The sequence below is a fragment of the Thermoactinomyces intermedius genome, from assembly GCF_013912365.1.
Lineage (GTDB): Bacteria > Bacillota > Bacilli > Thermoactinomycetales > Thermoactinomycetaceae > Thermoactinomyces > Thermoactinomyces intermedius.
In genome coordinates this window covers 1-53,411 of record NZ_JACETT010000010.1, presented here as the reverse complement: position 1 = coordinate 53,411, position 53,411 = coordinate 1, and the positions used below count along the sequence as shown (strand labels likewise).

Sequence of the window (53,411 nt, the reverse complement as noted above, 5' to 3'; positions counted from 1 at the left end):
ATATTAGTTGCGGGTTCTAAATTGTATTGTTGAAAGAGTTGTTCTAGTGTTAGGCTTTCCCCAGTGCTCGGCAAGTTTGTTACTAGTTCATCTCCATCAACTACCTCATATGTACTGTCCAGCTCTGCATCACTCATTTTAATTCCTGCTGCATGGCTGTAAGAAGGAATGAAAGAGCTAATTGTTAGTGTTAGTAATGTGAATAACATAAAAATTTTTTTCATATATTAATCTCCTTTACACTTAATTAATTCTATTATCACTAGATTTATAAAAATATTCAAGAGTTTTATATAGATGATATTTAATTTGATTTTTATTGTTATTCTTATTTTTATACCAATTACAGATTGATAATTGGGTCGCGTCTTATTCAAATCTTCTCCAAGTTTATTAATAATATACAGAAATGATTGAATTTTATATATAATAAAGGAGGAGGTGTGTTGGCGTGAGCCGTTTTCAAGAGATAAGCCCCGGTTTGAAAACATGTCCCCGTTGTGGAGAAGGGAAGCTGCATAAAACCATAGACGGATATGTGGTTTGTGACGAATGTGATTATGAAGAATATGAGGGATGAGTTGTTCCCGCACAGCGGGAGTTTTCTTTTTATACCAAGGTAATAAGAATGATCCTGTGGAATAAGTATTAGCAACATCCATTGAAGGAGTCAAAGTCCATTGAAAACGGCAGATGCTTTTTTAAAGGGATACAAGCCTGCATTTTTGGAAATACTCGGCTTGAAACAGACGACAAAGCACTTGAATTTTTTATTGGCGAACTATCCGCATGTGAGTCATCGTGATTACGACTTATTGTCCGGTAACCGGTTTTATTTGTTTTTTCAAACCGACTTCATGCGTCACCGGTTTGAAGAAGAGTTGAAACAAAGCACTTTTTCGTTAGCGGACACAGACCGCATTTTGGGGATGACTTTGGGATTCCCGCCGCGAGCTGTCGGTTTTTATGTCCAAATGATGAGGGAAAAAAGAAAAGGAAACACTCAAGCGTATCAACAAATGAAAAGCAGAAAAATCGGTATGATTTACAGCGGATGCTCGTTTGCTTCGGATATCGCGGATTTCAAGGAAAATGCGTTGTGGTTGCTTAAAAGGTATCCGTACGAAGAAGCAAAAGAAGACGGCATGTATATCCGCATCGGTTTGGAACCGCGCATACCAGTGCCGGTTGATGATTACCAAGGGCTTACGGAGTTTCACGAATACATAATGAAAAAAAGCGGCTTTGTGACTGTATAAAGCGATCGCTTGGGAGTTCCCCCGGCGTCGGTATGTTATCATGTGACGGATGACAGCAGCTTCACGAGAACAACATGGGGGAACGATGTGATGTTGAAAAAAGTATCGATGATCTTGGTATGTACGTTCCTGCTGACGGGAGTGGCAGGTTGTTCTGAAGAAAAAATGACCAATCGGGGGGATTTGTCGGCCCATGTTCCATGCATGGAGAAAAAGAATATCACGTTTGAGCAAAGAGCGGACGGTTTTTACTTAAGTGATGATGAATGGGATAAGTTTATTTGGTTTTGCAGTTAGAATGGTGTGTCTGTGAGTGAGAGAGCCATTCGCGGCAAAAAGGGCGGTTCCTTAAGTTAAGGCTCAAGGTGGTGACAAGGTGACAGTTCATATTCGGCCGGCAGTTCTTTCAGATATTGGTGCGATTCGTGAGATTGCCCGGGTTGCTTGGCATCATACGTATGAAAACTTGATTCTGGAGCCGGTTCGTTAGCAGTTCTCGGTGGCTTATTCCGACGAAAAGCTGAAGCGGCGAATGGGGGAATCCATCTTTTGGGTGGCTGAAGCGAAAGGAAAAGTTTCCGGCTTTATTCAGGTGACGCAATAAGAGAGGACGTCGGTGATCGATGCGATTTATGTGTTTCCTGAATCCCAGGGACAAGGCATCGGGACAATGCTTTTGGCCCAGGCTTTGAAGAATCTAAAAGAATGGACGGTCGATGTGGAAGCCGGAAATAAAACGGGGATCCGCTTTTATAAAGCCAGGGAATTTCAAGCGGTGGAAGAATATAAAGAGCCTTTTTTCGGATATGATTTGAAAACGATCAGGATGACAACAGACATTTTGATTTAAAGGATTTGTCACAGGACTCATGCCAAATAAACATGTGGAAATGCTTGCTCTGCGATAAAATGGATAGTGAGATTTTTAGTCTTGCTTAGGGAGTTATGATGATGCTGGATAAGATCAAAGGTGGTTTATTCGGAGTGGCGATCGGGGATGCGTTGGGGGCGACAACGGAATTTATGAGCCGGGGGGAAATTGAAGAGAAATATGGCTACTTGACGGAAATCATCGGCGGAGGCTGGCTGGGTTTGGAGCCGGGGGAAACAACGGATGATACGGCGATGACCATGGCGGTTGCCAACGGGTTGGTGAAAAACCCTGCCAATCCGGTGGCAAGGATTGGGGATGAGATCAAACAGTGGGTTGAATCGAGTCCCCGAGATATCGGAAATATTCTTCGCACGACTTATGATTGTTATGACGGAGACTGGTTTGATGCAGCGGAAAAGGCACATCAAGTGCTAAGCGGAAGAAGTGCAGGAAATGGGACTTTGATGCGTTGTTTGCCGGTTGCCCTCATGTACAGCGATCAAGCCAAAATCATGGAAATCAGCCGCTTGCAATCCAAAATGACGCATTATGATGATCTGGCCTCGGAAGCATGTGTGTTGTATAACTGCATTGCTTACCGGGTTCTTTCCGGGGAATCCCTGACATCGGCGATAGAAGAGGAGATCCGGGACACCCGCTATGATGAATCCATTCACGAGAAACCTCAGGTTCCGCCCAATGGTTATGTGGAAAACACCCTCAAATGGGTATTGCATCTGTTATGGAATGCTTCCTCTTTTGAAGAAGTCGTTCAGGAGGCGGCCAATCTGGGAGGGGATTCGGATACCATTGGAGCCATCGCCGGCGGATTGGCAGGTCTTTACTGGGGATTTGAGGCCATTTCTCGGGAGTATAAAGAAGCGATTTTAATCAAAGATGAGCTTGAATCCTTGGCTGAACAACTTTGGCAAGTTCGGCAAAACGAAATGGAAAACATTTCATCGGAAAGCTTTTCTGCAACTCCGGGATCTTAAATATGGATGCTTGCAGCAGATGAAACCCGAACAATATGAATCATGGTTCGGGTTTTTTGTTTTCCATTTAAGACAGATCATTTAACGCGATTTTAAAAGGAAAGGAAATATATTTTAAAGAAACACTGGTTGAACGCTGTATTTTATTAAATAGTGTAAAATTGATCTCATTGATGACAGCGGAAAGAAAGAATCTAATCTAAATTCTTCTAAATTAAAAAGAAAATACATCATCTCTCTAAACGAATTACAATGTTTTTGGCGTTATCCATTTTTTGAATATACAAAATAAAATCAGATTGATTATAAAATATAATATTTATATAATAGCGAAAAATTAAGTGGAAGCCATAATCGTTAACTTCTATGTGCCGAGTAAAAGTTCGTTCTTCAAAAGAGGTGAAACGGTGATAAAATGAAATTTTTACATCAGGGGAGTGTCATTCTCTTTCTTATTTTGATTGTAAGTTTTATTGGCATTCAACCTGTCGGGGCGACCAAGGGAGGAAGCTTTGAAATTCCCAGTGTAAATGATGACTTTAATCAAGTAAAACCAGGTCCGGCTCCTGCCAAAGAGATATCCGTTTCAGAGACAAAACAGGAAAAAGGTTTTTTTGATAAAGTGAGAGACTTTTTTTCTAGTACATGGGAAAAGGGAAAGTCAGGAATAAAGAAAGCATCAGATTGGATTGTATCAAAGGCAAAAGGTGTCTGGAACTGGGTGACCTCTAAAACAGGCAAGGTCGCAGGTGCAATAGCTCTGGGGGCTGCTGCCATTTCGGCGATATTTCGCAAATATGGGCAACAGATCAAAAGCGGGGTTCAGTCAGCATACAGTGGTGCAAAGCAATGGGTTAAGAATTTGCTGGGAATTCGTTATGATTATCCTCATGGTACCATTCATACAATTGATACGACCGACAAGGAACTGGCACATGCGGCAGACTTGACATACTTGGATGTGATATCTGAGAGAAATATTAAAACCACTTTAGGTGAAGAATGGGTGGAAGAGGAAGATTTATATCTCGATTTGCCCAATGGATTGCAAGCGCATGTGTTTGTTAATGATCATACAAATGAAATGATTATTGCTTTCAGAGGTACCGAACCAAAATGGGAAGATATTGTAATTGGTGATGGTCCCATTGCTTTTGGAAACGATCGTATAAATCTGCAGGCAATCGAAGCCCGAAAGTATGTTGAGAAAATATTAAACAATCCTGATTATAGGGATTATGAAAAAGTTCTTACCGGTCATTCCCTTGGAGGGTATCTGGCCGCAGATTGCGCCATCAAATACCGGGTTCCAGCAATTACCTTTAATGCTCCGGGAAAAAATCTGTTCCCAAATGTCAATGTAACAACGCTGGCAGGTGCTGTACGAGGTGCTGGCGGTGGTCCGGTTGGAGTCGTGGGTGGGGCCGTCGGAAGTACGGCTGCAGGTTATGTAGAAAATATGCTTGATCCCCAACTTCGGGCAGAAGAAGCCAATGAGAAAGCCGGTACATACGACAAATTGATTCGAAATTACCGTTATGATGATGATCTGGTAGGCTCATTGGGGTATCGTCCCGGAAAAACATATGACATTGAATCAGATGGCCGAGTAGAAAAAGATGAAGGTTTGGATAATCAGCTGGGCTTTGGCATAAAAAGTCACGGTATCTCCAATTTCACAAGCTATGATCGTGAGAAAGGGGAGTATGTGGATGTGGATTCACCAATTCCTGATTTGTATGGAGAGAATGGAAATATTGTAGAAAGATAAAGGAGTGACCCGATTGTGAGGTTTCGAAATACATGGATCTTAGTAGCGAGTATGCTTGTCTTGCTCTTGGCAGGATGTCAGGGTGAATCAACCGACACAACAAAGGAAGTGAACCAAGTGGGAGAAGAAGAGCTCAAAGAAAAAGCAATCCAGCATATAAAAGAGACTTATAACAAGGAATTTGAAGTAACAAAAGTAGAATGTGTGAGTAAGTTTGGAGCAAGTTGTTTTATCACGGGAAAAGTGAAAGACGGAAAGGACACAGAAATTACGGTGTACTGGCTGCCGCCGGATGGAATCAAAGATGATTATGTTCTCACATTATGGGATGAGGAATTGGAACCGGAGATCAAGTCGCTGTCGGAAAGGATGATGGATATCAGGGAAATCAAAACGATATCTTATTCAAACGGGGCAAAAAAAAGCAAATACACCGGAGATGTCCCGTCCGTCTTTGAAGTGCTGAAAAACGGCGGAGATAAGGACTATTTATTTCATTGGAGAGGAAGAATTTATGAGAATAATGGTCAATATGAAACGGGAATTAAAGATTTTTTAAAGGAAATCAAGGCAATGAATTTCAATAGAGTTTTAATCACTATTTTTGTTGCAGATGATGAACTGAAATCTGCATCAAATCATGTAGAAGAGAGCGATTATACGTTATACCGCTACAATATCAAAATTGATGACATCCAAAAAGTGGATATAAATCATCTCAACTTGGATCAGTATAAAACGGTCATTAAACATTAACAGAAAGGAGATGGACAGATAGGGAATTTCAGTCTGTCCATCTTTTTTATCTTCTGTATGATGCTGTTGTTCGTTTTCACCTGATTTGTATGACGAGGATTGATAATCTCATAATCCGGTGGGGATTTTCCATTTTTTGGTTTTAGTTCAGGGATAAGGGGCATTTTTCCGGGGTTGTATTGAAAACATTATGTTTTCTTCAATGCATCGATCAACTTGAATCGCTCACAGACCAGCAACAGACCTTCTGAAAATTCCCGTCCAATTTTCCTCAATTCCTCTTGAAAAAATTTTTCATGCGTTTCTTTCCAATATTGATAGGTTCGGTCTTCTTCCCCTTCTGCAATGGCAAAGTCCTCAGGAACTTCGTTCATCGGCATGATTTTCACATCAATGGTTTGGATGATCGCGACAGGTTCATCTTTGCTTAAAATAATGCTGTCATCCCCGGTGGATGGCAGGGGTTCCTTCGCCAACTCATAAAAAATGAGTGCGGAAATATTCTTCCAAGTCGTTTCGAGCTGCCTGATTCATAGGCTTATCAAGAGGGAAAGTTTAACGGTAAACGGGAGAGTGAGAAGGACATTCGGCTTCCAAGTTAGGAGATGATGAAGAAAAACCCCCGACGATCTTTATTTGTTCGGGGGTTTTTTGCCTCTTATTTGTTTACTTTTACGGATGTTGTGACGGTTTCCGGTTCCAGCCAGCGGGCATGGAAGGTTCCTTGTTGGTCGATGCGTTCGAATCCGTGTGCGCCGAAGTAGTCCCGTTGGGCTTGGATCAAGTTGGCACCGCTTCTTGCGGACCGGTAGCCGTCGTAAAAGGCGAGGGCGGAACTGAGACACGGCAACGGCAAACCGCTTTCAAATCCTTTCATGACCACATTCCGCAATGATGCCTGATAGCGGTTGGTTTTTTCCAAGAAATAAGGAGCCAAAAGCAGGTTGGACAAATCTTTGTTTTCTTGATAGGCATCGGAAATGTGATTTAAAAAGTCGGCCCGTATAATGCATCCGCCGCGGAAGATCAGGGCGATGTCCCCTAATTGGAGGGACCAGCCGTATTGCTCAGAAGCGGTTTTATATTGCTGGAAGCCCTGGGCATAAGCGCAGATTTTTCCCATAAAGAGAGCTTCTTTTACCTGCTTTATCCAGTAATCCTTGTCCATTTCTTCTCCCGAGGGGGAAGGTCCTTCCAAAAGGGATTCGGCTTGGACTCTATCTTCTTTTAAGGAAGACAAGAATCTTGCAAATACGGATTCGGTCATGATGGTGGAAGGAACTCCGAGGTTTAACGCTTCTTGGCTGGACCATTTTCCTGTCCCTTTTTGTCCGGCTTTGTCCAGAATGACTTCCACCATCGGTTTTCCCGTTTCCTGATCGGTTTTGGAAAGGATCTCTGCGGTGATTTCGATCAGGTTGCTTTTTAGTTCCGATTCATTCCAGGACTTAAATACGCCGGCGGTTTCCGGGATGGAAAGGCCGACGATTTGATGGAGGAATTGCCAAGCTTCGGCAATCAATTGCATGTCTGCATATTCGATTCCGTTATGCACCATTTTCACATAATGCCCCGAGCCTTCAGGGCCGATGTAGGTGCAGCAGGGTTTGCCGTCGACTTGTGCAGCGATTTTTTCCAGGATCGGGGCCACTTGACGGTAAGCTTCTTGGTCGCCGCTTGGCATCAGCGCCGGACCGTTCAATGCGCCTTCTTCCCCGCCGGAGACGCCAACACTGATAAAATGGATTCCCCGTTCTTTTAAAGCCCGGTATCTCCGGTTGGAATCATGGAAGTCGGAGTTTCCGCCGTCCATGATGATATCCCCTTGATCCAAAAGAGGAAGAAGGGATTCGATGACGGAATCGACTGCCGCCCCGGCGGATACCATCAGAAAGATTTTGCGCGGGCTTTTTAAGGAACGGACAAAGGGTTCCAGTTCATAATAAGCCTCGATCCGGCTGTGTGCATGTCGGCTGACAAATTGGTCGGTCAGATCCGGCGTGTAGTTGTAGACGGCGACATTTTCTCCGTGATTGGCCATGTTTCGGGCCAAATTGGACCCCATCACACCTAAACCATAAACACCTATGCTGTTCTTCATTGGATTCCACCCTTTAAACAAACAAATTGAGAATCAGGACTCCTGCCAGGCCGGTGACCGAGATGACGGTCTCCAGCAAAGTCCAGGTTGCAAATGTTTCTTTGATATTCAGATTGAAAAATTCTTTAAACATCCAAAAACCGGCATCGTTGACGTGGGAAGCGATCAGGCTGCCGGCGCCGGTTGCCAGAACCATCAGGGCCGGGTCCACATCGGTTCCTTGCATCAAGGGAATGACCAGACCTGCGGTGGTCAGAGCAGAAACCGTGGCGGAACCGAGTGCAATTCTCAAAATAGCGGCGATCAACCAGGCGAGCAAAAGCGGCGACATGTGGCTGCCGGCAAACAGTGCGGATACCGAATCTCCCACACCGCCATCGATCAACACTTGTTTCAGGACCCCGCCGCCGCCGATGATCAACAGCATCATCCCGATGGCACGGACGGCTTCTTCTGCCGATTGCATCACTTGTTTTATCGGGATGTTTCGCTTGATGCCCATAGTATAGACGGCGAGCAATACGGAGATCAATAAAGCCGTGGTCGGTTCCCCGATCAAATGGATGGCGTCAAAGAACAGGTTGTCGCCTGCCACCCCCAAATCCTGAAGAAGTTCAACCAAGGTTGCAATGGCCATTAAAATCACGGGCAACAAGGAAGTGAAGACGCTGATTCCGAATCCGGGAAGCTTCTCCGGATGGGTTTCTTTGGTGCTGACGAGGGAATCGGCCTGTTCCGCTTCCGATTTATGAAAAGAATCAGGGCTGATTTTTTTGACTAACCGGGCAAACAACGGACCGGCAAGGATCACGGCCGGAATGGCAATGACGGTTCCATAAAGCAGTACCATCCCGATGTTTGCATCATACTGCTGGGCAATCACGGTCGGGCCGGGATGCGGGGGCAAAAATCCGTGGGTGACCGAAAGGGCCGCCGCCATCGGAATCCCCAAATACAAAACGGGAACTTTGGATTCCTTGGCAATTTGGAACACGATTGGCACCAACAGCACCAACCCCACTTCAAAAAACAGGGCAATTCCAATTATAAAGGATGAAATGACCACCGCCCATTGAATGTATTTTTGGCCGAACCGGTCAATGAGCGTCACGGCGATTTGACGGGCCCCGCCGGCATCGGCGACCAGTTTTCCGAGAATGGCTCCCAGTCCGAAAATCAAAGCGATACTGCCCAGAGTCGCCCCCATTCCGCCTTCAATCGATTCGACGATTTTCTCCAGCGGAATGCCGAGCGCCAGCCCGACGGCAAAGGCAGTGATGATTAAAGAAATAAATGTGTTCAGTTTGAACTTGGTGATCAAAACAAGCAAAAAGATGATGCCGAGCGCCACAATCAAAAGCGGCAACATGTTTTCCATTGGTTTTCACTCCCATCCGTTATGGTTTGAGGGTGGCAAATTGGTTATACTCCGGTGCCAAAACCCGGGAAAGGCGGATGAAGACCGGAATCCATTTGCGGTACTCCCGGACATGGGAAGGAACGGGTTTGTGCTGATGGGTTTTGCCGATCCATTCATTCACCACGTCAAAGGAGTCAATTTTTCCAAAAGCGTAAAGTCCGAGCTGGCAGGCCCCCAGGCAAGAAGACTCGTGGCTTTCCGGAATGATCACTTCCTGGTCAAAGATGTCTGCCAGCATCTGCCGCCACAATTCAGATCGGGCAAAACCGCCGGTTGCCTTGATGGAAGTGACGGGATGATCCATGACTTCCACCAAAGCCAGAAAGACGGAGTACAGGTTGTAAAGCACACCTTCCAAGGCGGCGCGGATCAGGTGTTCCTTTTTGTGGCTGAGGGTGAGTCCCACAAAGGAGCCCCGGACATCCGCATTCCACAGCGGTGCCCTTTCCCCGGACAAGTAGGGGAGAAACAGCAGGCCGTCCGCTCCAGGTCGGACTTGGCCGGCAATTTTGGTCAAGGCGTCATAAGGATCGATGCCGAACGACTTTGCCGTTTCCGCTTCCGCTGCGGCCAGTTCTTCCCGGATCCAACGAAGCACAATGCCGCCGTTGTTGACGGGGCCGCCGATGACCCAGTGATCCCCGGTCAATGCATAACAAAAGATGCGCCCTTTCGGATCGGTTTGGGGTTTGTCAATCACAGTCCGGATAGCGCCGCTGGTTCCGATGGTGACGGCGACTTCTCCTTTTTTGACGGCACCGACCCCCAGATTGGACAGGACGCCGTCGCTTGCGCCAATGACAAACGGGGTTTCGGGCCGGATTCCCATTTGTCCGGCGAAAGACGGGTTGCATCCGGTAAACACTTCCACGGTCGGGACAATCCGGGACAACTTTTCTTCCGTGATGCCCGCGACTTGAAGCGCCTTCGGATCCCAGTTCATTGATTCGAGGTTCATTAACCCGGTGCACGAGGCGATGGATACATCAACGGCGAATTCGCCGAAAAGACGGAAAAACACATATTCCTTGATTCCGATGTACTTATGGGTTTTGGCGGCTATCTCCGGCACGTCATGTTCCAGCCAGGTGATTTTGCACAACGGGGACATGGGATGGACCGGGGTTCCGGTTCGTTGGTAAATGGCATGTCCGTCCCGTTCGGTTTTGATGGTTTCCGCCCATTTTGCACTGCGGTTGTCGGCCCAGGTGATGCAGCGTGACAGAGGGTTTCCTTGGGCATCAACAGCAATGACACTGTGCATTGCGCTGCTGAAGGCGATAAATGACAAATCCTCGGGGTTGATTCCCGATTTCTTCATGACATGACGGACCGACAGGAGAACGGCTTCAAAGATTTCTTCCGGATCCTGTTCGGCAGTGTGGCTGTCCGGCGTGTACAATGGATAGCCGTTGTTTGCCGATGCGACAATCTCTCCGTTTTCCTTGTACAATACCGCTTTCGTACTGGTGGTTCCGATATCCACACCCAACATCCATTTGTTCTCATTCATATGGCTCATTCGCTTTCTGTAAAAATTCCGGGGTTGTCCATAATCCGTCTGATTTTTTCTTTACGTCTCTGAAATTTTTGTAAAAGGCTTCTTCCACCAAATGCATGTCCTTTTCTTCGATGGACCGGATCAGCAGCTGGTGGTTTTGGATGATCCGGTCAAAATCGGCATCGTTGTTTTTCATCCGATGCCGCATGTCCAGCAAAATGAGGCATTCCATCACCGGCTTGATATTGGACCAGAGGATGAAAAGATACCGGTGTTGGATGGACCGGATGATCGTCTCATGAAATTCGATATCCCGAAACGAAAATTCATCGGCATCTTTGTATTTGATGGCAACTTTCATCATTTCCAGGATTTTGTTTAATTCGCGGAGCAGAGAATCATTGTTTTCCCGCTTTAATAAGTTTTTAAAAACAAATGATTCCATCATCAGCCGGACATCATAAATTTCATCAATGTCTTTTTCCGTGATGCCGGCCACTTTGGCGCCCATCCGGTTTAATTGCACCAAATCTTCCCGTTCCAGGATCCGCAATGCTTCCCGGATGGGAGAGCGGCTGACGTTGTATTCTTCAGACAGCCGGTTTTCTGATAAAACGGTTCCATTTTTAAGGTCCTTGGAAAGGATCCTCATTCGCAAATCGGCAGCCACTTGCTGGCCGATTGAGGATTTTGCCAGTCTTTTTTCCGGATAAAGCCCTTTCAAATCATCACCCCTTTTGGGTTTGAATACTTGTATACAAGTATCCTACCAAGAAACGGTTGGTTTGTAAACGGTTTCGTTTCCGTATGATCGAAAGCAAATTTTTCATAAAGAAAACCCTGATCTTTCAATAAGATCAGGGTTTGACCATCCTGCATCTTTTATGCATTTTGGTTGCGAAGCAGACGGAGCCCGTTTAAAGTGACCAGCAAGGTGACCCCCGTATCCGCGAAGATGGCCATCCAAAGCGTCAGCCAACCCGGAATGATCAGCAAAAGGGCGACCAATTTCAATGCGATGGCCAGTGTGATATTTTGCTTGATGATGCGCAGGGCTTTCCGGCTCAGACGGATGGTGAACGGGAGTTTTTCCAGATCGTCCCCCATCAGCGCGATATCTGCGGTTTCCAGTGCCGTGTCGGTCCCGGCCCCGCCCATGGCAATGCCGACGGTGGATGCAGCCAGCGCCGGTGCGTCGTTAATGCCGTCTCCCACCATGGCGACGGAGCCGGATTCTTGTTGCAACTGATGGATCCATTCCAATTTTTCCTGCGGCAGCAGTTCTGCCCGGACTTCGCTGACCCCGAGTTTTTGGCTGATGGCTTGTGCCGTGGAGGCATTGTCTCCCGTTAACATGACGGTTCTTTGGATTCCCAGGGAATGCAATGCTTGAATCACCTTTTGTCCGGACTTCCGGACTTCATCCGAAACGGCAATCAAAGCCAGAATTTCTTTTTCGTCCCCCATCAACATGACGGTTTTGCCTTGGGTTTGTTTTTCTTGGATCCGATCTTTGAGGTCTTCGGTCATCCGGTCCCGGAACAACCCGGGATTTCCGATTTCGTAAAGGATGCCGTCCACTTTGGCCCGCACCCCTTTTCCCGTCAGCGAGAAAAAATCCTCCACCGAGAGGGAATCGAAAGGAACATTCCATTCTTCCGCTTTTTTGAGAATGGCAGACGACAACGGATGTTGGGAGTTTTTTTCGATCGCTGCCGCAATGGCAAACAGTTCTTTATCGGACCTTGAGCAAAGCGGCACGAAATCCGTGACCACCGGCGTCCCTTTGGTCAGGGTGCCGGTTTTGTCAAAAGCTATGGCTTTGAGTTTGGCCGCAGATTCCAGATGGATTCCGCCTTTGATGAGTACCCCGTTCCGCGCGGCCGTGCCGATGGCCGTGACGATGGAAACCGGGGTGGAAATGACCAAAGCACAGGGACATCCGACGACAAGCAGCGACAGCCCCCGGTAAATCCATTCACTCCAGTCGGCTTGGAAGAGCAGGGGAGGGAGGACGGCCAAAAGAATGCCGGCAGCCAGTATTGCCGGGGTATATACCCGTGCAAACCGGTCAATGAAGGCTTGTGCCGGAGCCCGTCCGGCCTGGGCTTCTTCCACCAAATGAATGATTTTGGCCAGGGTGGTGTCTTCAGCCCGTTTGGTCACCCGCACTTCCAGGAATCCTTCTTCATTTAAGGTTCCGGCAAACACTTCATCCCCGGCGCTTTTGGCCACGGGAACGGATTCGCCGGTGATGGCGGCCTGGTTGACCGTGGAAGTTCCTTGGATGACCATTCCGTCCATGGCAATTTTTTGCCCGGGTTTGACCAGCATGATGTCGCCCGTTTCGATTTCTTGGACGGGAATGAGCTTTTCTTCCCCGTTGCGGCGAATCCAAGCTTGTTTCGGCGCGATGTCCATGAGAGAGCGAATCGATGTGCGCGCTTTATCCATGGAGTAGGATTCCAGCATTTCACTGATGGCGAACAAAATGACGACCATGGCGCCTTCCCCCCACTCTCCGATGGCGACGGCACCGATGATGGCAATGGTCATCAGGGTATTCATTTGAAATTCAAAACGGATGAGGTTTTTCAAACCATGAAGAAACAACCGGTATCCTCCCGTGAGGATGGAAGCCGCATACAAGAGGATGACGGGAAGATTTTCGCCGGATTGCCCGTTCAAGACCCAAGCGGCGATCAGAAAGAAAGCAGAGAGAAAGACGGGATAATTCGCTTTTTTCTTCCAAAAAGGAAGGCGGTTTTCGCCCGGGATCTCATGCTCCGGCGAGATTTTCAAATTTTCAAAGGCACCGGCCTTTTCAATTTCTTCCATGGTGGCATCGCCAAGCACCGTGATTTTGGAAGCCCCGAAATTCACCTTGGCTTCTTTCACACCCGGCAGATTGCAAACATTTTTCTCAAATTGTGCGGCGCAATGGGCGCAGGATAACCCGTGAATACGGTAAATTTTTTTCGCTTCATTGGTTTCCATTTTCTTGTAACTCCTTACTGTGATCAAAGGCCAACCGGATCAAGTCTTTGACATGATCATCATCCAGTGAATAAAAAACCATTTTTCCTTCCTTCCGGTATTTGGCCAAGCCCATATTCCGCAACAAGCGCAAATGATGGGAGGCGGTTGCCGGTGAAGACCGGATGATATTGGCCACATCACAAACGCAAAGTTCACTTTCCTTTAATAAAGCATAAGCGATTTTCAAGCGGGTCGGGTCGGCCAAAGCTTTAAACATTTGTGACGTATCGCTGAAGTTTGTGTTTTTCAGTGAGGAACGGGCTCTTTGCACTTTTTCTTCGTCAAAACAATAAATTTCACAATGGTCGTTGCTCAACAATGGCACCTCGCTTTTTGGGAAATATCGGGGACAGGCAGTTTTTTATCATTCAATATTCAAATGATTGTTTGATTATATAATAACACCAAGCGGCATAGATTCAAATACCCTTTTGAATATCTTTTGGATCTATGTTTGGAAAGTTCCTTTATTATTGACATCCGGATCACTTGATGATAAAAATTGATTGAACGATCAATCAAAAATTAGATTATACAATCAAATTTTGGGGGTGGGTATCGTGCAGATCCAAAAAGGAGAAGAAAAAGCTTATTTTTTTGTTAGTATAGGACTGAGTATCCTTGCGTTTTGGTATTTATGGCATCACTTTGCCGGAGTGGAAGAAAAAACGGTGAACACTGTTTATGATTATTGGTATGTTTGGATCCGGCCCGTGATCATCGGGATTGTCGGGCTCATTACTTTGCTTTCGGCCGTGCTGTTTTTGTTTCGTCATCCTGTTGCGGCCGTGCTGTTTCAAAGCGGGATTTCCCTGATCGTGTTCATTCTGGTGGCGAACTTGGTGGTTTTGGTCATCCGGGGGGGTCATCACTTGATTCAGGGAGGTGCCCGGCCGGTTTTGGAACGGGTGGTCCGGGAGCCGCACAAAGTATTTTTGGTTCCGGTGATTATCCTTGTGTTGTCCATTATGAGTGCCATCAGGAAAAAATAACCTGAGAGGTGAATGCGATGCAAAAAGATGAACGGGAAAAAGGAAAATTATCCTTTATTCAAGAGGCGAGACGGGAACAGATCATTCAAGCCGCCATTGAAACACTGGGAGAGATTGGATATGTGAAAGCCAGCTTGTCCAAGATCGCCAAAAAAGCTGGCATTTCCACCGCTCTGATTTCTTATCATTTTCGGGATAAGGAAGACTTGATGTATCATGTGTTGATGAAACTGATGGGGGATTTGTCTGCTTATGTTTTGGAGAGGGTTCACAAGAAAACAACCCCCTTGGACAAGTTGCATGCCTTCATTGAAGCCAGTTTGGCTTACCAGGGAACCCACCATCAGAAAAATGTGGCTTTGATTGAAATCATTTTTAATGGCAGAACACCAGATCATATTCCTTATTATCTGCTTGGTGACTCAGAAGAGGATCCTCTTCAGAAGGAGCTGCGGAATATTTTAAGGAAAGGGCAGAAAGAAGGAGTTTTTGGAGACTTTCATTTGGATGTGATGGTTCACGTCATTCAGGGATCAATCGGAGAATACATGCTGGATTCAGGTCTTATGCAAAAGGTGGATTTGGAAACATACAGCCGGGAACTGATCCGGATCCTCGATCAGACTGTCAAAGTCGGCGGGCAGGAGTGAAATTAAAAGTTTCGTTTCCGATGTCGTGAAGAGGAGAAAAGGGGGATGTCAAAGCTGCAACCGGCTTTCATCCGAGGGGGAAAGCCGGTTTGGTTGCTTTTCAGGTGAGGGAGAGGGATTCCATTTCAGTGATTTTTTGATTGGAAAAGAAGTCCGAAATGGCAAAGGAAGCGGCGCCGAGGGCCGTTGAATCGTCTTTCAGTTTGGAAAAACGAAGGCGGGTTGCAAAGGGATGATGGTTGGACAGCCGCTCTTCCAGGACGCGTTCAACGGGGTTTCTGATCCAGGGTTCAAAGCGGGCGATCCGGTTTCCGATAATCATGGCTTCGGGGTTGAATGTGTTCATGACATTGGTCAGGCCGATGCCGATGTATTCCCCCAACGTGTTCAGCAGTTGAATGACTTCAACATTTCCTTTTTGGGCTTCGGTGTAAAGAACATCCAAGTCGGCTTCCGGATGACCGTCCGGGAGGTTCCGTTTGGAAGCCGCATCTAAAAGGGCGCTTTCCGATGCATACAATTCCCAGCAACCGCGGTTGCCGCACGAGCATTTTCTGCCCTGAAAGTCGATGGACATATGTCCCATTTCCCCGGCAATTCCCGTAAAGCCCCGGTAAAGTTGATGGTTGATCACGATCCCGGTTCCAATACCGATTCCGATGCTGATATACACCGAATTGGCAATGTTTTTGCCGGCCCCGTACAACTGCTCCCCGTGGGCGCCGGCATTGGCTTCGTTTTCGATTTTGACGGGAATATGGAATTTTTCTTCCATCACTTGTTTTAAATCCACGTTTCTCCATTTCAGATTGGGGGCGAATAAGATTTGCCCCTTGGAATCAACCAGCCCGGGAACCCCGATCCCGATGCCGACAATGCCGTACGGGCTGTCGGGGGCTTTTTGGATGAGGTTGCCCGTGACGGCCGTCATTTGGTCCACGACCGATTCCAGCCGGGTTGACTTTAATTTGCTCGTGTTTTTTTCAATGATGTTTCCGCTTAAATCCGTCAAGATTCCCGAAAGATAGTTCACGCCGACATCGATGCCGATGGCGTAACCGGCATGATGATGAAAATAAAGCATCACGGGCTTCCGGCCGCCGCTGGATTGGCCGGCGCCAATTTCTTTGACGAAGGATTCTTTCAACAATTCGGCAACCATGGTGGACACCGTGGCTTTGTTCAAGCCGGTCTCTTTGGAAATTTGGGCCCGGGAGATCGGACCTTTGTTTTTGATGGTGTGGAAAACAACGGATTTATTGATTTGTTTGACCAGGTTTTGATCGCCGGTTCTGAGTGCTTTCATTTCTTTTTTCTCCTTACTGCAACCTCTGTTGTTGAAATTTTATCATACTCCATGGTCTGCTTCATGCGCAATGATTGTTTATGGTTTATACAAAGTTTGGTTGTCAGCTGTCATGGATTTTGTATTTTATTAAACATAGAAATTATATCTTTGGATATATTTCTATTTTTATTGACAACGCTTTCATCAAAGTGGTAATCTTAGTTTAACAATTAAACAAAGTTTCGCTGAGTGTTGGCCGGAAAGGTTTTATGGATTGTCAGGGAATTGCATTAAATGACATAATATTCTTTCTACGTTTGCGGTTGAAAGAATCCACAGCCAACACGGAGACAGGAGCTGGTTCAATATGAAATACGTCATCGGCGTCGATTTGGGGACGAGTGCGGTCAAGTTGCTTCTTGTCAACCAGACGGGGGAAGTGGTGGCACAAGTATCCAAATCCTATCCGCTGTTTCAGGAACGGTCCGGGTGGAGCGAACAAAACCCGGACGATTGGGTGAAGGCCACCATCAGCGGATTAAAAGAGCTTTTGCATCTGTTTGCGGGAGATCCCGGAGACATTGAGGGGATCAGCTTTTCCGGGCAGATGCATGGTTTGGTTCTTCTGGATAAAAAACTGGAAGTGCTGAGAAACGCCATTTTGTGGAACGATACGCGCACAACCGAAGAATGCCGGGAGATCGAAGAGCGGGTGGGCAAAGAAAGGTTGCTCGAAATCACCAAAAACCCGGCTTTGGAAGGATTCACCCTGCCGAAACTCCTCTGGGTGAAAAAGCATGAACCTCATTTGTACCAAAAAGCGGGCGCTTTTGTCCTGCCCAAAGATTATGTGCGCTTTAAGCTCACCGGGAAGCTCCATATGGACTGTTCCGATGCGGCCGGCACCCTTTTGCTGAATGTCCCGGATAAAACATGGAGCCGGGAAATCGGGGAGCGGGTCGGGGTGGACATGCGCCTGTGTCCGCCGCTTGTTGACTCGGTGGATGAAGTCGGCACAGTCACGCCGGAAATCGCGAAAGAGACCGGCCTGTCACCGGCGACGCGCGTTTTTGCCGGTGGGGCGGATAATGCTTGCGGAGCGATCGGGGCCGGCATTTTAAAAGAAGGAAAAACGCTGGTCAGCATCGGGACTTCCGGAGTGGTTTTAACGTATGAAAAAGACGGAACCAAAGATTTTGGCGGAAAAGTTCATTACTTTAATCATGGCGCCCCCGGTGCGTTTTACACCATGGGCGTCACGTTGGCCGCCGGGTACAGTTTGTCCTGGTTGAAAGAGGTCTTTGCCAATGATGAGGATTTTGACGATCTGTTAAACGGGATCGACCGGATTCCCCCCGGTGCGAACGGCCTGCTTTTTACCCCTTATATTGCCGGGGAACGGACGCCGCATGCCGATGCCCTGATTCGCGGCAGTTGGATCGGATTGGACAGCTCGCATCAAAAGGAGCATTTGGTCCGTTCCGTGTTGGAGGGGATCACTTTTTCGCTGAATGAATCCGTGGAAATGTTCCGTGCACACGGCAAAAAGGTGGATCAGGTGATCTCCATCGGCGGCGGGGCCAAAAATGAAACCTGGCTGCAAATGCAGGCGGATATTTTCGGCGCCAAAGTCGTGAAACTGAAAAGCGAACAAGGACCGGGGATGGGAGCGGCCATGCTGGCGGCTGCAGGATGCGGCTGGTTTGCATCGTTATCAGAATGTGCGGAGCAATTCGTCAAAGCCGAACAGGTGTATGAACCGGTTCCGGAAAACGTGAAAAAATACCGGCAATTGTTTCGGATCTACCGGGAAATTTATCCGGCCACCAGCGGAATGAGCCGCCAATTGCAGGCGTTCCGCCATGGAGGATGATCCTGTGGGAAGGAGGATGCGAAGGTGAAGGCAGACAAAGCATACCGGTTGTCTTTTACCGAAAAGGCCAGGGAAATCGTCAGCCAAATGACTTTGGAAGAAAAAGTGGATCTGATGAGCGGGAATCTGACGAGAGAAGACTTGGTAGAGGAAGATAAAAAAGGCATTCGCTACAATGAAGTGCCTTATGAAGCGGGCGGGAACCGCCGCCTGGGCGTGCCGGCCATCAAGTTTGTCGACGGGCCGCGCGGGGCGGTGTCAGGCTATCGCAGCACCTGTTTCCCGGTTTCCATGGCCAGAGGTGCCACCTTTGACAGAAACTTGGAAGAAAGAATCGGCCGGGCGATCGGAAAAGAAGTGAAAGCGCTTGGCGGGAATTTGTTCGGGGGCGTTTGCATCAATCTTCCGCGCCATCCCGGATGGGGACGAAGCCAGGAGACGTACGGGGAGGATTCGTTCCATCTGGGGGTGATGGGCTCTCACCTGACCAAAGGAGTCCAAAGCGAAAACGTGATTGCCTGCGTCAAGCATTTTGCTTTTAACAGCATGGAAAATGCCCGGTTCACGGTCAACGTGAAAGCGGACGAGCGCACGGAACGGGAAGTGTATCTGGCCCATTTCAAAGACGTGATCGACGCCGGGGCGGCTTGTGTGATGAGTGCTTACAACCGATACCAAGGAACGTATTGCGGGCATCATGACTATTTGCTGAACCAGGTGCTCAAAGGCGAATGGGACTTTGACGGGTTTGTGATCAGCGACTTTTTGTGGGGAGTCCGGGATACGGTCGAAGCGGCCAACGGCGGGATGGACATCGAAATGAACGCTGTGAAATACTTTGGTGAAAAATTGGTGGAAGCGGTCAAAAACGGGCAAGTTCCCGAAAAGAAAATCGATGAAGCCGCCGTGCGCATTGTCCGGACGCTTCTGGCTTTTTCGGAAGCGGATGAAAAAACATACGGCGAAGAGGTTGTCGGCTGCAAGGAACATGTTGCCTTGGCGCTGGAAGCAGCGGAAAAGTCGATGACCCTGCTGCAAAACAAGCATGAGACGCTCCCGTTTTCCAAAGAACGTTGCAAGCGCATCGCAGTGATCGGGCGGCTGGGAAACAAGGAAAATACGGGCGATCATGGTTCCAGCCGGGTTTACCCCGCATATGTGGTGACGCCGGTGGAAGGAATCCGGCGGATGGTTCCTGATGCCGAAGTGATTTTTGATGACGGACAAGACATCGGCCGGGCCCGGAAATTGGCCGCCGCGGCGGATGCGGTCATTTTTGTGGTGGGCTATGACCATGATGATGAAGGGGAATATATCAACAATGCGCAGGATGACAGCGGCTTGTCCGCCATCGGTGCCGGGTTTGATGCGGTGGGCGGAGACCGGGTCCGTTCCCTGGGGCTCCATGAAGACGAGATCCGGTTGATCCAAGCCGTGGGGCCGGTGAATCAAAATTCCGCCGTCGTCTTGATCGGCGGGAACATGATCATGATCGAGGAGTGGAAAGATTCCGTGTCCGCCATTCTGATGGCTTATTATCCGGGGATGGAAGGCGGCACCGCGATTGCCAAAACGTTATTCGGCGATGTGAATCCGGGCGGAAAGCTGCCGTTTGTCGTTCCCAAAAAAGAGAGCCATCTCCCGCCGGTCGATTGGGAAGCCGATGAGATTATCTATGGGTATGACCATGGCTATGTCAAGTTGGACAAAGAAGGGATCGAGCCGTCTTTGCCATATGGATTTGGCTTGTCTTACACCACATTTGATCTGTATGATGCCGGATTTTCCGCCGGCGATGGCTGGATCATCGCCAGCTGTACAGTCAAAAACACCGGAAACCGGGCGGGGGATGAAGTGATCCAGATGTATGTCGGATTCAGCCAGTCCAAAGTGGACCGGCCGGTAAAAGTGTTGCGCGGGTTTGAACGCGTCCGCCTCCAACCGGGAGAGTCCAAAAAAGTGGAGATCCGGTGCCCTGTTGATAAGCTGAAATGGTTTAATCCCAAAACCCGCCGGTGGGAGCTGGAGCACATGGAATATGAAGTCTATATCGGAAACAGCAGCCATGAGCGGGATTTGATCCAAGGCAAGGTCATGTTGTGATTTTTGTTGCGCACGGAAAAGGCCGGCCGGTTCTTTTCCGTGTCCCGACATAAAATTTAAGCGTTTGGGGGATTTGTATGGAACACATCCGGGAGTACAAACCACAACCCAAAGACGGGAAAACCCCGAAGTTGACGATGCTGGAAAAACTGACGTTTGGAATCGGGGATTTCGGAGCCAATTTCAGTTGGACTTTCATCGCTTCTTTTATCACGATTTACATGACGGATACGGTGGGGATTGAAGCCGGGGTGATCGGAACAATTATTTTGATCGCCCGGATTTTTGACGGCTTCACGGATTTGTTCATGGGAAACATCATTGACCATACCCGGACGAAAATGGGGAAAGCCAAACCGTGGGTGTTTTGGACGGCGCCGGTTCTCGGCATCCTGACATTCATGTTGTTTCATGTGCCGGATCATCTCAATGATATTTGGAAAATTGCCTATATTTTTACGGTTTATCTTTTAATTTCCGCGGTTTTTTACACGGCGAACAATGTCGCTTATGCTTCATTGACCTCGTTTATGACCAATCGTGAAAAAGACCGTGTCGCTTTGGGGAGCATCCGGTTTATTTTCGCCAATGCCGCGGTATGGGTTATCACCACGTTCACCACCGTGTTGGTCGGATCCTTCGGCGGCGGCCAGCAAGGTTGGACCGTCACCGCGGCCATTTACGGGATGCTGTGCGCCGTTCCTTTGATGATTACCGGTTGGTTTGTCAAAGAAAGAAATGTGGCCAAGAAGAAAAAAGCAGAAACCAAAACCTCTTTTTTCCCGACCATGAAGGTGCTGTTGACAAACAAATATTTTATTCTGACTTTGATTTTGTACTTGTTGTGGTATCTGCGCCAAACGGAAACCGGGGCTAGAATTTATTATGTATCTTACATCTTCCATCAGCCGAATCTGATGGGCGTCTTAAGCACAGCCGGATTGATTCCTTTGCTGGCGGGCCTCTTTTTTGCCCCTTATTTGGTGGGCAAATTCGGAATGAAAAAAAGCGCCTGTGCCGGGTTGTTGATTTCAGCCGCCGGGTCCCTGGTGATGATGTTGTTTTCCGAAAATTTGATCGCCTTGATCATCGGCATTGTGATCAACGCCATCGGATTGGTCCCCTTGCAGGCCGGGTTGAGTGCCATTGTGGCGGATGTGGGAGATCTGGTTTATTGGAAATCCGGTGTGCCGGTTCAAGGATCGGTCTTCAGTCTGACCAGCGCCGGCATGAAAATCGGACAAGGTCTCACCTCCGCTCTGGTCGGTTGGGCCTTGCAAATCGGAGGGTACGTGGCTAATGCCGGTGCCCAGCCGGAAAGTGCCGTTTTCGCGATCAAGTCGATGTTTATTTATTTTCCGTTCCTCGTCATTCTCTTGATGCTTGGGGTGCTAATGCTGTTGGATTATGAAAAAAGGATGCCGAAAATCAGACAGGAAATGAAAAGCAGAAATCATTGAGGGAGGGAATCCGGTGCAGGTTCAAACCATCCGGCTCCACGGAAAGTGGAAAAAATTCATTCTCCAAAACGGGGAAGGAATCGAAATCCATGTCTTAAACTATGGCGGAGTCATCCAAAAAATCATGGTTCCGGATCGTTTTGGCAAGGTGGAAAACGTTGTTTTGGGGTATGAAAAGGAAAAAGATTATGAGACCGATCCTTATTATCTCGGGGCGTTGATCGGGCCGGTGGCAGGCCGGATCCAAGGGGCCGAATTTCAATGGAATGATCAAACATTTAAACTGGAAAAAAATGAGGGGAACAATCATTTGCACGGCGGATCGCAGGGGTTTCACCAAGTGATTTGGGAAGCGGAACCGCTTCAAACACCGGAGGGGGTCGGCGTGAAGCTGTGTCATGAGAGAAAAGACGGAGAGAGCGGATATCCCGGAAACATCAAAGTAACGGTGATCTATTGGCTGAACCGGAAAAATGAGTTGCTCATGGATTATCAAGCCGTCACGGACCGGACGACCCCGGTCACCTTGACCAACCACACCTATTTTAATTTGTCGGGAAACTTGAAGGATACCGTTGGGAACCACCGGGTGCGGATGAATGCTTCCCGTTTTGCGGAATTGGACGAAGCGTTGCTTCCGACGGGAAGAATCCTTTCCGTCCGCCATACCCCGTTTGATTTTGGGCAGGGACGAAAGCTGAAAGACGGTTTTACCGGCAGCCATCCGCAAAACCGGATGGTTGGCGGCGGATATGACCATTATTTTTTCTTTGCTTCCAATCCGGGATGCGTGTCGGTCGAAGAAGCCGAAAGCGGCCGGATGATCGAGATCGTTACAAACCAGCCCGGGATGGTTCTGTATACATCCAATCAGATGAAAAAGGACCGGATGCTGGCGGGGGGATGGTCGAAAAAATATTTGGGAGTTTGTTTTGAAACACAAGCATCGCCTGCCTCCTTGCATGATCAGAGGTTTCCGTCCGTCCTTTTAAAGAGGGATGAAGTTTACCGCAAAAAAACGGTCTTTTCATTTCACATCCGGAAAAGGTAAATGGCGTCGCCCGGAAAAACGGGCGCTTTTTTTATTTCTGATTCAATACCATTCCCGTGGTCCACAGTTTGATGCTCAGGTCGAGCAGAAACAGATCATCGGGATTTTCCAGGGACCGTCCGGTCAACGATTCAATTTTGCGCAGACGGTACACCAGGGATTGCCGGTGCAAATTGAGGGCCCGGGAAGTTTGGCTGATGTTTCCCTTATGGCGGATATACATGGTCAGGGTGTGGATCAGATCCAACCCCCGTTGATTTTCGTAGTCAATCAAACTGCCGATGGTGGATAAGGCGATTTCCTCCATTTCCGGGTTTTTGGACAGGGCAAACAACGCCCTGAAAATCCCGGTGTTGGCGTACGTGCTCCGGTGTCCGGGGCCTTTTTGCCGCCGGCCGATATAAAGGGCGATCCGTGCGTCATTATAGCTTTGTGAAAAGGTTTTGACACCTGCGTGGTTTTCCCCGATGCCCCATGACATCACAAGGCCGGGCAACAGATTTTTCACTTTTTTCTCCACCAGGTTCAGGTATTCCCCGATCGACTCGTGAACCCGGTCGGTGTCCGTTTCCAAAAAGATGACAAAGTGTTCCTGATGGTAGGTTGTCATCACCTTTCGTTTCAACATTTCCCCGGCTTCGATCATTTGCTCTTCCAACAGGCAAATCTGGTCAAACAACCAGTGATCATAAGTGATCCCGCCGGACGCGGACCGGTTGAACAGCGTTTCCATGTTTTCCGGAATGCTCAAAATACAGACGTAAGGCAGGTGGATGTTGTAATTGAATGATTTGGCACGGGTTGCCGCTTTGTCCCAATCTTCGATTTCCCCTTTGGCCAGGGACCAGACAAACTCATCTTTTAAATGGGTCTTGGTTTCTTCGATCGCATCCTCCCGCTGAAACCACAAGGCAAGGGCGGTGAGTGCATGTTGCAACGGCTGCTCTTCTTTGGGATCAGGCGAAAATTCAGCGTTTTCGGATGGATACGGAAAAAAGAGATAGCCTTGGACTTTATGGGCGGTTTGGATTTTGAACCCGGCAATGGAACTTTCCTGTTGAAAGATTTCTTCCATGCGCGAAGTTTGGAGGAAAGACTGAATGGAGTGAATCAGGAGGTCTGCCTTTTTGCTGTGCCCCTTGATCATTCCTTTTTTGTCGGTGATGACGACGGGCGTTGACAGTTTTTGATGGATGGCTTCGGCGGCATTGGAGAGGGTTGCCCCGCTCAAAAAAAGGTTTAAAAGGACTCGCTGCAATTCTTCGGACCGTTTCAGGTGGTCCTTGTGCCAATCATTCAGGCGGCTCAAAACGGCACGCGTGATATCCGAAAAACGGATTTCCCAAGGAGTTTCAATGATCGGGAAATGATAACGGTCAGCCAACTGGATGATGTGTTCCGGGATCTTGACCACATGACGCCCCGTCGCAATGACAAGAGCAGCGGCTTCGGAACGGATGATATCCAGGACAAATTGACGGAACGTTTCGTCATCGTTGTTGCATCCAATGGCGGTGGTCAAGACCAGCTCATGTTTTTGAACAAAGTCTTCAACCGGCATTTCAATGACAGACACCGATGACACCGCCCGGGTATGCAAAGTGTTTTCCGCAGTTCGCACTCTCGCCTTTTTCATCAGGTTCAAATTCAGAACATCTTTGACGGTATATGGCATAGAAGATCCCAACTTTCTGTCAGATTTCAACCATCATCCGTGAAGAAGAAAAGGAGCCACGGCTTTGAAGTGGACATCCGGATCCACATTGCAACCGGTTACAACGACGGCGATTTTTTTCCGGGGCCGGTTGATTTTTTTCTGCAAAAGGGCACTGATGCCGACGGCGGCAGCCCCCTCGACAGCGATGCGGTGGTTGGCGAGCAGATAAGCCATTCCTTCGGCAATGGCTTTTTCCGAGACCAAAACCGCTTTGTCCATGTATTTTTGAACCATGTTAAACGTATACCGGTTGTCCAAACCGATGCCGCCCAGCAAGCTGTCGGCCAGGGTGTCGGGCTCTTTCAGTTCCACGGGTTTTTTCCGGATCAAACTTTCATACATGACGGCACCGTGTTCCATGGAGACCCCGATCACTTCAATTTGCGGATCATTTGCCTTTAAAGCCAGCCCGATGCCGGAAATCAATCCTCCGCCGGACAGTCCGGTGATCACAAGATCAATATCGGGAAGGTCTTCCAAAAGTTCCAGCCCGATGGTTCCCTGTCCGGCTATGACCTGGGGATCATCAAAGGGCTCAATCACGGTGAATCCGTGTTCTTTTTGCAATTGAAAACAACGTTCCATGGCATCATCCTGTCCGTGGCCGCAGATTTCAATTTGGGCGCCCATCCGGCGGATGGCCTCTGTTTTGGCCTTGGGAATCCTTTCCGATACACAGATGACGGCAGGAATCCCCAGATGTTTGGCCACATAGGAGACAGCCAGCCCGTGATTGCCCGTCGAGTAGGTGGTCACCCCGCGCTTTCGTTCTTCCGGCGTGAGGCTCAAAATTTTGTTGGCGGCGCCCCGGGGTTTGAAAGACCCCACTTCATGAACGGTTTCCAGTTTCAAATAAACATCGGCATCGATTTGTTCAGATATGACCGGAGAATGGATGAGAGGTGTTTTCTTCACAATCGGAGAGATCCGTTTGCGTGCTTGCCAGACATCCCGGATGGTGACGGGCTTGGCGGGTGATGGTGAGGAATGCATGCATAAGCCCTCCTTAGTTTTATTCAGAAGAGAGTGAACATAAATTCTAATTTTCAGGATGAAAAAATTATACAAAATCAACAATATTTTAGTCAATAGTCTAAATTGTATATAAAATTTGTTTAAATTTCTTGCAAATTTGCAGATGCGAAGAAGAATATGAATTTTTTATGATGAAGCTGAGCCGCGAAACGGGTACGGGGAAAGGGAGTTGGTTTATGCTGTCGTTTTCCGTTTCTGAATATAAAGAGAGAATCCGGAAAGTGAAGCAAAAAATGGCTTCACGGGGAATCGATGTGTTGATTGTCACCGATCCGGCCAATATGAATTATTTGTCCGGTTACGACGGTTGGTCTTTTTACGTTCATCAATGCCTTTTGATCATCATTGATGAAGAAAAACCTTTTTGGGTGGGCAGGGGACAGGATGCCAATGCCGCCAAAATCACCACCTGGCTCGGGGATGACCATATCATTCCTTATCCCGATGATTACGTTCAATCCACGGTCAAACATCCGATGGAATTTGTATCCGACATCTTAAAAGAAATCGGGCAGGCCAATCGAAACATCGGAGTGGAGATGGATACCTATTACTTTACGGCCAAATGTTTTGAAACATTGGGAAAACGGTTGCCGAACGCCCGGCTTCTGGACGCGACCTCGCTGGTCAACTGGGTGCGGATCGTAAAATCAGAGCAGGAGATTTCCTTCATCAAAAAAGCGGCCAAAATCGTGGAAATTGCAATGGACATCGGGATCGGATCCATCGCTGAAAATGTCCGGGAATGCGATGTGGTCGCCAATATTTATCAGGCGCAAATCCGGGGAACGGAAGCGTTTGGAGGAGATTATCCGGCCATTGTCCCGCTTCTTCCTTCCGGGGAAAAAACATCCACCCCGCATTTGACCTGGACGGATGAAAAGTATCAGCAAGGCGACCCGGTGATTCTCGAGTTGGCCGGATGTTACAAGCGTTATCACTGCCCGATGGCACGAACGGTTGTGATCGGAAAACCGTCGCAAAAAATGACGGATTTGGCGGAAGTGGTGATTGAAGGCATCCATGAAGCGATTCAGGCCGTGCGCCCCGGGGTGACCTGTGAAGAAGTGGAAAGGGCCTGGCGGAAAAGTATCGAGAAAAGAGGATTTTTCAAGGATTCCAGAATCGGGTATTCGTTCGGGCTCAACTATCCGCCGGATTGGGGAGAACATACGGCGAGCCTGAGACCGGGAGATCAAACGGTGTTGGAACCCAATATGACTTTCCATATGATCCCGGGAATCTGGCTGGATGATTACGGAGTGGAAATCAGCGAATCGATCCGGGTGACGGAAACCGGTTGTGAATTGTTCACGCAATTTCCCCGCCGGTTGTTTGTCCGATAAAAGGAGGTGGAAACCATGATCATTTTTCAAGAACATGAAATCCGCGAGCTTGTCCAAGTGGATGGGGAAATGATCCAAGTGATTGAAGACGCTTTCACCAGCCTCGTCACCAAGCGGGTGGCCATGCCCCCCATCATGCGGATTGACATTCCTGAAAACAATGGGGAAGTGGATGTCAAAAGTGCCTACATTTCAGGAGTCGATTCTTTTGCCATTAAAGTCTCTTCCGGTTTTTTCGACAATGTCCGGATCGGATTGCCCAGTTTAAGCGGCACGATGCTTTTGGTAAGCGCCAAGACCGGACTGTTGGAGGCTGTTCTTTTGGATAACGGGTATTTGACCGATCTGCGCACGGCTGCGGCCGGAGCGGTGGCCGCGAAGTATCTGGCCCGCGAAAATTTGCACACCGTCGGCGTGATCGGGGCCGGTGCCCAGGCCAGGTATCAGGTGTTGGCATTAAGGCAGGTGCGAAATTTCGAGCGGATCAAGGTTTACGGACCGACCCAAAGCCGGGTGGAACGGTATGCCCGGGAGATGGAAGAAAAACTGGGAATTCCCGTGAGCATCGCTTCCAGCCCGGAGGAAGTTGTAAAAGAAAGCGATCTGGTGGTGACCACCACTCCTTCCAAAACTCCGGTGATTCAAGAGGAATGGTTGCATCCGGGACTCCATATCACGGCGATGGGGTCGGATGCCGAGCATAAACAAGAGTTGGAGGCGCAGGTGTTAAAGAAAGCGGATCTTGTGGTTTGTGATGTGAAATCCCAATGTTTCCGACTCGGCGAGCTTCATCATGCGCTGGAGCAAGGCGTGTTGACGGAAGAGGCACCGGTTGCCGAGTTGGGGGAAATCACATCCGGACGCCGGCAAGGTAGAAAAAACGATCAAGTGATCACGGTTTGTGACCTGACGGGAACCGGCGTGCAGGATACCGCCATCGCATTGTATGCCCGTCAGAAATTGGCGGAAAAAGGTTATGGTCTTCGTTTGGAACCGAAATAATTGCTCGGGAGGGTTTTCAGTGGAAAATCATCAAGTTCAGTTCGGAACCAAAGCGGTCTGGGCGGGAGAAAAAGACGTTCTCGTTCACGGGGCATCACAAGTTCCGGTCATTGTCAGCGTTGCTTATACCTATGAGGATATGGACCATTGGTACGATGTGGCCAGAGGGAAAAAGCCGGGGCACATTTACGGCCGCAACACCAACCCGACGGTACAGGCATTCGAAGAAAAAGTCCGTGAGTTGGAAGGGGCGGAAGCGGCCACCAGCTTCTCGACGGGAATGGCTGCGATCAGCAATACGCTCTACACCTTTTTAAGGCCCGGGGACCGCGTGGTGACGATTAAGGACACCTATGGCGGCACCAATAAAATTTTCACCGAATTTCTCCCCGAAATGGGAGTGGAAGTAGTCTTGTGCAATACCGGCAATCATGAAGAGATGATCGCCGAAGTCAAGAAAGGATGCAAAATTTTATACTTGGAATCGCCGACCAATCCCACGGTCAAGATCACGGATATCGAAAGGATGGCCAAAACGGGGAAAGAAGCGGGGGCGCTGGTGGTGGTGGACAACACCTTTGCCACGCCGGTCAACCAAAATCCGTTGCAGTTGGGAGCCGACCTGGTGATTCACAGTGCCACCAAGTTTTTGGGAGGGCATGCCGACGCGCTCGGAGGGGTCGTTTGCGGCGCGAAAGAGCTGGTGGAAAAAATCTATCATTACCGTGAAATCAACGGGGCCACATTGGATCCGTGGGCTGCCTATCTCTTGTTAAGAGGAATGAAAACCTTGAAACTTCGTGTCAAACAGCAGGAGAAAAACGCCGAGGCCATTGCCCGGTGGCTGTTAAAACAAGAGTTGGTGGAGGAAGTGTTCTATCCGGGGCTGGAAACGCATGTCAACCATGAGATTGCCAAAAAACAAATGCGCGGCTTTGGCGGAATGCTCAGCTTCTCCTTAAAAGGAGGAATGGATGCCGTCCGGATTCTGCTGCCGAAATTGAAATATGCCAACAGGGCGGCCAACTTGGGGGCGGTGGAAACCACATACGGCCCCGCACGGACAACCAGCCACGTGGAATGTACCCCGGAAGAGCGGAAAGCAGTGGGGATTGCGGAAGGCCTCGTGCGTATTTCCGCGGGCATCGAGGATACCGAAGATTTGATTGCCGACCTGGAGCAGGCATTTGCTCACCTGAAAGAACAACTGGAGGTGTCCGCCGCCGAGAGCGGAAAAGCGGGCAGCTGACCGGGCTGCCCCGCCCGGACTTTTCAATTTCAACCGGTAAGGGGAGAGGACGCATTGGTTACCCGGTATTCATCCATGGTGCAAAGAGCTCAGGCTCTCTCGGATAAAATCATCTCTTGGAGAAGACAAATCCATTCCAATCCGGAACTCAGTTTTCAAGAGTTTCAAACATCCGAATTTGTGGTGGAGATGCTGAAAAAGATTCCCGGGATGAAGGTGGAAACCGGTGTCGGATATCCGACTGCGGTGGTCGGCACCTTGACCTCCGGAGAAGGCCCGTCCATTGCCATCCGGGCAGATATGGATGCCTTGCCCATTTTGGAAATGAACCAACATGCTTTTCGTTCCAAAAATGAAGGCATCATGCATGCATGCGGCCACGACGCTCATACAGCCATTCTTTTGGGAACCGCCCATCTGCTGGCGGAGTGTTTCGAGCAAGAATCGGTCCGGGGAACGGTAAAATTCCTTTTTCAACCCGCAGAGGAAGACACCGATGAAGACGGGCTGACCGGCGCCCAATACATGATCCGGGCCGGGGTGTTGCAGGATGTGGATTGTGCCATCGCCTTGCATATGAGCCCGGAAAATCCGGTCGGAAAGATCCGGGTCCACGATGGTTACAGCATGGCCAATGTGGATGTGTTCGAAGCCGGCATTTCCGGTACCGGCGGACACGGGGCCTATCCGCATTTGGGGACCGATCCGGTTTGGATGCTGGGGCTTGTTCTCCAATCCCTCCATGGCATTGTCGCCCGGAGAATTTCTCCGCTGGAGCCGGCCGTGATCAGCATCGGGCAAATCCGGGCGGGTTCCACCAGCAATGTGATTCCGTCGGAAGTTTGGATACAAGGAACCATGCGAAGCTATGATCCTGCGGTGAGAGATGAGCTGGCCCGGGAATTGGAAAAAGCGTTCTCCGTGGTGAGGGTGTTCGGCGGGGAATATCAACTTTCCATTCACCGGGGAGAACCGGCGTTAAAAAATGATCCGGTGGTCAACCGCTGGATCGAAACCACGATTCAAGATTTGTTCCCCGATTTTCAAGTGATCCGGACTCCGTTCGGGTTGGGCGGGGAAGATTTTGCCTGGATGACGCAACAGATTCCGGGAGCGATGTTTTTTCTGGGATGCCAACTGCCGGACGGGGTGAAAAGGGACTTGCATACCCCGGTTTTTGACATCGATGAACGGTGCCTGCCGGCAGGTGTTGCGATCCTTGCCGAAACAGCCAGACGTTACCTGACCGGGCAATACCGGTGGCATGACAAGGAAGGGGTGGGTGTTGATGGCTCATAAAATCGCACTGTTGGGATTTGGAACCGTGGGACAGGGACTGCTGGAAATTATCCGGGACAAAGGGGACCGGTTGCGGAAAAATCTGGGCTTTGACGCAAAGGTTGTAGCGATTTGCGATCTGATGAAAGGATCGCTGTATGACCCGGAAGGGTTGGATCTGGACCAGGTGTTTCAAACCTTTCAGGAAACCGGGAGTTTGGAATCCTATCCGGAAAAACCCGGTTTGGTCAAAGGGTGGGACAGTTTTCAAACCATCCGCGGGAGCAATGCCGATACCATTGTGGAAGTCACTTTCACGGATGTCCAAACCGGACAGCCGGCCATACAGCATGTCAAAACCGCATTTCAGGCAGGGAAAAATGTGGTGATGAGCAATAAAGGCCCGGTTGCTTTGGCTTATGAGGAATTGTCCCGTCTGGCATCCGAAAACAAGGTCAAATGGAGATTTGAAGGCACGGTGATGAGCGGCACGCCGGCACTCGGAATGCCTCCCGTTTGCCTGGCCGGAAATGAGATCCGGGAAGTGCGCGGGATTTTGAACGGAACCACCAATTACATCTTGTGCAAAATGGAAGAGGGAATGTCGTACCAGGAAGCTTTGAAAGAAGCGCAAGCGAAGGGATATGCCGAAGCAGACCCGACCAGCGACGTGGAAGGGTATGATGCCCGGTATAAAGCGGCCATTTTGGCCAATGTCGTGATGAATGCACCGTTGAAAGTGGAACAGGTGAAACGACAGGGAATCACCCGTTTGACCCATGAGGATATCAAGCAGGCGAAAAGCGAAGGGAAACGGTGGAAGCTGATTGCAAAAGTGAAAAAAGAAGGAGACCGGGTGGTGGCTTCGGTTGGTCCGGAAGCCGTTCCTCTTTCGGATCCGTTGGCCAATATTTCGGGAGCGACCAATGCCATCACGTATGATTGCGATTTGGCGGGGCCGATTACCTTGGTGGGGGCCGGAGCCGGCCGGACCGAAACCGGATATTCCATTTTAATTGACTTGATCAATATTTACCGCGGTCAAATTTGACGAAAGGAGCGGATGATAAAGCATGGTGATGTCAAAAACCAAGCATCAGAAAATGTTTCTGGCGGGAACATGGGTGGGGCGTCCCCAAACGATTGAAGTCCGTAATCCGCAAGATGACTCCCTGATTTCCACGGTGCCTGCCGCAACGAAAGAAGATGCGCTTTATGCGGTGGAACAAGCGAAAGAAGGTGCGGACATCATTGCCCGCATGCCGGTTCATGAACGGATGGCCGTACTGAACCGGGCGGCGGACTGGATTGATGAGCATCGGGAAACGTATGCCAGAACCATTGCGCTGGAAGGAAGCAAAACCATCCGCGAGGCGAGAAAAGAGGTGGCCCGTTGCATTGAAACGATCCGCATCAGTGCGGAGGAAGCCAGGAGAATTCACGGGGAAACCATTCCGTTTGACCAAATGCCGGGAAGTGAAAACAGGGTGGGTTACTACTACCGTTTCCCTGTCGGGGTCATTGCGGCCATCACCCCTTTCAACGATCCTTTAAATTTGGTGGCACATAAGGTCGGTCCGGCGATTGCCGGCGGAAATGCCATCATTGTGAAACCGACTTCGGTGACCCCGCTGAGTGCCATCTTACTCGCGGAGGCGTTTGACAAGGCCGGACTTCCCCCAAAGGTGTTATCCGTGATCACAGGGTCGGCCAAGGATGTTGGACAAACCCTGGTGACGCATCCCGATGTGCGCATGGTTTCTTTTACCGGAGGGCTTTCCACGGGGGAAAAGATCGCACGTCAGGCCGGACTCAAAAAAATTTCGATGGAGCTTGGATCCAATTCCCCGGTCATTGTTCTGAAAGATGCGGATTTGGATGAAGCCGTTGCTTCCTGTGTTTCAGGGGCTTTTTGGGCCGCGGGGCAAAATTGTCTGGGCGTGCAACGCATTTATATTGAGGAAGCAGTGTTTGAAGAATTTAAGGACCAATTTACGGCAAAGACGCAGAAATACCGGGTCGGGGATAAATTGTCGGAATTGACGGACATGGGGCCGATGATCAACGAAAAAGAGGCCAGACGGGTGGAAAGCTGGGTGAATGAAGCCGTGGAGAAAGGAGCTTCCTTGCTGTGCGGGGGGAAACGGGACGGAGCCTTTTACCAGCCGACCGTGCTCACCAATCTGCCGGAAGATTGCACGTTGGCAAGAGAAGAAGTGTTTGGACCGGTGGTCATCCTTTATCCGGTGCCGGATCTGGAAACAGCGATTTTTGAAGCAAACCAAGTGAATTACGGGCTGCAGGCGGGGATTTTCACCAAAGATCTGGAGAAAGCATACCGGGCCATCCGGGAAGTGGACGTTGGAGGGATCATGATCAATGACAGCAGCGACTACCGCATCGACGGCATGCCATTTGGCGGCGTGAAAGGTTCCGGTCTCGGCCGCGAAGGGGTGCGGTTTGCGCTGGAAGAAATGACGGAAATCAAAGTGGTTTGCTTCAAACTTGCGAAATAAACCGTTGGTCTGAACAGATTTAAAAGTGCTGATGAGCCAGGACACGTGTTTTGGTGAAAACGAAAGGATGGTTTTTTGAGGAAAAAAGAAAACGCTTCAAATGTCGTGTTTTGGGGATCGGCTTTGGTCATTTTGTTCTTTGTTATCCTCGGATCTGTCAATCCGGAAAGTTTTTCTGTGTATGCAGCGAAGATTTTTGATTTCACGACGGTTCATTTTGGATGGTTTTACTTGCTGGCGATGGTGTTTTTTGTGAGTTTCTGCCTGTACCTGGCGTGCAGCAAATACGGCCGGGTGAAGCTCGGGGATGATTCGGAGGATCCGGAATACTCGTTTTTCTCCTGGATCAGCATGTTGTTTGCCGCAGGTTTCGGAGCCGGCTTGGTGTTTTGGGGGGTTGCCGAACCGATGACGCACTTTGCGGCGCCCCCTTTTGAGGGGGTGGAACCCCGTTCGGCCGAGGCGGCCCGCCTGGCGATGCGTTATTCCTTTTTTAACTGGGGAATTCATCAGTGGTCCGTTTTTGCCCTTGTCGGATTGGTTCTTGGTTATTTTCAGTACCGGAAAAAAGAGAAATCTTTGATCAGTTCGGCTTTGAGCGGCTTGGCCGGGAAAAAAGGAATTCATCCGTTTCTTGGAGATTTCATGGATATAGCGGCAGTGATTGCCACCGTCATTGGGGTGGCCACTTCCTTTGGCATGGCTGTGCTGCAAATTAACGGCGGGCTCTCCTATGTCTTTTCTCTTCCCAACAATGCCTGGATGCAGTTGATCATCGTCGCCGTGATGTTTCTCATGTACATTACGTCCGCTTTGACCGGGATTGACCGGGGAATCCGCTTTTTGAGCAATCTGAATATGGGGATTGCGCTGGCTTTGATGTTGTTTGTTCTCTTCACGGGTCCGACGGTTTTTATTTTAAACGGGCTGACGCTGGGAGTCGGAGACTATATCCAGCACTTTGTGGAAAGCAGTTTTTATATTCCGCCTTACCAAGGGGACACCTGGGTTTATGATTGGACTATCTTTTATTGGTCATGGGTGATTGCCTGGTCCCCGTTTGTGGGTTCGTTTGTCGCCCGCATTTCCAAAGGGCGGACGATCCGGGAATATGTCTTCGGGGTGATGATCGTCCCTCCGGCAATCGCGCTGGTTTGGATTGCAGTCTTTGGCGGCACTTCTTTGCATATGGATCTGTTTAAACACCAAGCCATTGCCAGTGCCGTCGAAAAGGATGTGACCACGGCCTTTTTCGCCTTGCTGGAACATATGCCTTTTCCCTTCCTTTTATCGGTGATTGCCATTGTGTTGATTGCCATATTTATTGTCACTTCGGCCGATTCGGCAACATTTGTGCTGGGGATGATGACATCCGGCGGAAACCCCGATCCTTCCATCCTGCGCCGCTTCATCTGGGGAACGTTGATGGCCGCCATTACGGCCGTTCTCATCATCAGCAGCGGCTTGGAAGGATTGCAGACGGCCGCCTTGATTTCAGCTCTTCCTTTTGCCATCATTTTGATTTTGATGAGTTTTTCCCTGATCAAATCTTTAAGACAAGAGAAAAATTAAGGTGGTGCGCGGAAAGGAGAAACGCCTTTCCGCTTTTTGTTTGAAAAAGGGGACAAAAGCGGGGAAAAAAGGATCTTTTTTTATTCAGCCGGCCGGCTATGATAAACAAGGGGAATCATCCAACCGGACGATGCACAGGAAAGGGTGACGAGGGAATTGAAAGGAATCAAAAAAAGCAAGCGCAAATGGATTTGGATTCTTGTGGTTCTTTTGCTGTTCGTCTCTTTGGTTTATGTCAACAACACTTCTCTTTTGGCAAAGCCGCGTTCCGGCAATCCGTATCTCATAGCTCACCGCGGACTGGCACAAACCTTTGACTTGGAGGGTGTGGAAAATGACACCTGCACCGCCGAGCGGATCCATCCTCCGGAACATCCATTTTTGGAAAACACGCTTCCTTCCATGCGTGCGGCTTTTCAGGCCGGGGCGGACATGGTCGAACTGGATGTTCAGCTGACCAAGGACCATCAGTTTGCCGTGTTCCATGATCACATGCTGGAATGCCGGACCAATGCCATGGGGAAAGTACGCGATTATACCATGGGTGAACTGAAGAAATTGGATGTGGGGTATGGTTATACGGCGGATGGGGGAAAAACGTATCCCTTTCGCGGGAAAGGCGTCGGTTTGATGCCGTCACTGGACGAAGTGCTCCAAGCCTTCCCCGATAAAATGCTGCTCATTCATGTGAAAAGCAATGATCCCCAAGAGGGAATCGTGCTTGCGGAAAAGCTCAAACCGCTCCCGAAAGACCGCCTCCGTCAATTGGCGGTGTATGGCGGAGACCAACCGGTGGAAGCCCTGGAAAAACAGCTTCCGGAGCTCCGCACGATGAGCAAAGCATCGTTGAAAAGTTGCCTGCTTTCTTATCTGGCCGTGGGTTGGAGCGGTTATGTCCCGGCAAGTTGCCGGCAAACCCAGGTTCATATTCCGGATGAAATCGCTCCCTGGCTGTGGGGATGGCCTGACCGGTTCCTGGAGAGGATGGACCGGGTGGACACCCGGGTGATTCTGGTGAAGGGAAGCGGCGGCTTTTCAGACGGATTTGACCAAACCGAAGATATAAGCCGTCTCCCCGAAGGTTACGACCGGTGGATCTGGACCAACCGGATTGACCGCATTGCCCCGCTCTTTAAGGATTAATTATTTCGTTCCACCAGATACCAGGTTCCGGTGGAGGAGGCGATCATGGTCGGGGTTACCGGAAAAGAATGTTGTGGAAACCCGTTGATTTCATGAAGGGGAATCCCGGGAAAGCTCAAGTGACGGAGCAGTTCGCGATAGCACTGCTCGCGCACTTTGGCCGGGATTCCTTCTCTTTTGATCCAGCGGACGGCTTCCCGGAATTGTCCTTGTCGGATCAAAAATTGTATGTATAAAGGGAATACTTGGTGCAGCGGCCGTCTGAATTGCAACTTGGAGCGTTTGCCGCGCCCGCCGCCCGGTTTAAAGAAAATCAGCTGGTCCTCCACCATTTTTCGCAACAACCGTTTCACGTTGCGGGTGGAACAACACAAGACCCGGGCCAATTCGTTCAAACTGACATAAAACGATTGATGACAACGGTACTCTTGATATTGAAGCCTGAGCAACAAATAATATTCGATGATATTCATGCCATCACCTTGGTGCCAATCGGTTTGTTTGAAATCATCTTAACGGAAAGGCCGGGATTGGGCCACCTGAGTTCCCGGGCCAATCCATGGATGAACCGGAGGATATGAATGGAGACGTGCCCCCGGACACGCCTCTTCATCCCACTTTTTCAATAACCTGATCGCCTCTGATTTTTTCCTTAGTGAATATCTTTCTTTTTGAAGGAACCGCCCTGCACATCATGGATGTTTCCGGTAGCCAAAAATGCATTCGGGTCAATGTCCTCGACAATGGATTTTAATTTCGCTTCCTCCAACCGTGTGATGATACAAAAAATCACTTTTTTGTTTTCTCCGCTGTAGCCGCCTTCTCCGGCCAAATAAGTGACACCGCGTCCCAAACGGTTGGAAATCGTTTGGCCGATGATTTCGGTTTTGTCACTGATGATCCAAACGGATTTCATTTCTTCAAAACCTTCAATGACGATGTCAATCATTTTAAAAGCGATGAAATAAGTGATCAAAGAATACATGGCACGATCCCAGCTGAAGACAAAACCGGCGCTGCTTAAAATGAACAGGTTGGCAAACATCACGATTTGACCGACGGAGAAAGGAACTTTCTTATTGATGAGGATGGCGAGGATTTCCGTTCCGTCCAGGGAACCACCGTACCGGATGACCAAACCGACTCCGACCCCCAGAATAATTCCGCCAAACACAGCGGCAAGAAGCGGATCTTTGGTTACAGCCGGAACGTGATGAAATATGTTGGTAAACGCGGACATCACGACAATCCCGAACATGGTGGAAAAAGCAAAGGTTTTCCCGATTTGTTTGTACCCCAAAAAGAGGAACGGAAGGTTAAAAATGACCAACAACAATCCGAGATTCCAATGCGTTAAATGAGAAATGATGATGGAAATACCGACGATGCCACCGTCAATCACCTGATTGGGTACGAGGAAAACTTCCAAACCGAGCGAAAACAAAAAGGCACCGACCAAAATAAAGAAAATTCTTTTGATATTATTTAACCAAATCAACTTTTTCGGCTTTTCCATTTGTTCCGTTTCATTGGAAGAAGTAAATAACTCCATATATTTCACAACCCCTTTTTAAAAATGTAATCCAAGAGGGGATCAGGTTACAAAAAAGGGGAATGTGAGCTTTTCAATTCCTTTCCATAACAATGGTTCTTTAATTATATCACAATTCTTTCGTGTTTGTTTTAAATATTTAAATGTCTAAAAATTAAACCAATGCACAGAGGATGAACGGTCCGGTTTTCGGATTCCAGGATCATCCATTAATAAAACGGTTTTTTTCGCACAAAATATGCTTGATATGGATGGGAATGGATGATCTCTCCCTCTTTTTTCGGATCTTCCCCAAAAAACAAAGATTACTCACTTATTATTCATAATATATTCAACAAACAAAATAAATTGTTAAGTAAAAAATAAATTATACATATTCATATTAAAACAAATCGGAGCAAATGGGAAGACGTCGGAATAATTTTCCGTATGGATTGATTTCGTCCCTTTCCTTTTGACAAAAAGCAGAAAACGATTGGATTCAAACGGGAGGGTAGAAAAGAAATAAAAAAGAGGATTTTTATTACAAGATATAAAATAAATATTTAAAGCCGGTTTCCAACAAAACCCTGAAAAAGAGAACGATTCCTCCAATCCATGTTTTTCCTTTGACTCGGTACCAAAAAAAGTGATCCAAATCATTCAATTATGTGATTGACTTTGAAAGGTTGATATTTTATGATATGAATCATTCGGCAACCGAAGTAATTTTGAATGGTTGTTGAACATCTTGTGACGCATATTGACTTATGCAGGTTAATATTTTATCGTATTAATCATTCGATAACCGAAACATCATTTCCCTGGGGGAGGTGATTGTGATTCGTGATGATCAAATGGACAGTTTGATTCGCCTGTTTCACCGGATAATGGCGCTCTGTCACCTCTTGCTTCGGGAAGAATTAAAAAAACATCATTTAACTTTTTCTCATGCGCTGGTACTTCATTTTCTCAATGTCAAAGGAGCCTCCCCACTGGTGGAGATCAGCAAGCATCTGGATATTCCGCTGAGTTCGCTGAGCGGAATGATCGGGCGTTTGGAAGAGATGGACATGGTTTTGCGGAAACGGGATCAGAAAGACCGGCGAATCGTACAAATCCGGCTGACGGATAAAAGCCGGGAAATGATTGAAGAACTCTCCAACGCCCAGAGAAACAAAATTTATGCGCATGTCAAAAGGTTGAATCTTTCTTCTGAGGAAATGGAGCGATTCATTGAAAACATGCAAAGGTTTATCGAGGGGGTATACGAAAACCGGCTGGAGAAAGGAGGGACAAAGCATTGAAACGAGCGCTGAATAACTTGATTTTGATCCTTTTTGTGTTGGGGATGATCATCGGTGCAGGATACTATCTCACCAACCAATCCCTTTATGTGACCAGTGAAATTGCCCAAGTGACGGCAGAGATGGTTCCGGTTTATCCGGATCAGGCCGGGGTGCTGAAAGAATGGGCGGTTGAAGAAGGAGATTCCGTGGAAGAAGGTCAGATCCTGGGAACGGAGACGCTTCTGCAGTCCGGCCAGCCGTCCGGCGATGAAACCGATGCTCCGTCGACACAATCCATTACTTCGCCTTTTTCGGGCGTCCTTGTCAAAAGCAATGCTGTGCCCGGCAAGATGGTCAAACCGGGACAACCGGTTGCGATGGTTGCCGATTTGTCGAACAAATACATTGTTGCTTATATTGATGAGACAGAAATCGACCGGGTCAAACCGGGCAAAAAAGTGGACATTACGGTGGATGCTTACAAAGACCGCATTTTTAAAGGAAAAGTGCAAAAGATTGGTTCGACAGCCGGGGATTTCACCAATCCGTCGGCAAGCACGGACAGCCAAAATGAAAATAAAGTGGTTCAGCGTGTTCCGGTACAAATCGTCTTTGATGAGCAAATCGATGTGAATTTGATGCCTGGAATGAATGCTGAGGTGAAAATACAGTCTTAAAATCAAGGGGAAAGGTGATGACTCATGAAAGCAGGACGTCTTGTTTTGACGAATGCGCTTGTGTTCCTTATTATCATGGGATTGGGAATTGGCGGCTATTACTTCTATTATATGAAATCCAATTATATTGAAACCGAAGATGCCCGGGTCAAAGGGGATTTGATTCCGGTGGCTTCGGTCGGAAACGGAAAATTGGAAGAATGGCAGGTTGAAGAAGGACAACAAGTAAAAAGCGGTCAGGTTCTGGGGAAAGTAAACACCGGACAACAAACCGTGGACATTCAGGCTCCGATGGACGGAACCATCGTGAAAAGTGATCTTTCTGAGGGGCAAATGGTTGCCGCAGGCCAAACCCTGGTCCAAATGGTGGATTTGAACAAACTCTACATTGAAGCGAACATTGAAGAAACCGAGATCAAAGATGTAAGTGTCGGACAAGAAGTGGACATTACGATCGATGCGGAAGAAGGCACCAAAATCAAAGGAACGGTGAAGAAAATCGGAAAAGCGACCAACTCGGTCTTCTCCCTGTTGCCGCAACAAACCGCCAGCGGGGATTATACCAAAGTGGTTCAACGGATTCCGGTGGTCATTGAAATGGAAAATTATCCGGATACCGTGGTGCCGGGTATGAATGCAACGATCCTCATTCATAAATAAGTTGATTTGGACAGATTCGTCAGGAAAGGAGGAAAAGAATGAGTGCGAAGCAAAATACAGCGGACGGCGGCGGATTCCGACAGCATTTGCCGCTGATGATCGTGATTATGCTGGGGATGTTTTTGGCGGTTTTGAACCAGACCTTGCTCAATGTGGCTATTCCCAGCCTGATTAATGAATTCAATGTGACGGCAAGCACGGCTCAATGGTTGCTCACCGGTTATATGTTGGTCAACGGGATTTTGATTCCCTTCTCCGCTTATTTGGTGGACCGTTACGGAATCCGGCGGCTATTCATCGCTTCGATGGTGTTTTTCACAGCTGGTTCACTCATGTGCGGACTGGCTGCCACGTTTTCCATGATGTTGATCGGTCGTTTGATTCAGGCGGTCGGTGCCGGAATCCTGATGCCGCTGGTGATGGTGGTGACCCTTCACATTTTCCCGCCGGAGGCGCGCGGAAAAGGGATGGGGCTGTTTGGGCTCGGGATGATTTTTGCCCCGGCCATTGGTCCCACGTTGTCAGGATGGGTCATTGAACATTACGACTGGCGCATTTTGTTTAACGGGATGGTGCCGCTTGGTCTGATCGTCATTGCTTTTGCATTTTTCCTTTTAAAGGATGGTTTGAGAAAAGAGACCAAGCCGCACTTTGACTTTTGGGGGGCTGTCACCTCTTCGCTCGGCGTCGGTCTGTTGCTGTACGGATTGAGTGAAGCCGGGAACAAAACCTGGGATGATCCGGTGGTGGTTTCCACCCTGGTGCTGGGTGTGTTCTTCCTTTATGTGTTTGTGCTGTTGCAAGTTCGATCGAAAAAACCGTTGCTCGATTTCTCCGTGTTTAAATTTGATATGTTTACCCTGTCAAGCGTGATTAATGCAATTATCACCATTGCCATGTTTGCGGGCATGTTTTTGATTCCGATTTATCTGCAAAACCTGCGCGGTTTTACCGCTTTCGAATCCGGGTTATTGCTGCTGCCGGGAGCCATTATCATGGGGTTGATGTCCCCGGTCTCCGGTGTGCTGTTTGATAAAGTGGGCCCCCGTCCTCTGGCAGTGATCGGGTTGTTGGTCACCACCGTAACCACTTATGAATTTACGCATTTAACCCTGGAAACCAGTTATACTTGGATCCTGATCATCTATATGATCCGTTCTTTCGGAATGTCCCTGCTGATGATGCCGATTATGACGGCCGGCTTGAATCAATTGCCGGAAGAGATGAACGGTCACGGCACGGCGATGGCCAACACATCGCGGCAAATCGCAGGATCGCTTGGAATCAGTGTGTTTACGACGATCTTTTCCATCCGCACCCAATATCATTTGGGAAAATTGGCGGATCAAGCCAATATGATGGATCCGGCTTACAGCGATCATTTTTATTCGGCGCTGAGCGGTTTTGCCCAAGCTGTCGGCTTGCCGGCGGAACAAGCGCAAAGTTTGATGACCAGCACGCTGTACGGGCAAGCTGCCCAATATGCATCCGTTCAGGGAATCAATGATGCTTTTCTTTGGGCTACCGCCTTTGCTTTTGTCGGCTTGATTTTGAGTTTCTTCTTGCGGGATGTGCGGAAAGACAAGAAAGTATCCGGTTGAACAGTTCCTAAATTATTCGGAAAGTCGTGGAAGGGAGAGAAGTGATTCATGAAGATTTATGTGGTATATGACAGTGAAAGCGGACATACGGAAAAAGTGGCCGCATCGATTGCAGAAGGCGCGCGTGAAGTGGAAGGGGCAGAGGTGATTCTCCGTCACGTCAATGAAGCCGATGTGCGGGAGTTGAACGATGTGGATGCGATCATCTGGGGATGCCCCGGCCATTTCGGAACGATCAGTTCCGGCTTGAAATCCTGGATTGACCGTTTGGGACATCTGTGGGCGAACGGAAAATTGATTGGAAAAGTGGGTGCGGTTTTCTGCACGACCGCAACTTTGCACGGCGGTGCGGAAATGACATTGTGGAACTTGATTACGCCGATGCTTCACAATGGAATGATTATTGTCGGACTGCCGAGCAATTTGCCGGAAAATGTCATGTTGGGCTCTTATTACGGGCTGTCTGTGACTTGTCCGGTCACAGACGGGGAAGAAGATTCGTCCCCGGGTGAAAATGACTTGTCACTCGGAAGAGCATTGGGACGCCGTGTGGCCCATGTTGCGAAAAAGTTGAAGTAAAAAGTTGTAAAGCTTTAAACCCGGAACAAAGGGGGGAGTCGATTGACTTATTTGATTCTCTTTTACGGGGCGCTCGTTGTTCTTGGCGGAATTGTGTTGTATGCCATCAATTCCCGTGCCGGGAAAAACATGGAGGAAGAAGAGCAGGCGGGGGCCGCGGAGGTTCCGTCCCAAGAAGAAGCGCCTGAGAACCATGAGGCTCCGGCGAAAAAAGTGACCAGGAAAGTAACGGATTCCACCGGATACACCATGACCGATGATGAATATCGGGAAGCCTTGCGCAGAAGCTTGAAACAACAAACTGAAGTAACGAAAGAAGAACCGGCCCGGGATCCCGACCGGTACAGTGACCGGGAATACCGGGAAGTTCTTCGTTCGATGCATAAGCAATTGAATCAAGATAAGGAATCCGACCGGTAAACGGAGTCTTGGAATCCACCGCCCTGTGTAATGCAGGGTGGTTTTTTATTAGTGTTCCCATCGGTTGCCGGTTTTATCCCCTTGGGTTGAAAAGGGGTTTTCGGATGGGCGCTTCTAACGGATTCTTCGGGATGGTCATTCTTCCCATGGCGCCGGATGGAGGAATGGGCTATACTTTTGGCTGGTTGGATTTGGATGGAACGAACACCGAAGGGAATCTGAATGATATGCTTCACCGGAAAGCATGGTATCTTGGTTGAAAGAAAAAGGAGTACGAGCGATGGGACAAAATGCGTACAAAAAGGTTCGGGAAATCATTGATACTTCTGCCGGTTTGTTAACCGGCCAGGCTTTATATCCATTTGCGGTGGATGAAATTCTTTGCAAGGAAGTGGGAAGCGGCCATCTTCCCCCGGTGCTTCATATTTGGCGGCATCAAAATGCGTTTATTCTGGGAATCCGGGACCGGAAATTGCCTCATGCCGAAAGAGCGATCGATTGGTTGGAATCAACGGGTTCCCGTGTGGGAGTTCGTAATTCCGGGGGAGCCGCCGTTCCTTTGGATCCGGGAGTGGTCAATCTTTCTTTGATTTTGCCTTCGCCAAGGGGAAAAGTGGAAATCAAACAAGACTTTGAAATCATGTATCAACTGATGCGGGAGTGTTTAAAACCGTTGGTTCCCCCGATTGAAAAAGGGGAAATCCAAGGATCCTTCTGTCCGGGGGATTATGATTTAAGCATTGACGGGCGGAAGTTTTGCGGCATTGCCCAGCGGAGACAGATCCGGGCCTTTGTGATTCAGGCGTTTGTCTTGGTGGAAGGGAACGGAAGGGAAAGGGGAAAGAAAGCGAAACAATTTTATGATTTGGCGTCAGGAGGAGATCTCAATCTCGATTTCCCCAAAGTGGAACCCGGCAAAATGGCTGCCTTGTCCGAATGGAACAAGGATCTGACTGTCGACCGGTTTGTATCGCGGGTCAAAGAAGTGGCCGGGGACGGACAGAAAAAGGAAAGGCATGATTACGAACCGGCGTATGAAGAACCGGTTCGGGAAATGTTGACAAAGATCCAAAAAAGATACGGGGAATGACAAAAAGCCACTCCTCATCGGAGTGGCTAAACACGTAGGAAAACGCTGTGAAAAAGGGATTGGGTTATAATGAACCCGCCTGTAGCACAGACGGATGCGAGAAGGTCTCGGGTCTCATATAATTATTCGGACCCGTTTTTGATTTTCTGTCCCCGCAGGCAGATTTTTTAATGACGTCTTGCAAAGTCGACAAAACGGAATTTTTCCGGCAGATGGCGGGATTCCGTGTATTGGAAAAGGGTGTTGTCCTCCAAAAAGACATAATTTCGGACCACCGCCACATATGGTTCTTTTTGATGGTCGAGAAAGTTCCGGTCTTCTTCCGTCATGGGTTCGATGGTGATGACTTTTTTGGCAAAGCTGATGGAAAGCCCGCACTGTTTTTCCAGATATTCATAAATGGAATCCTGGCAGACTTCTTTGGTCAACTCAGGGACATAAGCCTTCCGGAAATAATCCTTGTCCAAAATGATTTTTTCCCCGTTTACTTCACGGATGCGGACCACTTCCCAAACCGGTTCTTTGCGCTTTAATCCGAGTTCCGCATGGATTTGCGGATCCGCCGGTTTTAATTCCAATTTCTTCACATGAGTCTTCCATTGTTTATTTAATTTGGAGAATAATTCTTTGAAACCGACCAATCCCGAAACCGGAAAGTCGTACCGGTGAATCCCCAACACAAAAGATCCTTTGCCTTTGATTTTTTGGATATAGCCGTTTTGGGACAACAAGTTCAGTGCCTTTCGCACCGTTTCACGAGAGGTTTGGTATTGTTTGGAAATGTCATGTTCGGAGGGAAGTTTCCCTCCGGGTTTTAACTTTCCTTTTTCAATTTGTTCGGCAAGTTCATGGTAAATGGTCAGATAAATGTTTTCCACCTTGGTTTCCCCTTAATGATTGGTTTTCGTCAAACGGAAAACAAGGGATTCGTAAGGCCGCAATGTCATTTCCCGGAAATGGTCCGGTGCATCCGGATAGTTGGAGAGCACACATTCTCCTTCCCAGTCTTCCGGCAACACATGGGAAGACGGCAGATGCCAACGGGTGGAATGAGCGAAGAAATTATTGATCACAAGCCATTTTTCATTCCGGCCGTGCCGCAGATAGGAAAAGACGTCCGGGTGATCCAATTGAACGGGTTCAAAAGTGCCGTTGATCAAGACATCGTGCTCTTTCCGCAGCTGAATGAGCCGTTTGTAATGATGAAAAACGGAGTCCTTGTCTTTCAAGGCTTGTTCCACATTGATTTGCCGGTAATTCGGTGCAACGGGAATCCAAGGGGTTCCTTTGGTGAAGCCTCCGTGCTTCCCTGCCGTCCATTGCATCGGGGTGCGCGCGTTGTCGCGGGATTTTTGCCGGATGATTTGCATCACTTCTTCCTCGGTTTTTCCCTGCTCACGCAAAATGTGATACATATTCCGTGTTTCGACATCCCGGTAGTCGTCGATGGACGTAAAGTCCGGGTTGGTCATGCCGATTTCTTCCCCTTGGAAAATAAACGGGGTTCCATGCATCAAATACATGGCGGTGGCCAACATTTTGGCCGATTCTTTGTGGTAGGGCCCGTCATTGCCGTAGCGGGAAACCACCCGCGGCTGATCATGGTTGCACCAAAACAAGGTGTTCCAGCCGCCGCCTTTTTGCATTTCCGTCTGCCAGGTGGAAAGGATTCGTTTTAATGCTTCAAAATCCATTTGACCTGTTTCCCACTTCTTCCCGCCCGGGTAATCCACTTTCAAATGATGGAATTGAAAAACCATGTTTAACTCGCGGTTTTCCGGACGGGTGTATTGAATGCAATGCGGAATGGTCGTGGACGACATTTCGCCAACGGTCATGATATCATAGCGGGAAAACACTTCCCGGTTCATCTCTTGCATAAATTCGTGGATGCGCGGGCCGTCGGTGTAAAATTTGCGGCCGTCCCCGGGAGGGACGGATCCGTCGTCGTCGGGGAACCGTTGATCTTTGGAAATCAGGTTGATCACGTCCAACCGGAAGCCGTCCACGCCCAGATCCAGCCACCAACGCATCATTTCGTAAATTTTTTGTCTCAGCTCCGGATTTTCCCAGTTTAAATCCGCCTGGGTTTCATCAAATAAATGCAGGTAATATTGGCCGGTTTTTTCGTCCCGTTTCCAAGCGGAACCCCCGAATTTGGATTGCCAATTGTTCGGTTCCTTCCCGTCTTTGCCGTCTTTCCAGATGTAATACGAACGGTACGGATTTTCTTTGGAAGAACGGGATGCTTGAAACCATTCATGCTCGGTGGAAGTATGGTTGACCACCATATCCATGATCAATCGCATGCCGCGTTTGTGCACCTGATGGAGAAGTTCTTTAAAATCCTCCATCGTTCCGTATTCTTCATGGATTTTGTGATAATTGCTGATATCATATCCGTTGTCGTTTTGCGGGGATTCATAAACCGGCGTCAGCCACAAAACATCAACCCCCAGCTCTTTCAGGTAGTCCAGCTTCTGAATGATTCCTCTTAAATCTCCTGTTCCGTTCCCTGTCGTGTCATAAAAGCTCTTTGGATAGATCTGGTAGACAACAGCTTTTTTCCACCATTCCGCCAACAAAAAAACCTCCTTGTATGCTACATCAACTCTTGGATTTCTTCTTTGATGATGGATGATTTCGTCCCGAACACCGCCTGAATCCCGTCTCCCTTTTTGATGACACCGGCAGCACCCAATGCTTTCAGCCGGTTTTCATCCACTTTGTCAATTTCTTTGACCCCGACGCGGAGGCGGGAGATGCAGGCGTCCAGTTTGACAATGTTATCTTTGCCGCCCAAAGCTTCCAAAATGAGAGCGGCCTGGCTGCTTTTGCTTTCTTTTTCTTTGCTTCCTGATTGGATGCCGATTTTTTCGCGGAACTCGTCTTTGGTGCGGAGACGGGTTTCTTCGTGATCATCTTCACGCCCCGGTGTTTTCAGGTTCATTTTTTGGATCAAAATCCGGAACGTGAAATAGTAAATCACCGCAAAGACAAGGCCGAGCCCGATGGTGACAAGCCATGCATTGGAGTGGTTGGGCAGTACATTGAACAAGATGAAGTCAATCAGCCCGGAGCCGCCGGCAAACCCGCCGTGCATGCCCAAAGCATTGACCAGCCCGAAAGCGATGGCGGTCAAAACGGCATGAATGGCATATAAGACCGGGGCAACAAACAGGAATGTGAATTCCAGCGGTTCCGTGATTCCGGTCAACAAAGCGGTGACGGCAGCCGCCACGATCAACGATTTGGTTTTTGTTCGTTTGCCCGGTTTTGCCGTATGAATGATGGCCAAACCCGCGGCAGGCAATCCGAACATCACCGGGATGAATTTTCCTGCGATGTAGGTGCCTCCGGTAATGGCAATCGACGGGTCACGCAGTTTGTCGATAACTTGGGAAATATAAACGTTTTGGTCCCCCACGATGCGGGCGCCGTCCAACGAAGTGTAAGCGCCGCCGATATCCGTGAACAGCAAGGGGGTATTGTAAATATGATGCAACCCGAACGGGATGAGCAGTTTTTCAAGCCCGCCGTACAATCCCACAATCAACGGGTTGGTATGGGTGGCAATATAGTTCCCCAAAACAAAAATCCCGTTTCCGACCGGCGGCCAGATGAAGTAAAGAACCACTGCAGACAAGATGGCCCCAAACGAAGAAACAATGGGGACCAGCCGTTCCCCGCTGAACAAGGAAATCGAATCAGGCAATTCCACTTTATGAAAGCGGTTGTAAAGATAAGCAGTCAAAAAACCGATTAAAATTCCGCCGAACACACCGATTTGCATGGTTTCAATGCCAAGTTCGGTTCCCAGCAGTTTTTCGTTCAGCTTGATCCCGGTGATATCAATCAACGCCCCGAGGGTGGTATGCATGATGAAGAACGAAATCAGTGCCGAGAACCCGGCCATTCCTTTGCCGGTCCAGGTGATGGCAATCGCCACGGCAAACAGGACGGGAAGGTTATTAAAAACGGCTTGTCCCGCCCGTTGCATCAATTCCCCGGTGACTTGCCAGCCGTTGCTGCTCAAGAAAGGAATCAACTCTTGGACATTGGGATTTAAAATCACGCCGCCCAGTCCCATCAAAATCGAAACAAGCGGAAGAATGAGAACCACGGCCATCATGGAGCGGCCGACACGTTGAAAAAAGTCAAAAGAGAAACCTTTCGCCATTATTTTCCTCCTTATCCCCGTGTTGGAATCGGTCACCTGTATATACAGGAAAGGGAATACAAAAAATGAAAGGCCTTTCATGTAACCGAATTGTACTCCTGTCTATACAGGTTTGTCAATGAAGAAGGGAGGTCCCGGAAAATCCTGATCCTGCCATTGATTCTGACGCCAAGCTTGTGTTATGATGGAAACACCGCGCTAGACGGGGAGGTAGCGGTGCCCTGTAGCCCGTAATCCGCTATAACGGGGTCGATGCCTGTCCGAGGCGTGCTTTGTGTGAGGCTGGTCTGGATCATCCGTGTTGATGATCGGGTCCTGCGCAACGATCACTTCCGAACCGTGTCAGGTCCTGACGGAAGCAGCACTAAGGGAGACCGGTCGTGTGCCGCAGGGGTGCTTGGTCTGAGCTGATGGTTCAGGGGCCGCTCGGGCAAGACACGTCGGAGACAGGTGCGCGGTACATAGACATCTTTGGAAAACGCACCTTGGGCACAAGGTGTTTTTTTTTAGCATTTGAATGGAAAATTTTTTCTTAAAGAAGGAAGAAAAAGGTAAACAGCGAATAAAAAGTTAGAATTATTTGTGGCATGTTGCCCGTACACAGCAGGTTGTTATCAAAAAACGATGGGAACTTCCCATTTTGGTGTCGGTTGTTTGCGGTTGTGATGGGAGAAGTTGTTCACTTGTGGATCTCATGTGATTCCAATGAATCGTTCGTTGCAAAAAGTAAGCACGAAGGACAGAAGGGAAGCTTTTAATGTGGCGGTGCGAAGATGATGAATATGAACACAAAGGCGTTAGCAGGAAATGGAGATCATGGGTCAATCCATTTATACACATTTTATCCTGTGACACCCTATGAGCGTTTGGCCGTCCAGTTAATTTCAAAAATCCACTTGGGAGTTATCGTGGTTGATGACCGGTTGAATGTCGTGGAAATCAATCAAGCGGCAGCAAGGCTGTTGGGGTTGGAAAAATCAAAAATGATGTACCGGTCATTCCGGGATGCCGTGATTCAGTTGGGGTTGCCGAAAAAGTACAGGGACCGGTTGTTCTCCATTTTGCATTCCCGCAAAGAGAAGCGGAAGCTGGAATTGGACTGGTGCCCGGACGGGGAAGAACCGCGGTGCCTGCTGATGCGGTTTCACACGTTTGAAGACAGTGAAAGCGGCTTGAAAGGGCAAATTTTGATGATCGAGGACCAAACCGAGATGCAGCTTTTGAGGCAGCAGGTTCAGCAAAACAACCGCTTGGCGACCATCGGTCAGATTGCAGCCGGAACCGCGCATGAAATTCGCAATCCCCTCACGGCGATCCGGGGATTTTTACAGGTGATCGGGCATAAGATGAAGGAAAACGGACAGCAGAAAGAACACGGGTATATCGATATTATGTTAAGGGAGATCAGCCGGATCAGCAGCCTTGTCGGGGAATTTTTGATGCTGAGCAAACCACGGCATTTAAACGTCCAATCCGTGAATGTGACGAAGGTCTTCAACGACATCCTGCCCATCATCAAAAACGAAGCACTTCTCTATAACATTGATGTGATGATCAAACGGCAACTGACGACGATTCCGATGATTGAAGCAGATGGGGAGTTGTTGAAACAAGTTTTTCTCAATGTTTCCAAAAATGCGATTGAAGCAATGAAAGATGGCGGCCTGCTGACGATTCGACTGAAAACAAATGAGAAAAGAAAACATGTGGTTGTGGAGATCATGGATACCGGACCCGGAATACCACCTCATGTTTTGGAAAAAATATATGAACCGTTTTTTACAACAAAAGAGAACGGAACCGGTCTGGGACTTCCCATTTGCCGTCAGATTTTGCGGGAGATTGACGGAGAAATCAAAATTGAGTCCGGACCGAAAGGCACCAAGGTGAAAGTTTACTTGCCGCTCATTAAAACATAAAACCCACTGCCGATAAGATGATGGATCTTTTCCCACAGGCAGTGGGTTGTTTCTTTTGGAAAAAAGGTTTTCAGTGTAGTATGATAGTAAAGACCATGAATATGCCCCCGTTGAGGGGAACAAGTTGGAGTGTTGGGTGTGTCCTATCGGGCATTGTATCGCGTTTGGAGACCGCAACGCTTTGAGGATTTAGTCGGTCAGGAACATGTGACAAAAACATTGATGAATGCATTAAACGAAAAACACCTTACCCATGCTTATTTGTTTAACGGACCGCGCGGAACGGGGAAAACCAGCGCGGCAAAGATTTTGGCCAAAGCAGTGAACTGTGTTCACGGTCCGGCCAAAGAGCCTTGCAATGAATGCGAAGCTTGCCGGCGCATCACCGAAGGTTCCCTGATGGATGTGGTCGAAATTGACGCGGCATCCAACCGGGGAGTGGATGAGATCCGTGATCTGCGCGACAAGGTGAAATATGCGCCGACCGAAGTCCGTTACAAGGTGTATATCATTGATGAGGTTCATATGTTGACCACAGAAGCATTTAATGCACTGTTGAAAACATTGGAAGAACCTCCGGAGCATGTGATTTTCATTCTGGCTACCACGGAGCCGCATAAACTTCCTCCAACGATTATTTCCCGCTGTCAGCGATTCACTTTTCGCCGCATTTCCTTTGAAAAGATCGTGAACCGTTTAAAAACGATTTGCCGGTCGATGGATATTTCCTTTGATGATGAAGCCTTGATCTCCATTGCGCAAACCGCCGACGGCGGACTGCGGGACGCGCTGAGTCTCCTGGATCAAGCGTTGGCTTTCAGTGGGGATTCCTTGACCATTGAAGCGGTGCAAGCCGTGACGGGAAGTGCGTCGAGGGAGATGGTGCTTTCGATTTTCGTCGATTTGGTCGAACAGAAGATGCCTTCCGCCCTGCAAAAGCTGGAGGAGTGTATTGCAAGCGGCGTGGAGCCTGAAAAGTTGGTTCAGGATTTCATCCATGTTTGCCGGGATTTGTTGCTGTTTAAAACTGCACCTTCCTTGATGGAGCGCGAAGGAAGAACACAGTGGATGAAATCGGTGGAAAAGGTTGCGGGGAAGTTGACACATCACCGTCTTTCCCGGATGCTGGATGTGTTGGTTCATTCGGAACAACAGATGAAATGGGTGACTCATCCCCGCGTGTTGTTGGAGATGGCCCTGGTCCGTCTGGCGGATGTTTTTGGAAGCGATCCTAAAAATGTGGAGCCGGATCTGGTGGCAAAGCTGGAAGAGCGGATTGAAAAGTTGGAAAGTTGGATTCGCCAGGAAAAAAACACAGCGGCTGTGAAGGAAGAAATCTCCCCGGCACCCGGGAACCGTCCTGTCCCGTCTTCTCCGGTTGTCAAATCTTCCGCACCGGCACTGAGCCGGCAATGGTTGGAGAAGCTGTCCGAGCAACAAGGAGCCCGGATCAAAAAGATCTGGCCTGAATTGCTTCAGCGGGTGAAAGAGGAAAAAATCACGGTCCATGCCTGGTTGATTGACGGTGAACCGGTCGGAGCCACCGATGACGCCGTGATCGTTGCTTTTAAAAGCAAAATTCACCGTGAAACAACCGAAAAAGAAAGCAACAAGTCTTTAATTGAAGGAATTCTTTCACAGATGACGGGGCAACGGATGCGACTGAAAACCGTGATGCTGGATGATTGGAAGAAACAAGCTTCGGCGCGGAATCTTCCGGCTTCCGGGAATAAGAGCGGCCCCCAACCGGAACCGGAGTCTTTGCAAGAAGACATTGTGAAAAAAGCCGTGGATTTGTTCGGCGAAGAAATCATCAAAGTTTCCGATGAGAATGAACCGAAAGTTTAGGAGGCGATGACGGATGCGGAACATGAATCAGATGCTGAAACAAGTGAAAAAAATGCAGCAGGAAATGGCGAAAGCCCAACAGGAACTGGAGAAAAAGGAAGTGGAAGGAACGGCCGGCGGTGGTGTGGTGAAAGTGCGGATGAACGGCCATAAGCAATTATTGGGGATTGAGATCTCCCCGGAAGTTGTGGATCCGGATGATGTGGAAATGTTGCAGGATTTGATCACCGCCGCAATCAATGAAGCGATGAAACAGGCCGAGGAGCTGGTAGCCAAAGATTTAGGGAAATTTACAGGCGGTTTGAATATCCCCGGATTATTTTAAAGTGACCAGAGGTGGGAACGTTGTATGTGCCTGAACCAATCTCAAAACTGATTGAGGGATTCATGCGCTTGCCGGGGATTGGCCCCAAAACGGCTCAACGGCTGGCTTTTTATGTATTGACCATGGAAGAAGAGGACGTTTTGGATTTGGCCAAAGCATTGGTCCGGGTGCAACGGGATTTGTGCCATTGTTCCGTTTGCGGGCATATCACGGATCAGGATCCTTGCTATATCTGTTCCGATAAAAACCGGGACCAGTCAACCATTTGTGTGGTGCAAGACACCAAAGATTTGATCGCCATGGAACGGACTCGTGAATATAATGGCTTATATCATGTATTGAACGGGGCGATTTCCCCCATTGAGGGAATCGGACCCGATGATTTGAACATTCCCGGGCTGTTGAAGCGGCTGGAAGACGAAAAAGTGAAGGAGCTGATCCTGGCAACCAATCCCAACATCGAAGGGGAAGCGACGGCAATGTATTTGTCCCGTTTGACCAAACCTTTCGGGCTGAAGGTGACGCGTATCGCCCACGGACTGCCGGTCGGCGGGGATTTGGAATATGCGGATGAAGTCACCTTGGCCAAAGCGCTGGAAGGAAGACACGAGTTATAAAAAATTGATCATGAAACAGACAACCTTGTGCATAGAATGGAAGCGACACTTCCCGGGAAGCTGTCGCTTTTATTTTTGCAAAAAGAGCGGCTGAAATAGGGGACGCTGCGGATTATGGAAAAACGATTGAGAGGGGGAATGTATCCGTTTTTGTTCCAGGAAAGTCGCAGCCGGAACCCATGGGGAGAAGTGTCAGACTTTGTACGGATGTCCGGTTGCGATTGGATTTTGTTTTTGGTTTTCATACTTATTTTGTCTTTTTGTCTTGATTCCGATTCTGAAAAAGATCCGGGGAGGGATGGGTTTGTTGGAATATCAATGGTGGGTGGTCACCGGCTTGTTGGGTATGATGTTTTTTATGGTGGTCAACCGGTCGGTAAAAAAACCGCTGATGTGGATGGGAAAAGGAGTGTTGTCGACCGCTGTGGGGGCATTGGTTTTGTTTGTTTTGAACTTGCTGGGGCAATATGTGCAACTCCACATCCCGATTAACCTTTGGACGGCGTTTGTCACCGGCTGTTTGGGGATTCCGGGAATCGTTTATCTGGTGGCCGTGAAAATAATTTTTATTGGTCTATAAAAAAAATCGAAAAAAGGTGTTGACTTATGTCTGATAAGGTGGTAGTATCATAATTGTCGCTGCGAGAGAGCAGCAAAACAAAACGAAATGAAGTGTTCCTTGAA

49 protein-coding genes, 1 other RNA gene and 1 pseudogene are annotated in these 53,411 nt (G+C 48.6%); 35 read left to right on the top strand and 16 right to left on the bottom strand.

Features of this window, described 5'->3' with window-relative positions:
• A partial coding sequence (locus H1R82_RS03255) for a hypothetical protein (protein ID WP_181821588.1) occupies nt 1–224 on the bottom strand: 224 nt, incomplete at its 3' end.
• Nucleotides 225–451: 227 nt separating this feature from the next.
• Between H1R82_RS03255 and H1R82_RS14570 the strand changes: the two genes are divergently transcribed.
• From H1R82_RS14570 to H1R82_RS03225, 7 genes are all read left to right on the top strand, one after another.
• The gene (locus tag H1R82_RS14570) at nt 452–580 is read left to right on the top strand and encodes a hypothetical protein (RefSeq protein WP_255516922.1); all 129 of its coding nucleotides are present in this window, start codon (nt 452–454) and stop codon (nt 578–580) included.
• A gap of 100 nt (nt 581–680) precedes the next feature.
• The gene (locus H1R82_RS03250) at nt 681–1,259 is read left to right on the top strand and encodes a hypothetical protein (RefSeq protein ID WP_037996599.1); all 579 of its coding nucleotides are present in this window, start codon (nt 681–683) and stop codon (nt 1,257–1,259) included.
• A gap of 90 nt (nt 1,260–1,349) precedes the next feature.
• On the top strand, nt 1,350–1,556 hold the full coding sequence (locus H1R82_RS03245; RefSeq protein WP_181732912.1) for a hypothetical protein: 207 nt from the start codon (nt 1,350–1,352) through the stop codon (nt 1,554–1,556).
• Nucleotides 1,557–1,875: 319 nt separating this feature from the next.
• Nucleotides 1,876–2,109 carry a GNAT family N-acetyltransferase gene (locus tag H1R82_RS03240; protein WP_181732913.1) on the top strand — a complete coding sequence of 78 codons (234 nt, stop codon included), beginning with the start codon at nt 1,876–1,878 and terminating at the stop codon, nt 2,107–2,109.
• Nucleotides 2,110–2,210: 101 nt separating this feature from the next.
• A complete protein-coding gene (locus H1R82_RS03235; RefSeq protein WP_181732914.1) occupies nt 2,211–3,128 on the top strand; it encodes an ADP-ribosylglycohydrolase family protein in 918 nt (305 codons plus the stop codon).
• Between the two features lie 415 nt (nt 3,129–3,543).
• Entirely contained in the window at nt 3,544–4,899 is a 1,356-nt protein-coding gene (locus tag H1R82_RS03230; protein ID WP_181732915.1) for a Tle-like phospholipase domain-containing protein, read from the top strand.
• Nucleotides 4,900–4,914: 15 nt separating this feature from the next.
• Nucleotides 4,915–5,655, top strand: a complete 741-nt coding sequence (locus H1R82_RS03225) for a hypothetical protein (RefSeq protein WP_181732916.1) — start codon at nt 4,915–4,917, stop codon at nt 5,653–5,655.
• Between the two features lie 188 nt (nt 5,656–5,843).
• Here the strand turns inward: H1R82_RS03225 and H1R82_RS03220 are convergent.
• The 7 genes and pseudogenes from H1R82_RS03220 to H1R82_RS03190 form a co-directional block, all read right to left on the bottom strand.
• Nucleotides 5,844–6,152, bottom strand: a pseudogene (locus tag H1R82_RS03220) (ASCH domain-containing protein); the annotation flags it as partial.
• 161 nt (nt 6,153–6,313) lie between these two features.
• Nucleotides 6,314–7,756, bottom strand: coding sequence for a decarboxylating NADP(+)-dependent phosphogluconate dehydrogenase (gnd, locus tag H1R82_RS03215; RefSeq protein WP_181732917.1), 1,443 nt, complete (start codon nt 7,754–7,756; stop codon nt 6,314–6,316).
• 13 nt (nt 7,757–7,769) lie between these two features.
• Complete coding sequence (locus H1R82_RS03210) at nt 7,770–9,122, bottom strand: GntP family permease (protein WP_181732953.1); 1,353 nt, start codon at nt 9,120–9,122, stop codon at nt 7,770–7,772.
• 31 nt (nt 9,123–9,153) lie between these two features.
• Entirely contained in the window at nt 9,154–10,689 is a 1,536-nt protein-coding gene (gene gntK, locus H1R82_RS03205; protein ID WP_181732918.1) for a gluconokinase, read from the bottom strand.
• Nucleotides 10,682–11,401: a GntR family transcriptional regulator gene (locus tag H1R82_RS03200; protein WP_181732919.1), complete on the bottom strand. Its 720-nt coding sequence runs from the start codon at nt 11,399–11,401 to the stop codon at nt 10,682–10,684. The genes gntK and H1R82_RS03200 overlap by 8 nt, the downstream gene beginning before the upstream one ends.
• Nucleotides 11,402–11,559: 158 nt before the next feature.
• Nucleotides 11,560–13,674, bottom strand: a complete 2,115-nt coding sequence (locus tag H1R82_RS03195) for a heavy metal translocating P-type ATPase (protein ID WP_181732920.1) — start codon at nt 13,672–13,674, stop codon at nt 11,560–11,562.
• Nucleotides 13,661–14,035, bottom strand: coding sequence for an ArsR/SmtB family transcription factor (locus H1R82_RS03190; RefSeq protein WP_269747564.1), 375 nt, complete (start codon nt 14,033–14,035; stop codon nt 13,661–13,663). The genes H1R82_RS03195 and H1R82_RS03190 overlap by 14 nt, the downstream gene beginning before the upstream one ends.
• A gap of 241 nt (nt 14,036–14,276) precedes the next feature.
• On the opposite strand from H1R82_RS03190, the gene H1R82_RS03185 reads away from it, so the two are divergent.
• Nucleotides 14,277–14,708, top strand: a complete 432-nt coding sequence (locus H1R82_RS03185) for a hypothetical protein (RefSeq protein ID WP_181732922.1) — start codon at nt 14,277–14,279, stop codon at nt 14,706–14,708.
• Nucleotides 14,709–14,725: 17 nt separating this feature from the next.
• Complete coding sequence (locus H1R82_RS03180) at nt 14,726–15,358, top strand: TetR/AcrR family transcriptional regulator (protein WP_181732923.1); 633 nt, start codon at nt 14,726–14,728, stop codon at nt 15,356–15,358.
• 100 nt (nt 15,359–15,458) lie between these two features.
• Here H1R82_RS03180 and H1R82_RS03175 read toward each other — a convergent pair whose 3' ends face one another.
• Nucleotides 15,459–16,664, bottom strand: coding sequence for an ROK family transcriptional regulator (locus H1R82_RS03175; RefSeq protein WP_181732924.1), 1,206 nt, complete (start codon nt 16,662–16,664; stop codon nt 15,459–15,461).
• 349 nt (nt 16,665–17,013) lie between these two features.
• Here H1R82_RS03175 and xylB point away from each other — a divergent pair, with 349 nt between their 5' ends.
• From xylB to H1R82_RS03155, 4 genes are all read left to right on the top strand, one after another.
• A complete protein-coding gene (gene xylB, locus H1R82_RS03170) occupies nt 17,014–18,519 on the top strand; it encodes a xylulokinase (RefSeq protein ID WP_181732925.1) in 1,506 nt (501 codons plus the stop codon).
• A 24-nt stretch (nt 18,520–18,543) separates the two neighbouring features.
• A complete protein-coding gene (locus tag H1R82_RS03165) occupies nt 18,544–20,622 on the top strand; it encodes a beta-glucosidase family protein (RefSeq protein ID WP_198058706.1) in 2,079 nt (692 codons plus the stop codon).
• A gap of 77 nt (nt 20,623–20,699) precedes the next feature.
• Nucleotides 20,700–22,082: an MFS transporter gene (locus H1R82_RS03160; protein ID WP_181732926.1), complete on the top strand. Its 1,383-nt coding sequence runs from the start codon at nt 20,700–20,702 to the stop codon at nt 22,080–22,082.
• Nucleotides 22,083–22,095: 13 nt separating this feature from the next.
• Nucleotides 22,096–23,133 carry an aldose epimerase family protein gene (locus H1R82_RS03155; protein ID WP_181732927.1) on the top strand — a complete coding sequence of 346 codons (1,038 nt, stop codon included), beginning with the start codon at nt 22,096–22,098 and terminating at the stop codon, nt 23,131–23,133.
• A 31-nt stretch (nt 23,134–23,164) separates the two neighbouring features.
• Here H1R82_RS03155 and H1R82_RS03150 read toward each other — a convergent pair whose 3' ends face one another.
• Both H1R82_RS03150 and eutB read right to left on the bottom strand, forming a co-directional pair.
• On the bottom strand, nt 23,165–24,778 hold the full coding sequence (locus H1R82_RS03150) for a PucR family transcriptional regulator (RefSeq protein WP_258873870.1): 1,614 nt from the start codon (nt 24,776–24,778) through the stop codon (nt 23,165–23,167).
• Nucleotides 24,779–24,841: 63 nt separating this feature from the next.
• The gene (eutB, locus tag H1R82_RS03145; protein ID WP_181732929.1) at nt 24,842–25,843 is read right to left on the bottom strand and encodes a hydroxyectoine utilization dehydratase EutB; all 1,002 of its coding nucleotides are present in this window, start codon (nt 25,841–25,843) and stop codon (nt 24,842–24,844) included.
• A gap of 221 nt (nt 25,844–26,064) precedes the next feature.
• Here eutB and H1R82_RS03140 point away from each other — a divergent pair, with 221 nt between their 5' ends.
• The 8 genes from H1R82_RS03140 (at nt 26,065) to H1R82_RS03105 (ending at nt 35,991) form a co-directional block, all read left to right on the top strand.
• On the top strand, nt 26,065–27,231 hold the full coding sequence (locus tag H1R82_RS03140; RefSeq protein ID WP_181732955.1) for a M24 family metallopeptidase: 1,167 nt from the start codon (nt 26,065–26,067) through the stop codon (nt 27,229–27,231).
• Nucleotides 27,232–27,246: 15 nt separating this feature from the next.
• Nucleotides 27,247–28,233 carry a cyclodeaminase gene (locus tag H1R82_RS03135; RefSeq protein ID WP_181732930.1) on the top strand — a complete coding sequence of 329 codons (987 nt, stop codon included), beginning with the start codon at nt 27,247–27,249 and terminating at the stop codon, nt 28,231–28,233.
• Nucleotides 28,234–28,252: 19 nt separating this feature from the next.
• Nucleotides 28,253–29,482 (top strand): cystathionine gamma-synthase family protein, encoded by a 1,230-nt coding sequence (locus H1R82_RS03130; protein ID WP_309544781.1) that lies wholly within the window; start codon nt 28,253–28,255, stop codon nt 29,480–29,482.
• A 75-nt stretch (nt 29,483–29,557) separates the two neighbouring features.
• The gene (locus H1R82_RS03125) at nt 29,558–30,781 is read left to right on the top strand and encodes a M20 metallopeptidase family protein (protein WP_181732956.1); all 1,224 of its coding nucleotides are present in this window, start codon (nt 29,558–29,560) and stop codon (nt 30,779–30,781) included.
• Complete coding sequence (locus H1R82_RS03120) at nt 30,771–31,811, top strand: homoserine dehydrogenase (protein WP_181732932.1); 1,041 nt, start codon at nt 30,771–30,773, stop codon at nt 31,809–31,811. Before H1R82_RS03125 ends, H1R82_RS03120 begins: the two co-directional genes overlap by 11 nt.
• Before the next feature lie 22 nt (nt 31,812–31,833).
• The gene (locus H1R82_RS03115) at nt 31,834–33,276 is read left to right on the top strand and encodes an aldehyde dehydrogenase family protein (RefSeq protein ID WP_232334039.1); all 1,443 of its coding nucleotides are present in this window, start codon (nt 31,834–31,836) and stop codon (nt 33,274–33,276) included.
• A 75-nt stretch (nt 33,277–33,351) separates the two neighbouring features.
• Complete coding sequence (locus H1R82_RS03110; RefSeq protein ID WP_181732933.1) at nt 33,352–34,848, top strand: BCCT family transporter; 1,497 nt, start codon at nt 33,352–33,354, stop codon at nt 34,846–34,848.
• Nucleotides 34,849–35,004: 156 nt separating this feature from the next.
• Complete coding sequence (locus H1R82_RS03105) at nt 35,005–35,991, top strand: glycerophosphodiester phosphodiesterase family protein (RefSeq protein ID WP_181732934.1); 987 nt, start codon at nt 35,005–35,007, stop codon at nt 35,989–35,991.
• On the opposite strand, the gene H1R82_RS03100 is transcribed toward H1R82_RS03105, so the two are convergent.
• Both H1R82_RS03100 and H1R82_RS03095 read right to left on the bottom strand, forming a co-directional pair.
• Nucleotides 35,988–36,464 (bottom strand): SgrR family transcriptional regulator, encoded by a 477-nt coding sequence (locus tag H1R82_RS03100; protein WP_181732935.1) that lies wholly within the window; start codon nt 36,462–36,464, stop codon nt 35,988–35,990. The two genes, H1R82_RS03105 and H1R82_RS03100, sit on opposite strands and share 4 nt — an antisense overlap.
• Before the next feature lie 179 nt (nt 36,465–36,643).
• Nucleotides 36,644–37,507: a YitT family protein gene (locus H1R82_RS03095; protein ID WP_181732958.1), complete on the bottom strand. Its 864-nt coding sequence runs from the start codon at nt 37,505–37,507 to the stop codon at nt 36,644–36,646.
• 854 nt (nt 37,508–38,361) lie between these two features.
• Here H1R82_RS03095 and H1R82_RS03090 point away from each other — a divergent pair.
• From H1R82_RS03090 to H1R82_RS03055, 8 genes are all read left to right on the top strand, one after another.
• Nucleotides 38,362–38,829, top strand: a complete 468-nt coding sequence (locus H1R82_RS03090) for a MarR family winged helix-turn-helix transcriptional regulator (RefSeq protein ID WP_181732936.1) — start codon at nt 38,362–38,364, stop codon at nt 38,827–38,829.
• Complete coding sequence (locus tag H1R82_RS03085) at nt 38,826–39,488, top strand: HlyD family secretion protein (protein ID WP_181732937.1); 663 nt, start codon at nt 38,826–38,828, stop codon at nt 39,486–39,488. Before H1R82_RS03090 ends, H1R82_RS03085 begins: the two co-directional genes overlap by 4 nt.
• A gap of 24 nt (nt 39,489–39,512) precedes the next feature.
• Nucleotides 39,513–40,148: an HlyD family secretion protein gene (locus H1R82_RS03080; RefSeq protein WP_181732938.1), complete on the top strand. Its 636-nt coding sequence runs from the start codon at nt 39,513–39,515 to the stop codon at nt 40,146–40,148.
• Between the two features lie 38 nt (nt 40,149–40,186).
• Complete coding sequence (locus H1R82_RS03075) at nt 40,187–41,749, top strand: DHA2 family efflux MFS transporter permease subunit (RefSeq protein WP_181732939.1); 1,563 nt, start codon at nt 40,187–40,189, stop codon at nt 41,747–41,749.
• Between the two features lie 48 nt (nt 41,750–41,797).
• Nucleotides 41,798–42,328 carry an NAD(P)H-dependent oxidoreductase gene (locus H1R82_RS03070; protein WP_181732940.1) on the top strand — a complete coding sequence of 177 codons (531 nt, stop codon included), beginning with the start codon at nt 41,798–41,800 and terminating at the stop codon, nt 42,326–42,328.
• Nucleotides 42,329–42,370: 42 nt separating this feature from the next.
• Nucleotides 42,371–42,748, top strand: a complete 378-nt coding sequence (locus H1R82_RS03065; RefSeq protein WP_181732941.1) for a hypothetical protein — start codon at nt 42,371–42,373, stop codon at nt 42,746–42,748.
• Between the two features lie 104 nt (nt 42,749–42,852).
• Nucleotides 42,853–43,008 (top strand): hypothetical protein, encoded by a 156-nt coding sequence (locus tag H1R82_RS03060; protein WP_181732942.1) that lies wholly within the window; start codon nt 42,853–42,855, stop codon nt 43,006–43,008.
• Nucleotides 43,009–43,028: 20 nt separating this feature from the next.
• Nucleotides 43,029–43,838, top strand: a complete 810-nt coding sequence (locus H1R82_RS03055; RefSeq protein ID WP_181732943.1) for a lipoate--protein ligase family protein — start codon at nt 43,029–43,031, stop codon at nt 43,836–43,838.
• Nucleotides 43,839–44,005: 167 nt separating this feature from the next.
• Here the strand turns inward: H1R82_RS03055 and treR are convergent, their stop codons facing one another.
• The 3 genes from treR to H1R82_RS03040 are packed head-to-tail and all read right to left on the bottom strand — an operon-like array spanning nt 44,006 to nt 48,018.
• On the bottom strand, nt 44,006–44,716 hold the full coding sequence (treR, locus tag H1R82_RS03050; protein ID WP_181732944.1) for a trehalose operon repressor: 711 nt from the start codon (nt 44,714–44,716) through the stop codon (nt 44,006–44,008).
• A 12-nt stretch (nt 44,717–44,728) separates the two neighbouring features.
• Nucleotides 44,729–46,423, bottom strand: coding sequence for an alpha,alpha-phosphotrehalase (treC, locus tag H1R82_RS03045; protein WP_269747565.1), 1,695 nt, complete (start codon nt 46,421–46,423; stop codon nt 44,729–44,731).
• Nucleotides 46,424–46,440: 17 nt separating this feature from the next.
• Entirely contained in the window at nt 46,441–48,018 is a 1,578-nt protein-coding gene (locus H1R82_RS03040) for a PTS transporter subunit EIIC (RefSeq protein WP_181732946.1), read from the bottom strand.
• 193 nt (nt 48,019–48,211) lie between these two features.
• On the opposite strand from H1R82_RS03040, the gene ffs reads away from it, so the two are divergent.
• From ffs to H1R82_RS03010, 6 genes are all read left to right on the top strand, one after another.
• Nucleotides 48,212–48,476, top strand: an RNA gene (gene ffs / locus H1R82_RS03035) — signal recognition particle sRNA large type.
• Between the two features lie 315 nt (nt 48,477–48,791).
• Nucleotides 48,792–49,937: a two-component system sensor histidine kinase NtrB gene (locus H1R82_RS03030; protein WP_309544780.1), complete on the top strand. Its 1,146-nt coding sequence runs from the start codon at nt 48,792–48,794 to the stop codon at nt 49,935–49,937.
• Between the two features lie 138 nt (nt 49,938–50,075).
• A complete protein-coding gene (gene dnaX / locus H1R82_RS03025) occupies nt 50,076–51,785 on the top strand; it encodes a DNA polymerase III subunit gamma/tau (protein WP_181732948.1) in 1,710 nt (569 codons plus the stop codon).
• Nucleotides 51,786–51,798: 13 nt separating this feature from the next.
• Nucleotides 51,799–52,110 (top strand): YbaB/EbfC family nucleoid-associated protein, encoded by a 312-nt coding sequence (locus H1R82_RS03020; protein WP_181732949.1) that lies wholly within the window; start codon nt 51,799–51,801, stop codon nt 52,108–52,110.
• Between the two features lie 20 nt (nt 52,111–52,130).
• Nucleotides 52,131–52,727: a recombination mediator RecR gene (recR, locus tag H1R82_RS03015; protein ID WP_181732950.1), complete on the top strand. Its 597-nt coding sequence runs from the start codon at nt 52,131–52,133 to the stop codon at nt 52,725–52,727.
• A 304-nt stretch (nt 52,728–53,031) separates the two neighbouring features.
• Nucleotides 53,032–53,307, top strand: coding sequence for a pro-sigmaK processing inhibitor BofA family protein (locus tag H1R82_RS03010; protein WP_181732951.1), 276 nt, complete (start codon nt 53,032–53,034; stop codon nt 53,305–53,307).
• The last annotated feature ends 104 nt before the right edge of the window (nt 53,308–53,411 follow it).

Bases quoted from the DNA above. Each gene is read 5' to 3' on its own strand.
- H1R82_RS03180 (WP_181732923.1), top strand. From the start codon at position 14,726: ATGCAAAAAGATGAACGGGAAAAAGGAAAATTATCCTTTATTCAAGAG.
- H1R82_RS03125 (WP_181732956.1), top strand. From the start codon at position 29,558: ATGGTGCAAAGAGCTCAGGCTCTCTCGGATAAAATCATCTCTTGGAGA.
- H1R82_RS03195 (WP_181732920.1), bottom strand. From the start codon at position 13,674: ATGGAAACCAATGAAGCGAAAAAAATTTACCGTATTCACGGGTTATCC.
- H1R82_RS03070 (WP_181732940.1), top strand. From the start codon at position 41,798: ATGAAGATTTATGTGGTATATGACAGTGAAAGCGGACATACGGAAAAA.
- H1R82_RS03100 (WP_181732935.1), bottom strand. From the start codon at position 36,464: ATGAATATCATCGAATATTATTTGTTGCTCAGGCTTCAATATCAAGAG.
- gntK (WP_181732918.1), bottom strand. From the start codon at position 10,689: ATGAATGAGAACAAATGGATGTTGGGTGTGGATATCGGAACCACCAGT.
- H1R82_RS03080 (WP_181732938.1), top strand. From the start codon at position 39,513: ATGAAAGCAGGACGTCTTGTTTTGACGAATGCGCTTGTGTTCCTTATT.
- H1R82_RS03235 (WP_181732914.1), top strand. From the start codon at position 2,211: ATGCTGGATAAGATCAAAGGTGGTTTATTCGGAGTGGCGATCGGGGAT.
- H1R82_RS03060 (WP_181732942.1), top strand. From the start codon at position 42,853: ATGGGCGCTTCTAACGGATTCTTCGGGATGGTCATTCTTCCCATGGCG.
- xylB (WP_181732925.1), top strand. From the start codon at position 17,014: ATGAAATACGTCATCGGCGTCGATTTGGGGACGAGTGCGGTCAAGTTG.
- H1R82_RS03245 (WP_181732912.1), top strand. From the start codon at position 1,350: ATGTTGAAAAAAGTATCGATGATCTTGGTATGTACGTTCCTGCTGACG.
- H1R82_RS03160 (WP_181732926.1), top strand. From the start codon at position 20,700: ATGGAACACATCCGGGAGTACAAACCACAACCCAAAGACGGGAAAACC.
- H1R82_RS03030 (WP_309544780.1), top strand. From the start codon at position 48,792: ATGATGAATATGAACACAAAGGCGTTAGCAGGAAATGGAGATCATGGG.
- H1R82_RS03075 (WP_181732939.1), top strand. From the start codon at position 40,187: ATGAGTGCGAAGCAAAATACAGCGGACGGCGGCGGATTCCGACAGCAT.
- H1R82_RS03055 (WP_181732943.1), top strand. From the start codon at position 43,029: ATGGGACAAAATGCGTACAAAAAGGTTCGGGAAATCATTGATACTTCT.
- gnd (WP_181732917.1), bottom strand. From the start codon at position 7,756: ATGAAGAACAGCATAGGTGTTTATGGTTTAGGTGTGATGGGGTCCAAT.
- H1R82_RS03040 (WP_181732946.1), bottom strand. From the start codon at position 48,018: ATGGCGAAAGGTTTCTCTTTTGACTTTTTTCAACGTGTCGGCCGCTCC.
- H1R82_RS03135 (WP_181732930.1), top strand. From the start codon at position 27,247: ATGATCATTTTTCAAGAACATGAAATCCGCGAGCTTGTCCAAGTGGAT.
- H1R82_RS03095 (WP_181732958.1), bottom strand. From the start codon at position 37,507: ATGGAAAAGCCGAAAAAGTTGATTTGGTTAAATAATATCAAAAGAATT.
- H1R82_RS03020 (WP_181732949.1), top strand. From the start codon at position 51,799: ATGCGGAACATGAATCAGATGCTGAAACAAGTGAAAAAAATGCAGCAG.
- eutB (WP_181732929.1), bottom strand. From the start codon at position 25,843: ATGCATTCCTCACCATCACCCGCCAAGCCCGTCACCATCCGGGATGTC.
- H1R82_RS03230 (WP_181732915.1), top strand. From the start codon at position 3,544: ATGAAATTTTTACATCAGGGGAGTGTCATTCTCTTTCTTATTTTGATT.
- H1R82_RS03120 (WP_181732932.1), top strand. From the start codon at position 30,771: ATGGCTCATAAAATCGCACTGTTGGGATTTGGAACCGTGGGACAGGGA.
- H1R82_RS03115 (WP_232334039.1), top strand. From the start codon at position 31,834: ATGGTGATGTCAAAAACCAAGCATCAGAAAATGTTTCTGGCGGGAACA.
- H1R82_RS03175 (WP_181732924.1), bottom strand. From the start codon at position 16,664: ATGAAAGCACTCAGAACCGGCGATCAAAACCTGGTCAAACAAATCAAT.